This window comes from Flavobacterium ustbae (assembly GCF_003946915.1).
Classification (GTDB): Bacteria; Bacteroidota; Bacteroidia; order Flavobacteriales; family Flavobacteriaceae; genus Flavobacterium; species Flavobacterium ustbae.
Genome location: NZ_RPOC01000003.1, coordinates 115344 through 173014, shown reverse-complemented (window position 1 = coordinate 173014; position 57671 = coordinate 115344). Strand labels below are relative to the sequence as shown.

Genomic DNA, 57671 nt, shown 5'->3' with positions numbered 1-57671 from the left:
TGGAAGAGGTAGCGGTGCTTATAACCGATCTTGCCAGTAACGACAGCAGACTGGATGGTTACCGCAGAAAAGAAACTAAAATTGTTTAATAACATTGCGTAATTTCTTGATTAGAAAACCAATTCGATTATATTGTTTTCGGGATCAAGAATGACGCTTTCATAGTAACCGTCACCAGTAATACGGGGTTCTCCTGCTATAGTATAACCGTCTTTTCTAAAAATTTCAGTCATCTGGTTAAGTTCTTCTTTTGACTTCACTTCCATAGCCAAATGTGCATATCCTGTTTTTTGTCTTGTTACATCTTTAGATGCATTTTCAATTCCGTTCATGCACATGATTTCAATCCTGCTCCCTGATTCAAAATTTAAAAAATACGATTCAAATTTTTTGATTGTATTTATATATTTTTCCCCTGCGGATGCTTTAAAATATTTTTGGTAAAATTCCTTCATGACTTCAAGATTTTCTACCCAGATTGCGATATGTTCTATTTTCATTTCTTTAGATTTAAATGATTAAGATTTGCTTTTATTCATAAATAAAAAATAAGAGATTCCAACTCCAGCCAGAAGCAGACTGCAAACACCCAACGCTAGTCCCAATGATGAAAGCTCTGCAATAAACCCAACAGAAACGGGCCCCAGCAACTGACCAGAATATCCCATTGTTGAAATCGCGGCAACTGCGGCTGCAACTGGAACATTTTTCAGTTTTCCGGCTTCATTAAAAAATACTGGAACAATGTTGGCCGCTCCGCAACCCAAAATAAAGAAACCTAAAATTGTTAAAGAAATCCAAGGAGATAAAATGACCATTAAAAGACCAGCCGAAGCGGTAAGCGCTCCGCCCGTAACCACAGTACGATGACTTAATTTTTCTACAAGACCATCTCCAAACAGACGCATTATTGCCATAGCAACAGAAAAAACGGCATAACCAATGCCCGCCCTAGATTCATCCATTCCGCGGTTTTCGTGAAGGAATAAAGCGCTCCAATCTAGCATAGCGCCTTCCGACATAAAAACGATAAAACATAACATTCCTAAAAACAGCACGCCTCTGTTCATCCAAGCAAATTTTCCGCCTGAAACACTTTCTTTCTCTTCTGAATGTGTTGATGCTGTCTGTCTTTCGCTTGACGCATCAAATAATTTTCTGTACTGAAAAGCAACCGTTAAAAGCACTAATACAGCTATAAATACCGCTGCATGAAGAGGTTCTAATCCCGTTTTTATAAGAAGTCCCAAACCTAGAGATCCGACAAGACCGCCTACACTAAAAAGTCCGTGAAGTGAAGACATAATAGGACGTCCGTATAGATTCTGAAGATTCACGCCAACCGCATTCATAGAGACATCTACAGTTCCGATGCCTGCTCCGAAAATAAAAAGTGCCGTAGCCATGGCTGTAACATTATCTAGAAATACTAGAAAAGGCAGTATAAAAGCAATTATAAGACAAGAAACGGTAATTACAATTCTGTTTCCAATTTTTTGTCCTAAATATCCAGAGATGGGCATCATTAGTATAGCGCCTCCGCCAAGCATTAAAAGAAGCAAGCCGAGTTCTCCATCATTCAAATTCAATCTATTTTTAGCAAAAGGTACCATTGGCGCCCAGCTGGAAAGTGCAAAACCGCATACAAAAAATATGCTTTTAATGGCGGGTATCGCCTTGTTTACAGTAGTATTCATAAAATATTCAAAAAAATTATAGATTGCAATATTATGCAAATTAATGCAAAGTTGCAAATAATAGCATTTTTTTATATAAAAAAAACCGTCAACGAGACGGTTTATTCCTTACAAATGATCTAATCTTTTTATATGAATCATCTTTTTGATTTCTGATATCATTTTACGGTCGGCTGAAGAAATCTGAGAAGAAAGCACAAAACTGATGACTTTATCAATGTCTGAAAATTTATGTTCTGAATCGAGTTCTACTAAAAGAAAATCTTCACTGCTTAAATGAATCAATATATCTTCGAGTATAGGCAGAGCCATAAGGAGTTTTCCAAGTTTTTCATCATTTTTCCAGATTTTACAGGCAGTAATTAAATACTTTGCTCCTTCAGCATCACGACCATTGCGGAGATTAGAAATTGCTTTTTGAAGAATAGCTGTACTGTGTTTTTCTCTTTCTAAATAATGGTCATCATAACGCTCTGGCGTTTGATTTTTCTGAATTTTAATTGGATTTTTTAAAGAGACTTCGCCGTCAATATTTTTCTTTCTCAGTTTAACTTTTTTTTCAAGCTCATTTAAAACACTAAAATGTTTTTGGGCTAAAATATTCTGCTGTTCTTTTATGCTTTTTGAATTGCCTAAAATAATATATAGCGCCGAAGCTAAAAATGTACAAAAAAGAAAAATAGCTGCTGCTTTTACTAAGTGATTGTCAAACCATTCAAACTGGATCATAACTCAACTAAATTTAAAAGTTTGAATAAAATTTTATTGGCATGCAGGAAAAATCTCTTACTATAATCTACTGTTTCTATTTTTACAGGCATCGAATACAATAAAACAGCAGCAGCCGATTTCTAAACAGAATACTTTACCATTCTGCAAAAAACGGACGCGTTTATGGGAAGGGCTGTTGTTATTCCCGCGCGTCCGTCATAATTACTAACTTAACCAACCCTTAACTTCTCTTTAAAAAACGTTTTGCCAAATAGTTTCTAAACGGAGCATCGTAAAACTTTAATGAAACATAAGCCACCGTTATTGACAAAACAAATACTAATGCCGCCGCAGAAAAAGAGTTTTCTAGCGTCACTTTATTTTTTACTACATAAGAATAATACACATACAAAATCGGGAAATGTGTAATGTAAATAGGATATGAAATGTCTCCTAGAAAGGTGCATACCTTTTGCATGGTTTTTCCTTTTAAGGTTCCAGATGCTCCAATATACACGATAAGAGGAAACATTATAATGATCATAAGCGAATCGTAAATTCCGTTCATCCATAAATTTTCGCTTCCGCCTACTCTTGGAAAAGCCAATACGATAGCAATAAGAACACTGCTCAACACAAAGGTACCGCCCATATTTCCTGGTTTTGTTAATCGTCTAAGCAGAATTCCAGCAAGGAATGGAAAAGCCAGTCTTGTAAAACCAATTCGAAGCTGTGCGGGATCAAGTGACCAACCTCCAATAATATCTCCATGACTGTTTGTAACAGCAAGATGGATTAGAAAAAAAGCTGCAATTAAAGTCAATATCCATAAAATGGTGTTGGATGCTTTTCTAAGAAAAATAGCGTAGACAATATTGGCAATATATTCGAAAAAAAGCGACCAAGCCGGACCGTTTAATGGATACATTTCTCCCCATCCTCGAATATCTAATGAACCTGGAACGGGAATTAAAAAGATTCCCAAAACTAGAACCAACAGCATTTTCCATAACGGAGTGCCAGCTACAGCAGGAAACATATCTGATGCGCTTGGATAAAAACACGCAGCACCGAGCAACATCCCGATTAAAATCATAGGATGAAGTCTGATTAGCCTTCTTTTAAAAAATTCTTTTATAGACATCTTTCCCCAACGGTCGTCATACGCATGTGCAATTACAAATCCTGAAAGAAGAAAGAAAAAATCGACAGCAAGATAGCCGTGGTTAATAAGCTGTTTGGTATGGTCGCCTCCAGAGAATACTTCGAGAATATGAAACGCGACTACGATTACTGCCGCAACTCCTCGAAGTCCGTCCAGTATTTCATAATGCTTTTTAGAATCAGGAAAAATTGATTCCTGTACAGATTTTACATTCATTTATTTTGGGTTTTTGGTTATATAATTTGTTAGTTCAAAAGTTTAAATCCTTTTGTGCAAAACTATAACGATATAGTATTGTTTTTGCAACCAAATTTAAAAATGTAGGCGATAAAAAAACATAAAAACCTAATAAACAAACACTTAACAATTTAGATACCTAAAAAAAAGTAGTTTATATAGAGCCAAAAATTGAGCTTTCGAGAATGCAAAACACCTCATCATCAGTCCTACAAAAGTATATTGGCTAAAATAATAGCAACCGTGACTGCCTTTAAAACTTAGGATTCACTGTTTTCTGCCATTCCAATTTTCTGAAGTCTGAATTCAAATTCTTCTTTAGATAAAGAAGTGCGGTTTCTCACCTTCGTTCTGTAATTATAAATAGTACTCAACGAGTAGCGAAGAAACGAAGCAATCTTGACACTGTCTGAAAAACCAAGACGCTCTAAGGCGTAAATTCGGAGTTCTGGGTTTAAAATTTCTCCCTCTTTTAAAATAATACGCTCTTCGGGAAGGAGTAGATTATTAAAATCAGAAACAAAATCGGGATAAAGGCTAATAAAAATTTCATCAAAACGACGGTAAAGTTCTTGAAGTTCTTCGTCAACTAGATTACTCGAGCGCAGCATCAATGATAATTCCTCAAATTGTTTGCTTAATGCTTTTTTATTGAGTTTTATTCTGTATTCGTCCAATTTTCCAATATAAGAAGAACACATATCAAAAAACTGTGCAATATAAGTCTGCTTGATTCTATTGGCTTCATGAAGTTCAATATTGTATTCGCTAAGCTTATTATTTGCTTCCTGAATATCAGAATTAACGATTTTTAACTGTTCAGAAGAAATAGAAAGCGCTTCTTTAATTTTGGAGATTTTTTTCATCTGCCTGTAAACATAAACAGCAGTAACCAGCAATCCGGCACTTAGCATCGTAATGGCAAAAATCAATAAATGCAGTTTGTTTTTGTTTTCTTCTTCTCGCTCCTGATAAACCGTATTGATAATAGAATAAAACTCGGACATCATCAAAGTTCTGAATTTGACATTGCAAAAAACGGCATCTTCCAACGCTGATTTGGCATAACGATACGCCTTGTCAATATCGCCGCGATAATAATTGTAAATAGCCAGATTCTGAATCGCTCCGTGATCTTTTACGCCGTTTTCAAGATCGGCAACCGCTGCGAGTCTGTAATATTTAATTCCTTCCTGCTCTTCTTTAAAATGCATTTTGATGTCTCCAAGTAAATAAGTATACATTGCATAATCGTAATCTCTTTTGGTGCTTTTATTCAAAAGTCCGATTAGCAATTTCTGCGCTTCTGCATACTTTTTATTATACATTAGCTTTTGCGCCAGGTTTATCTTGTATTTATTGCTTTTAGGATCTAAAACTCCTAGCAGAGAATCTCTGTAAACTTCAATTTGTCTACGATAATGCGTGTTTGGATTATTGGTCGCGTAATGTTCAAAAAACTGACTGTAAAACTCATAATATTTAGCTTTTAAGTCATTCGGAAGTTTACGACTGTCTATTTTTTCAAGAATTGATCTCGATTCTAGAAAACTTCCGTTTGAAGAATATAGGTTGGAAAGTTCAATTAAAGCCTGATTTTCTTTATAAGAATTATACGGTTTTTTGGCAATTAATAAGTTCTGACGAATGAAGTAAAGCGCCGAATCTATTTTATATTTTCTATATTCTTGATATAATTTATTGTTGATGGCGTACACGGCTGCGCTACTATTTTGTTTTTGCAGCTCTTTTCTATATTCGCCTGTTTTTTTATCCTTCCTTACAGTGTAAACATTCTTTTGCGCTAATGCTTTTTCTAAAGTGATTGCTTTTGATACGGACTCTTGGCACACACCATTAAACATCGAAAATAGGCAAACGAAAATAAGAATATAAATTTTCTTCATCTTAGAAGGATATTAATTTAATGCAAATATATACAAATTAGCATGTTTTTGTAAAGAGAGGCTTTTTAAAAAATATAATTATAGATATATAAAACGAAATAAAAATTATATAAAATACTGTAATTCAGCTTCTATAGATTTGATTTTATGAAATTTCAATTAATTACAAATCAAATGTTATGGAAAACAAAAACAAAATTTCCCGTCGCTCTGCCATTACTGGAATGGGTGCAATTTGCTTAACGACTGCTTTCACTCCAGTTATCGGAGCCAATTTTGAGACCGATGAAAGAACAGCTGTTAAACCTGAAGATCCAAAAACGAAATATCCTAAACCTCCCTTTAAAGAACAATCTCAGCCATGGCCAGGACTTGCAAGTAAAATGGATCCGCGACCAGATCACGGTGAAAAAAGCTATAAAGGCTCTGGGCGTTTAAAAGGCCTAAAAGCTCTTATTACTGGAGGAGATTCTGGAATGGGTAGAGCTGCTGCTATTGCCTATGCAAGAGAAGGTGCCGACGTAGCTATAAATTATTACCCAACTGAAGAAGAAGATGCAAAAGAAGTCATTCAGCTTATTAAAGCCGAAGGCCGTAAAGCAGTTGCAATTCCTGGCGACTTACGAAGCGAATCGTTCTGTACCTCATTGATAGAGCAGGCGGTTAAAGCACTTGGGGGATTAGATATTTTAATTAATAATGCGGCGCATCAGCAGACTCATGCTTCTATTCTGGATATTTCAACAGAAGATTTTGATTCAACAATGAAAACCAATATCTACGCTCCTTTCTGGTTGATAAAAGCAGCTCTTCCACACTTAAAACCTGGATCTTCCATTATTGGAACCAGTTCGGTACAGGCTTATGCTCCAACTGAAGATCTGTATGATTATGCACAAACCAAGGCCGCTACAACAAATTATATCAAGTCGTTGGCAAAACAATTAGCTCCAAAAGGTATAAGAGTTAATGGCGTGGCGCCTGGACCAATATGGACTCCATTGCAGGTAAGTGGCGGCGCTACGATGGAAAAATTAAAGAATTTTGGAGGCGATACTCCATTAGAAAGACCTGGACAGCCAGCAGAACTTGCTTCTATCTATGTACAACTTGCCGCAACAGATGCTAGTTATGCAACTGGACAAATTTATGGTTCTAGCGGTGGAGAAGGAAACCCTTAATTCAAAAAAAATTGCGGGCAGAACGTCTCAGCCTTTGAGACGTTCTGCTTTCATTTTGACTAAGAAGACATTTTAATTTTCCTTTTATTTCTACCCCAATACATAAGATACAATATTCCTAAAGCGAAAACTATAATATCAAATTTTATAATCTGCGGAATTCGCATAATTTGATCGCTGTAATAACTTCCTCCCAAAAGTGCACCGCAGCCAATTCCAAGTTCCATCGAAATATACATCGTTGCAACCGCTTTTCCTCGGTGTTCTGGATTACTTAAATCAATAGTCCAAGCACTAATTGCAGGAGATAAAATACCCGTACCAATTCCGTAAATTCCTGCTCCGACTAATAACATCTGAATATCTGTTCCTTCACTAATTACAAAAAGAGCACAAGCAGTTATGATTAATCCTGCCATTATCACTTTTGGGCGGCCATGTCTGTCTGAAACTTTTCCTGCTCCAAAACGAACTAAAACTGAAGCTATGGTAAAAGCAGTAAAAAACAATCCTTTATTTGTAGCGCCCAAATGTTCGCTCCAATCTGGAATTAAAGTCAATATAAGTCCGAATGCGGTATAAGAAAGAAACGTGATAATTCCTGCTGGAAATACGTTTCTATCTACAATATCTTTTCTGCCAATACTAAACATCGATCTGTTCAACTTTTCTTTCTTGGCAAGGGTTTCTTTCATATTGAATACAATTATGATAGACAAAAATGCCAGAAACGACGAACTGTAAAACATGGCATTCATTCCGTACAGATTCACAATCATACTGCCCAGCGCCGGTCCTAATGCGCCACCAATGCTAAAACACAAGCCGTGCATTCCAAGTGCTTCTCCCCATCTGTGTTGCGGAATAATATCTGCAACATAAGCCGATGTCGAAGTTGGTTTAAATCCTGTAGAAAAACCATGAACCAAACGCAATAAAAGAAATCCTGAAACAGAACTCAAAATAGGATAAAGAAATCCGCAGATCACGCAAACCGATGAGCCAATTGCCATAACAGGTACACGCCCCCATTTGTCTGTAAGCTTACCGCTAAAGGGACGCGAGATGGCTGCTGTTAAAGTAAACAAAGAAATAATTAGTCCTTTGTATTCTGCTCCTCCCAAACTGCTCAAATAATTGGGAAGCTCGGGTATCATCATATTAAAGCTTGATGAAAATAATAAGGAACTCAAGCAAAGTAAAATGAATTGTAAAGTATAAATTGATTTTTCGTTTTTTGGCATTATTGAACTTTTAAGTAACTGAAGGCTGATAGAAAATTATTGCTTAAAATAATTCCAGCTGATTGTTTGGTGTAATTGGTTTCTTTTTAGGAGGTTTTGCATCTCCAAAAACGGTTCTTCCTCCATATTTATACGATTCTTCTCTTTCTCTCTGAATCAAGGCATCAAAATTGGAATTTGGCGTAAAGCTTTCTTCTGCTTTTCGCGAAATTTCAGATAGTTTCTGAATCGCGCTCAGTTTGTCGCTATTCCCAATTTTAGCACGATTAATTGCTCTTTGAAGCGTGTCTATGGTTTCGTCGTAAATTTTTACGGGAACAGGAAACGGATGTCCGTCTTTTCCGCCATGAGCAAAAGAAAAACGCGCTGGATCTTCAAATCGTGTTGGAGTTCCATAAATTATTTCGCTTACCAAAGCTAATGACTGCAAAGCTCTTGGTCCCATTCCTTTCAAGAGTAGCAGTTCTTCAAAATCTTCTGGTTTGTTTTCGTGAGTTGCCCAAAGCATGGCTCCTAATCTTTTCATATTCACATCTTCCATTCTCACATCATGATGCGCGGGCATAGAAAGATGCTGCATTTCTTTTATGATTTTAACTGGAGATTCTTTTACCACTTCTAAAATGCCTTCTCGAGATTTTGTCGCAGCGCCAGCAGTAAGGTTTAAAATAGGGCCTTGATTTTCGCCATAAATAAAAGTATGCGGTTCGTTTATAAAAGACTTTAAGTCTTGCGAATGCCAATGATATCTTCTAGCTGTTTGAGAATTCGGATTCATTCCCTGCTGAATAACCGCCCACTGCCCTTTGTTATCCACAATAAAATTATGCTGGTACAATTGAAATCCGTCTTGAATGGCGGTGTTGTCTAGTTTGGCGGTCAATCGGCTGCAATCGGCTAGATTATTTCCGTCGAGACCTGTTTTTTCTCCAACAAATAAAAGTTCCTGCGGCGTTGCCATAGAATGTTTTCCTTTGCCTCCGCAGATATAAATTCCGAGTTCTTTTGAATGTGGATTAACCGATTTTTTTAGTGCTCCAAGCACCGAAGTGGTAATTCCAGAAGAATGCCAGTCCATTCCCATAACGGCTCCAAAACTCTGAAACCAAAACGGATTGCTTAATTTGCTTATCACTTCAGCAGTCGAAAATTCCATCGCAATGGTTTCTACAATTGCTAAACCCAATTTAGACATTCGTTCGGCAAGCCACAATGGAACATGTCCATAATGTAGAGGAAGATCTGCTGTGCCCGAACGTTTCATTTGCTAGAATTATAATCCTGCAAAAATACTTCTTTTAATTGGTAATTATAAATTGTGAATTGTTAATTGTAAGTTGCGAATATCTAAAAACCCGACAGGTTTTTAAACTTATCGGGTTTAACAAAAAAAACAAAAACTTAATTCCGCAGGATTACTGACTAGATATTCCTGCGGAACATTTACTACTCAACTAACTTAAACCATTCTTTTACCTCTCTCGCGATGTTATCTTGTATATCCGGATTTTCAAATTCATTGGAGACGGGATTATATTCGTAATCTTTCTTCCAGTTTTTATAATTTAAAGCTATTTTTTCGATAGCATCGCAGATATAAAAAAGTTCTTCATTACTCATAATCGGATGCAGCGATAAACGAACCCAGCCTGGTTTATTGGTCTGATTTCGCTGCAATAATTCATTTGTAATTTCAGCCGATTTCTTTTCATTTATATTGAAGAGATAATGCGCATAAGTACTCGCGCAAGACCAACCGCCTCGAACCTGAATTCCGAAACGGTCATTTAAAAGACGTACAATCAAATTGTAATGAATATCTTCTATCACAAAAGAAACACAGCCAATTCGTTCGGCCTTTAAATCTCCTAAAATGGATAATCCTTGTATTTTCTGAAGTCTTGAAAAACAGAGATCAAGCAATTCTTTTTCTCTTGTTTTGATATTCTCCACTCCCATTTGCTCTTTTAATTCTAAAGCCAAAGCAGTTCGAATAACTTGCAAAAAACCTGGAGTTCCGCCATCTTCTTTAACTTCTATACTATCGCTATAACAATATTTCCCCAACGGATTGGTCCATTTTACATTTCCTCCTCCCGGATTATCGGGAAAATCAGATTGGTATAATTTTTCATTAAAAACTAAAATACCGCAAGTTCCAGGACCACCCAAAAATTTGTGCGGAGAAAAGAAAATTGCGTCCAGTTGTTGTTCTGGATCTTCAGGATGCATATCGATTGTAACATACGGTGCAGAAGCTGCAAAATCGACAAAACAAAGTCCGCCGTTTTGATGCATGATTTTGGCTAATTCGTGATAAGGCGTAATAATTCCGGTAACATTCGAGCAAGCTGTAAACGAACCAATCTTTAAAGTTCTATCGGCATATTTTTTTAGGACTAAAGAAAGCGCTTCTGGACTTACTAAATTATTTGCATCTGGCTCCAATATTACAACATCGGCATTTGTTTCATACCAAGAAACCTGATTAGAGTGGTGTTCCATATGAGTAATAAAAACCACAGGTCTGTCTTTATCTGGTTTTGATCTTAGCGCCATAATACGCTGCAGTTTGGATAATGCTGCCGTCATTCCGCTTCCCGTTGTCACCAAAACATCTGATTTGCTGGCATTAACCGATTTTTTTATAATATCTCGCGCATATTGATATGCATAAGTCGACGTTTTGCCGGTCTGACTTGAAAGTGAATGCGTATTGGCAATCATTGGACCAATTTTATGAAGCATTATCTCTTCAATAGGAGCGTATAATCTTCCGCTGGCAACCCAGTCGGCATAAACTAGATTCTGTTCGCCATAAACCGATTCGAAAGTATGATCAATTCCTACTGTGTTTTCTCTAAACTTAGAAAAGTAACACTCCGATTCTGTTGGTTTTACTGTTGGTTCAATAACATTCATATCCTTTACATTTTTAAATTAACTAAATTGTATTGTTGTATTTTTCGCTCCAATCTTGTCATTCCGAGTAACGAGGAATGAAAGATTAGGTCTTAATTTTATTTCTAAAAGTGTTTTTAACGTAGTTTTTCATTCTTGTCCGTATAGTTTTTTCACGATTATTATTTCTTTAGAATCAAAAAAGTTTGCAACTTGCTTACAAGATTGATTCTGTTTTCAATAAAAAATTAAAGATTTAACATTGATGATCTTAAACAGATTAACGGAGAATCTTTCTTATCTGCCCGCATACGGCGGAAGGATTTAGCACCTTATTCGGCAACAGGTTGCTAAGACTTCAATGGGCCTATTCCCTCAGTCTTTCTGGATAAGTATCATTATATAAATTTTCTACATTACAAATATATACTAATTCTACATAATTAGTATAATTTAAAATACATTTTTTTATTTTTTTTATTAAAAGCATTTTCACACGCTTAAAAAACTAAAAAACAAAGGATTAAAAATAGAGTCAAATTTTATACTATTTTCTTTTTATAAAAAGAAGTTGAGACGTTTCTGCTTCTTAAAAAGAAAAAACATGCAGGTATCTATTTTTTTCAAAATTGGGAAGCGCTTCTTTTAATCCGTTTTCGAGATTAGAAGTAATAAATCGAAGCACTTGTTTTAAATCGTTAAAATTATTTGGCTTAACAAAATAACAGACAGCCCCAAGATTTGCTGCCGTGTCCATATCATTTTTATGCGAAGAGGTAGAAATCATAATTACAGGGATTTCTTTGTAACGCTCATCCGATTTTAATTGCTTCAAGCATTCCCATCCGTTTAAAATTGGCATATTTAAATCTAGAAAAACAACACCAGGAATTTTATCTTCATTATGAAGCAATTTTAGCGCTTTATCTCCATTTTCAGCACAGTGGCAAATAATATTTTCATCAATATCAGCCAATGCTTCACAGAACATTTCTGTGTCGTCGCTATCATCATCGGCTAACAAAATTATTTTTTTGCCCATAATTAAATGTCTTTTTCTTTTTGTTCAAATGGCAGCGTTACAATAAAAACAGCACCATTATTAGCAATTCCTGTAGCGGTAATACTGCCTCCATGACGTTCTGCTATTTTTTTGCAAAGAGACAAACCTAAGCCCGTTCCTTCATAAGCATCTTTAGAATTAAGGCGGGTAAAAGTTTCAAAAATACGTCGCGTCTGGTCAAGTTCAAAACCAATTCCGTTATCTTCTACAGTAATTATAGCAATTCTTTCACCATCTTCCACCTTTTCTGTTGCTGTAACAGTAATTTTGGAAGGCGTATTTTCTTTAGCAAATTTAATAGAATTATTAATCAGATTATAAAATAACTGATACAGTAAAACAGAAGCGCCTTCGAGAACTGGAAGTTGTTCGTAATAAATCTTACCGCCTGTTTTTTGGAGTGCAATTTCGAGATCGGTTTCTATATTTTTAATGACTTCATTTAAATCGACTAGAGTAGCTTTTTGCGAATCGGCATTGATTTTAGAATAGGCCAGCACGCCATCAATCATATTAAACATACGATCTGCAGCGACATGAACTCTTCCAATATATCGTGTTGCCGCTTCATCTAATTTTCCTTCTAAATGATCTTCTAAACGGCTTACAAAAGTTTTTATTTTTCGAACAGGTTCTTTTAAATCGTGCGACGCAACATGCGCAAACTGCTGTAAATCGTCATTAGATCGCTGCAGTTCTTTGGTACGTTCTGCCACTAAGATTTCTAGTTTTTCGGTAATAGATTTTTGTTCGTGAATATCGGTGCAAGTACCAAACCAAGTCGTAATAATTCCCTCTTTATCTCTAATAGGAAGCGCTTTACTCAAAAACCAACGGTATTCTCCAGTAGTTCCATTTTTTAAACGAAACTCCATTTGATATGAAGTGCCTGCATGAACACTTTGGTACCAAGATTTTAAAACCCTCGAAGAATCATCTGGATGGATCGTTGGAACCCAGCTGGAATCTCCATATTCATCTTTGCTAAAACCTGTATATTCGTACCAGCGGCTGTTATAATAATCTGTAAATCCGTCTGGTTGTGCTGTCCATATAATCTGCGGAACCAAATCTGCAAGCTGCCTGAATTTCTCCTCACTTTCTGCAATTACATTTTGAAGTTCTTTTTGTGAAGTAATATCACTTGCGGCGCCAAACCATTCTATTATTTTATTATTCTCGTCTAATATCGGCACCACTCTCGAGAAAACCCAACTCACAGAATCATCTGCATTGATGACTTTGTGTTCCATTTCGAAAATACTTTTCTCTACGATAGATTTAGAAATAAGATGCACCGCCTGTTCCAGATCACTAGGATGCACAAATTTATCCAACCAATTAATGCCATAGCCGCCAGCTCCTGACAGTCGCCCACCGCCTTCCAGACTGTGCATTACCATCCAATCAGAATCCATACGGTAAACCAAATCAGACGAGGCATTGACTAGGGCTCTAAAACGGCTTTCGCTTTCTTCCATTTTCTGACGTGCCACAACCTGCTCGGTAACCTCAACCGCAACTTGAATCATTCCGGTTATCTGACCATCTTCAATTAAAGGTCGATACGCCAGATTATAATAATAGTTTTTTACTTCTCCTGTTCGATTGTGCGTTACCAAAACTTCACTCTGGTCAAAGGGAATTCCTTCATCGTAAACCTTTAAAACCTGCTCCCAAACATATTGTCCTTCGAGTTCTGGCAAGACATCAATCAATCGCATGCCTATAATTTCTTCTCCTCGGCCAATCATCTGCAGCATGTGTTTGTTAATCTGCTCAATAACAAGATCGTCACCTTTAAGCACTAAAGTTGGTGCTGGTGTCTGATGAATCATTTTTCGGAAACGATTCTCGCTTTGCTGTAATTTTTCTTCGGCTTGTTTGCTTTCTGTAATATCTCGAGTCGTTCCAGCAACAACCTCAACTTCTCCTTTATCGTTAAATACTGGAACTAAAATATAATCATAAATTCGTCTTCCCAATTCTGCATGCGGAAAAGAAACAGTTCCTCTCACCGATCTTTTTTCAGCAATAATAGTATCTATTTCCCGCTCATGCATTTCGGCATGCCATTCTTCATAACCATTTTCTCTTAGTCCTTGGCCTATAGCATCTTCTGCCGATTTACCCCACATACTTAATAAAGCTTTGTTTGCGTACGTGAACTTGTAATCAAGATCAAATACGTAAACCAAATCGGGGGTTGCATTTATTATGGAATTATAAAGTCTTTTTTGTTTTTCTGCTTCTGCCAATGCATTATTCAGAGCCGTTTCTGCTTCTTTTTTTTCGGTGATATCTTCCATAGTTATCACCAATAATTCCTCTTGTTTTACGACTGTAAATTTAAGGCAGTATTTTGCGGCCTCGTCTTGATACGATTGCTCAAAATTGGCTGCAATTCCAGTTTCTGCCGTCTCAATAAGTTTTTCAAGAATGGCGCCTTGTATTTTAGAAAAAACGCTACTGAATCTTTTTCCTTTGTAGTCTTCATTTTTGAACCAATTTATAAAGTAGGTGTTTAATAAGAGTATCGAAAAATCTTGGATCTTGTTTTTGCTATTGCGCAATGATTTTAGAACTGCAATACCATTTGGCGCAGAATTATAAACGGTCTGAAAAAGGTCTAAATTATTTATTAGCTCCATTATCGTATTGAGTAAGAATACTTTCTAATGTTGTTTTTGGATGGAAATGGCATATATAAGTGGTTAATTCTTCTCAAATATAGATAAAAAACGCCATTACTTAATTGTTTATTAAAGTGAATTTAATCTTCTTTAAATTCTTTAATAAAAACATCAAAAAAAGCCGAATCCTAAAAGATTCAGCTTTTGTTTGCATTTATCAAGAACTCTTATTGCTTGATAGAATCAGCTGTAACTGTTGTTGTGGTATCCATATTAATGGTATCGACTTCAGGACCAACTGTATCTATTGTATTTTGAATACTATCATTCTCATAAGACTCTACTGTCGTGCTCTCATTCTTTTTGCAAGAAAATACTAAACCTGCAAGAAGAATCAAGAAAGCGGCTCTTTTCATAATCTTCGTTTTCATACTTATATTTTTTAAATGAATATCTTCTTTTATAATAGTATAAAAATAACCGTTTTATAAATGTGATATTTACACAATTTTAAAAACTTCTTATATAATAGAATTACTTCCTTTTATTTTTTATTGTATCTCTTCCGAGTCTCACACTATCTTTTTGCAAACCGGCAGCACTTGTATAAGTCGAGCCATCTTGCGAGCTTTCTCCCGGTCCGCTTCCTGTTCCAGCGGTACTTTTAGATCCATTTTGTTGTGTGGTTTCAATATTGGTAGAAATATTTTCTTCCGTTTTTATACTATCGGTATCGGTTTTTGCACTATCTAGAGGCGAGATAGCGGTGTCAATTTCGTCACTATATCCGTCTTGGTTGTTTTTACAAGAAAATAATAGTCCGCTAAAGATAATTAGAATCACGATTGTAGTTTGCTGAATTGCTTTCATAATAATTGCTTTTCGATGTTTAAACTTGTTTGATTTCGTAAAAGCTAAGTAACTATTTATAAAACGGTTACGTTTATACCATTTCTTTTTATTGTTATATAAAATCATACTGGAAATCCTATAAAATTTTAGGAACAAATCTGTAAGCCTTCTCTTATTTTACTTATTAGCTTTGATTTTGAATGAATTAGCATCTTAAAAAAGAATGATAATGAAAAATCTAAATCAAAATATAAACGAAGGCAGTATCTCCTCTGGCGATAATGTTTCTTTCTGGATTGATTCTACAAATATAATTGCCTGCGAAAAACCAAATCAGGATGTTAAAACTGAAGTTCTAATTATTGGAGGCGGTATTGCCGGACTTACAACTGCTTACAAACTTTTGAAAACAGGAAAAAAAGTGGTTCTAGTAGAAGATGGTTTCATTGGCAGCGGAGAAACCGGACGAACCACGGCTCATTTAACTTGTGCGCTAGATGATAGATATTATTATCTGCAAAGTACTTTTGGAAAAGAAAATGCAAGACTTGCCGCCGAAAGCCATACCGCTGCTATTGACGAAATTGAAAAAATAGTTACCGAATTACATATAGATTGTGACTTTGAGCGCGTAAATGGCTATTTGTTTCTTCACCCAAATGACAAAGAAAAAAATCTCGACAAAGAGTTTGAAGCTACTCAAAATGCAGGATTAGAAACAGTTCTTTTAAATCATACTCCTTCTCTAGCCGATGCTCAGGATCAAAGATGTTTGGCATTTAAGAATCAGGCGCAGTTTCATGTTATGCATTATTTAAAAGCCCTTTCTAAAGCGGTAATAGAATTGGGAGGAACTATTTATACCGAAGCTCACGCAGAAAATATAACCGATAAGGGCGCAACTGTAAATGGTTATAATTTTTCTGCTCAATATATTGTGGTGGCAACCAATACGCCAATTAATGATGTTTTGACCATGCATACCAAACAGCACGCTTATAGAACGTATGTTATTGCAGGGAAAATTCCGAAAGGCAGTCTGCCACACGCTTTGTGGTGGGATACTGGAGATCCAGAATCGAAATGGGTCGCACAGCCGTACCATTATGCAAGATTGCAAAGCTTTGATGACGAATATGATTTATTGATAGTTGGCGGAGAAGATCATAAAACAGGACAAGCCGATGAAGAAGGAGTTTCTGAATTTTCGCGCTACGAACTTTTGGAAATCTGGGCTAAAAAATACTTTCCTCTTTTAGACGAAATCAATTATAAATGGTCGGGACAAGTTATGGAACCTTTTGATTCTTTAGGCTTTCTCGGAAGAAATCCTGGAGACAAAAATGTTTTTGTAATTACGGGAGATTCTGGAAACGGAATGACTCATGCTACGATTGGAGCTATGATTATTACAGATATGATTGATGGAATTAAAAATAAATGGCAGGATTTATACAGTCCGTCACGAATCACTTTTAATGCAATTGGCGATTTTATCAAAGAAGCTGGGAACATGGCGTCGCAATATCTCGATTGGATTACAGCATCTGATCTTAATAATACCGCCGATTTAGAAGCTGGAGACGGTGGCATTCTTTCTGTCGGATTACGCAAAATTGCGGTTTATAGAGATTATGACAAAACCTTACATGCTTTTTCAGCGGTTTGTCCGCATTTGGGTTGTGTGGTCCAATGGAATTCAGACGAAAAATCATTTGACTGTCCTTGCCACGGTTCAAGGTTTTCCTCTGATGGAACGGTAATTAATGGCCCTGCCAAAAGCAATTTAAAAGATCTTAAAATTAAATAATTATAAAAAAATATAATATGGAAATCTTGTCGAATTATTTTAGTGATACTATCTGCCAGAAACGAATTGTTATAACCGGCGGTACAACAGGAATTGGTAAAGCTATCGCAGATCTGCTTGTTTCTCTCGGTGGTCGTGTATTTATTTTTGGAAGAGACGAAAACGACTTTTACAAAGCCATGGATGACATTAAAACAAAATCATCTAAAGGAGAAATCTTTGGCGAAACAGCAGATGTCACCAAAAAAGAAGATATGGAGAGAGTTTGGGACAGGGTCGACAAAGTTTTAGGAGGAGTTGACATTCTTATCAACAACGCCGCTTTGCCTGCTGGAGGCCTTATAGAAGGCGAATATGAAGACTGGAAATATATTTTAGAAACGAATATTTTAGGATATATCGCTTTTGCCAAAGAAGCAGTCAACAGAATGAAAGAACAGAAATCTGGACATATTATAAATATTGGCTCGATGAGCGCCGAAGTAAAAGAAAAAACAGGCGTTATCTACGTGGCAACCAAAACAGCTATAAGAGGTTTTAGCACAGCACTTCGAAAAGAAATAAACCAGCTAGGAATTAAAGTTTCGCATGTAGAACCTGGAGCGGTTATGAGCGATATGCAACCCGACTCAAAAGAAGAACAAAAAGAAAAAATAAAAGATATGGAAATGCTTGAAGCAAAAGATATTGCAATGAGTGTTTTATTCTGCTTGACACAACCGAAACGTTGCGATATTGTGAGTATGCAGATTAGACCGCATCTTCAAATCATTTAAAAATAAACCCTCACTTTTTTCATTTTTTTAATTTGAAAACATCTGTACAATTTTTGTGCAGGTGTTTTTTTATTTTGATCTTGCAAAAAAGCATAAAAAAAAAGCAGTGATTTACTGCTCTTTGTTATTAATCTATTTTAGTTGCATCATTTTCAGCAATGTCACTCTGGTTATGGTCTTTATGCCTAAGTTCTTCATAATCGGCATCATCTCCCCAATCTCCCGTATTAGGCTGTTGAATAGGTTTATTTCTTTCACTCAGCTGATTATCGTTATTTTCTTCACTTGGAAAATACATTTGATAACCCAAAATTGGATCCCAATTTGATTCTTGCGTACGATCAATCCCGTCTTGGAACAAATCGTTTTGTTGATTTTTTGTATCCATTTCTAATTTATTTTATACGATCAGAAACTGCAGAAACTGAAAGTATGATTATTACTTTGTTTTCATAGACTCGTAAAATTCAGCAAATTACGCCAAATAATTGTTACATTATTTAGGAGAAAGTTTATATGATTCTATTTTATAGATTTGATAATGGATAAAAGCGTTTATTAAAGCTGAAATTAAAAAGCCTGCAAACAGTAAGTCTACAGGCTTTATACAATCCTAATAAAAGTATTTTTAAAAAGTAACCAGCTTAACTCCCAAAGTAAACCATCTTGAAGGCAATGGCATTGCTCCTACTTCATAATAAGTGGCATTAAATATGTTTTGTCCGTCTACGAAAATCGTAAATTTATTTATCGATTGACTAATTCTAAAGTCATTTACCCAATAAGATGGTCCTGTAATTCTTTCGTTAAAACGCGTTGCAAACATTACCGATAAGTTTTTGAACTGATAATCTATCGTATTGGTAATTTGATGTTTTAAGGATGAAATGGCATATTTTGAATACGTTTCTGTACGCATCGTTTTGAATTCAGAATCTAAATAGGTGTACGCTAAAAGAATGTTCAATCGTGAATCTTTAGAAAAATCAAATCTATAAGTTCCGCGTAAATTAATTCCGTTTGTGTTTAAATCTCCAGTGTTTTGGCTCTGCCATGGCTGTGTCGTAAGATTACGCATCCAATCGATATAATTGTCTATTTTTCTATAGAAATAATTGGCATTCAAACTCAAAGCTCTTTTGTTGTATTTAAATCCAATTTCACTCTGAAAAGCATTTTCTGAATCTAAATCTGCGTTTCCAATGTTTCCTGTCTGTTTCAAATACAAATCTGTAAAAGACGGAATCCTTTGGCTTGTTCCCACATTTCCAATAATTTTAAACGCATCTGTAATTGCATAACTGGCATCGATTCCTGGATAAATTTGCCATTTATAGTCTGAATTGTAATTCAAATATGTTCCAATATTTACATCTAGTTTATCGGTAAAACTCGTTCTGTATTCTGCATAAAGACCAACATTTTCGCGATCGTGATCTCCAATGTTTGAAGAGTGAATATCTTCAATTCTAAATTCGGCTCCAAAACCAATTTCTCCTTTAGATAATTTTACTGTAGAATTCAATTCACCCGCAATAGAATTAGTATAATGCTGGCTTCTTCCAACTGCCAGATTTGAATTTCCTAAATAACGGTAATCGTCATAATTGTAACGATACGTTACTCTCGGCATAATTTTCCAACTATCCGTAATTTGATGATTTGACTGAAGATTAGCAAATGTAGTCTGAACAATTTCGGTAGAATTTAAATCTCCAGGCGCAGCGTAAAATCCGTTAGCGCCAAAGCCGTTATTGATATAACCTGCAGAACCTAAAATTTCATTCTTATCATTGATCTGCACATTTCCTTGATAGAAAATTTTATTGTTTTCGAATGCTGTATTGTAACGATAACCGTTGCTTTTATCGTGCGATGCAAAAATTAAATGCTGCTGTTTTTCTTTACCTAAAACCGCTCCAGCCTGAATTCCTGTTCCGTAAAAAGTATCTCCTGTATCTTGCGTGTCTTTTTCGAAATTAGAACCTGCATAAGTGCTTACCATAAATCCAGAATCGGTTGGCTTTTTAGTAATGATATTAATAGCTCCAGTTAAACTGTTAATTCCGTAAATTCTTGCTGCCGGACCACGAACTACTTCAATTCTTTCGATCGCTTCAACCGGAAGAGGCAAATTCAGCATATTATGTGCCGTTTGCGAATCGATTACTTTGGCGCCGTTTAATAAAACAACAGTCTGCTCAAAACTTCCACCGTCAACGCTAATGTCGGCTTGAGTTCCAAAAGGCCCTCTCTGGCGAATGTCTACTCCATTGGCATATTGCAATACTTCTTGCAATGTTCTTCCTGGCAGTTTTTTTATGGTTTCGCTCGAAATAACATATACATTTCTGTTTTGTTTAGAAATTGGCGTGTTAAAACGGCCTTCATTAATAATAACTTCATCCATTTGGTTGATGGAATCTTGCTTGGTCTGTGCGTAAAAATTGGTACAAATTGCTGTAAAAACAACAAAATAGAGTTTTTTCATTTTGGCTTACTATTTTTTTGGCAAAAGTAGCTTCTTACCGTACCAAGAAAGTATACCAGTTTTATAATTATAAGTAGTCCGGATGATTTTTTTTTCTTTTGCCACAGATTAAAAGGATTTTCACGGATTTCTTTTTTATTAGCCACTAATTACACGAATTCACACAAATCAATTCGCGAAAATTCGTGCAATTCGTGGCTAATAAAAATCATTTTAATCCTGTCAATCTGTGGCATTTTTTTATCGCAGATTTTGCAGATAAAGCAGATTTGGATACTGAATAAATTATTTCCGCAGATTTAATTTTAGTTTGCCCAAAATCAATTAAACCTAAAAGATATTACTTATAAATTAAATATTTAGCTCTCATTTTTTTAAACTTCACCAAACCTTCTTTCCAGCTGTTTCTAATTTCTTGTTCTGAAATTCCAGCTTCAATCTGTTGTTGCAATTTCTCATTTCCTGCACGAATCGCAAATTTTCTTTTGTCGAAAAACTTAGATTTATCTGCTGTTGTCTGATACGCTTTAATCAGCCATTTTATTTCTAATCGATTAATTCTCGGAATGGAAGACAAATCTTCACCATTGCATTCCACACCGTTGTATAATGGATTTTTATCTCCAAAATTAGGTTGCGGAGTAAAAACAAAATCACTTTTGGGCAGATATGGCGAACCGTAGATCTGAAATTGTTTTTCAGTTCCGCGACCCATGCTCACATTCGTGCCTTCAAAAAGGCATAAACTTACATACAGATTAATCGCCTGATCGTTTGGCAAATTTGGCGAAGGTCGAACCGGAAGACTGTAGCTGCTTTTTCTAGTATAATTTAAACACGGAATTACAGTCAGCTTACATTGAATTCCGTCTTTCAGCCACTTTTGTCCGTTAATCATTTTGGCTTCTTCGCCCAAAGTCATTCCGTGAAGCAAAGGCGTAGGATGCATTCCGATGCCGCTTTTAAAAGCAATGTCCAAAACCGGACCGTCGACAATCGCAATATTCGGATTTGGACGATCGAGCACAATCAGTGGAACATTATTTTCTGCGCAAGATTCCATAATTCTGTGCATTGTAGAAACGTATGTATACAATCGTGTTCCAACATCCTGAAGATCAAAAATCATAATATCGATTCCCTTCAATTGTTCTGGAGTTGGTTTATTGTTTTTTCCGTAAAGTGATGTAATTGACAAACCAGTTTTCGAATCAATTTCATCAGATACATGTTCGCCAGCGTCCGTGGTTCCTCTAAATCCGTGTTCTGGTGCAAATATGGTTTTGATTTTTACTTTTTGTTCGACTAAAAAATCGACTAAATGTTTTTCTTTAGTGATAATTCCGGTTTGGTTGGTTACAATTCCAATGGTTTTGCCTTTTAGTAAAGGCAGATATTTTGTAGAGTTTTCAGCTCCGGTTTTAATTTGCTGCGCAAAAGAAACCGCTGAAATTAGTATGCAGATTATTATATTTCTCATGTGTAATTATTTTTTTTCTGCCACAGATTAAAAAGATTTCCACAGATTTTTTTGTTAAGCCACGAATTACACAAATTTCCACGAATTAATTTGTGCTAATTCATGTAATTCGTGGCTAAAAAATAATTTCAATCCTTTTAATCTGTGGCATTTTTTTCTCGCAGATTTTGCAGATACAGCAGATTGGAAAACCGAATAAAGATTTCCGCAGATTTCTTTTTTATGTTGCCACTAATTGCACTAATTGACACAAATCAATTCGTGAAAATTTGTGTAATTAGTGCCAATAAAAATCATTATAATCCTTTTAATCTGTGGCATTTTTTTCTCGCAGATTTTGCAGATACAGCAGATTGGAAAACCGAATAAAGATTTCCGCAGATTTTCTTTTTTAACCACGACCCGAGCGATAGCGAACAGGCGAAGCAATTCACGAATTATTTTTTCCAATCTGAATGAAAAAAACGCTGAATTACACTAATACATTGGGAATAATTTGTGTAATTCAGCATGGATTACCACAAAAGATTTTAAAAATAATTCGTGAATTAGTGGCGAATAAAACCTTTCAATCTGTGACAAAAAACTTATTTATTAATCTGTCTCCAAATTTTAGCCGTAAAATCGTCTTTGTACATTAATCTATTTGTTCTTGTTGGATTTACGCGATTGGTCAGGATAATTAAAAATCTTCCGTTATCAGGATTCATGAAAAAGAAGGTTCCTGTAAAACCCGTATGGCCGAAATCATCTTTTTTATAAAACTCATCTGGCTTTCTTTTGTCAAAACCTAAACCTCGATAAATGCCATTTTTTGCAAGAGGCGAATCTGTAAATTCTTTTACGACATTCGCTTTTAAAATTTGTTTTCCTTTATAAGTTCCATTATTCAGTAACATTTTGCAGATTACGGAAATCGATTCTGCATTAGCAAACAAACCCGCATTTCCAGAAACTCCTCCAAAAATGGCCGCCGCTTCATCGTGCACATAACCTTTTATAGTATCTTTTCTAAAAAGATTATCCACTTCGGTCGGCATCACATTTTCTATAGAAGTCCATTTTAATGGATTATAGCCAATTTTTGAAATGCCTAATTCTGCATAAATTTCATTAGTGAGCTGATCTAATTTGTTTCCCGTTTTGGTTTCAATCATTTGCTTCACCAAAAGCAAATTCAAATCGCTGTACAAATATTTTCCCGTCGGATTGGTATTTGCTTTTGCAATCTTATCGTAAACCGACGGATAAAATTCTGGATTCAGCCACATGTTTCTATAAATCTGAATCCAATTTTCTTTCGGTTCAAAAACCAAAAACTTAGAATCGTAAACAATATTTTTATTGACGAACATAACATCGAATGGCTCAACGTATTGTTCTGATTTCTCCTTGCTTAATAAAGGCGAATTATCTGGTGTGGAAAGCAATGCCTGATAAAAAGTGATGCTTGGCGTTAATCCAGAAGTATGCGTGAGCAATTCAAAAAGCGTTAAATTGGCAATAGCAGTATTTTTATAAAACGGAATAATCTCACCTACTTGATCTGTAAGCTTTAATTTTCCATCTCCAACCAAACGCATTGTTACCAATGTTGCACCCAAAACTTTAGACATTGAAGCCAAATCAAAAACATCATCTGATTTCACCAATTGCTTTTTAGTGTAATCATGAAAGCCGTAGTATTTAGAAATTAGATTTTCGTCTTTAGTTCCCACAATAATTTGTGATCCAGGAAAAAAGCCTTTTTCAAGCGCATTGGTCATCATCGAATCGATGTAAACTTCATTTCTTTTTTGATCAAAAGATTGCTTGGAGTTTTTCTGAGAATAACTTTTTATTCCTAGAAAAATCAAAAAGACAATTATAATTTTGAAACCAATATTTTTCATATTTCTATGGATTAATTTTTAAGTCCTGTCCTGCCATCAAAGGCTCATTATTGGTTCCTGTAATTTTTATCCTAACGGCTTTTACAGGCTGTTTCGGATAAATTGATGCATTTCCATAATCGAAATTATCGCCTTTTATAAAATCAGCTCCATTATATGAAAACTCAACAAAACCGTTGTTTATTATAAATCTCGGATGATGCGGAATTCCAGTTAAAACATCAATTTTAGAAGAAGTTACAGGATTCGTAAAAGTGTACAAAATCCAGTCACCGTCTTTGCACGCCACATCGGTACGCAAATAGGTTTCTTCATTATAATCTTGCAGATTTGAAATTGGAAACTTCGGATTTTCTGCCATCGAAGAAGTCACTTTCACTTCTGATTCCAAATAAGGCGAACAATTGAATTTTACATTTGCCGCAGACTTTTTCTCTTCTTTATTCTCAACCGTAAAATCTAATCTGTAGGTGTTTTTTTCGTTATAATTTTCAATCAAAAATCTCAAACGTGGTTTTGCTTTTAAAGCTTTTTCCTCTGAATATGTCTGTAATAATTTATCATTTTCAAAAAGAGAAACATTTCTAATCGTTCCGTTTGCACCTTCATCAATTGGATTAAAAGTCAAATACCAAATCCCTTTTTTATCCATCTGTTCTGTGATATTTTCTGAAATAGTTAAAACCTCTGCTTTAGCTGTATTCCAATTGGCAACAGGCAATTTTTCTACTTTTATCGCAGGACTAGCAGAAGTTTCATTAAAGAAAACTTTAAATCGATATTGCTCGTAATCTTTCGTTTGAATTGGTCCTGTGTATAATGGCGATTGTCTGGTTGGCTCATTTCCGTCTTTATCAAATCGCACAATAGCGCCTTCATAAGGAAGCGTTACAGTAATAGTTCCGTTTTTATAAATAGCAGTTGGAGGAAAATCTCTAAAAGCAATTCCCATATCGGCTAACCTTTTCAAATGACTGTTGGTTAATCTTCCATAAAAATCATCCCAATTTTTGTATTCTTTTTTAGACCAGCCAATTTCAGACAAAGCACTAATTCTCGGATAACTTTGATATTCCATAATTCGTGCTGGGCGATCTAAATATTCGCTCCACAAAGCACCCTGAACTCCAACTATATTTTTTTGTTCTTCTGGCGTTAACTCAGCATCTGGAATTGGTTCAAACGAATAAGCACGTTTGGTATCTGTAATCGCCGCCCAACGATGACCGCGTTCTGTTTCCGATTGTGCCATGTCATAATACGTAAATTGCCCAGGCATCATGATGGTTTTATATCCTTTTTTTGCCGATTCGATTCCGTAGCTAATTCCCTGCCAAGCAGAAATAAGTGTATTAGGATCGATTTCTCCGCCTTTCAGAATTTCGTTCCAACCATCTGTTTTTTTATGGTATTTATCGACAATTTTCTGAACCCTTCTAAAGAAATAATTCTGAAGCTGAAAACTATCTGTAAATCCTTCTTTCGCCATCAAAGCTTGACATTTTGGACAATGTTCCCAATTGGCACGATTGACTTCGTCTCCTGCAACATGAATATATTCAAAAGGAAATAATCCAGAAACTTCTTTTATAATGTTATCCAGAAGTTCATAATTTTCTTCACGACCAACACACCAAACATTTTTTACTTCGCCTTGAACACTTTTAAGTTCCTGCGTGATAGCACAACCTACTTCAGGATACGAAGCTGTCACTGCGCGCGAATGTCCAGGAATTTCAATTTCTGGCATAACTGAGATTCCGCGATCAGCTGCATAAGCCACCACTTCTTTAATATCTTCTTGCGTGTAAAAACCTCCATAACGTTGGTCTCCAGAACCATAAGAAGGCAATAAAACTTCGCCTGGACCACGCCAAGCGCCTTTTAAAGTTAAATCTGGCATCGATTTAATTTCGATTCTCCAACCGTTGTCATCGGTTAAATGCCAGTGAAAAACATTCATTTTATGTGCAGCCAGCCAATCGATATAATTTTTTACGGTTTGTTTATCGAAGAATTGTCTTGAACAATCGAGCATCATGCCGCGCCAGTCAAAACGAGGATAATCTTCAATTTTTACAAACGGAACAGTTCCTTTTTTAACTTCTTTTGCAGAAGAAATTTGCAATAAAGTCTGAAGTCCGTTTAAAACTCCATTTGTCGTTTTTCCTTTTACGAAAATTCCTTTTTCATTTATTTCTAATGTATAACCTTCGTTTGGAAGATTTAATTTTTTATCTACTAAAAATGAAATAGTATTTTTTCCGTGTTTTTTTCCAATTGAAATAATCGGATTAATTCCTGTGTTTTTAGAAATATTGGCCGCAATATAATCGGCACTGTTTTTTAGTTTTTTATCTACAACCACTTTTAATGGCGAAGGAATTGCAAATTGTCCAACGCTTTGCTGAACTGATACCGGTTTCGGAATTAAATCCAGTTTTTGGGCTTGTATAAAAGGTATCGAACTTAGAAATAGGGCAATTAAAAGAATACTTTTTCTCATCTCTTATATTTTATTTTATTGAAAATTCAATCGGACTGCTTTCTGTCTGAGTCTGACTTAAGGCGGTGAGCGCATAAACATAGTTTTCCAAATCGGCATTTGGTACTTCTAGTTTTAAAGCTGTTGTCACGTAATAAATGTTTTCAGGATTTGAGAAATCAGTTATTTTTCCCTTCGGAAATCTGTAAATCACATATTTCTTGTCGTTAAATGCGGCTTTCCAAGTCAAAACTGCATTATTGCCTTTTTTAGCAATTACTGCATTTGTTGGCACTTCTGGTTTTAGTCTTGTAATTCTATTCGCTTCTGGAGTTAGCGCGATGTATTTGTATTCTTTTTCAAGAAGTGGTTTTCTCAAAGTATCTCCTTTTTTTAGAAAAGTCGAAGCCGTAAAATGCATCGAACCCTCAATTTGAGGCAGTTTACGAATCATTTCGATCTGCTTTACAATTTGATCAGGACTTCTCCACTCTGGTTCTTTAGCAGAAGTTGAAATTTTATAATCGCCATGACCAACGTACATATTGGCTCCGTATTTGTGTTCTGCCCACCATTTTGCCAGAACTTCAAAATTAGCGCGATCAAAACCAATATGCCAGTATAACTGTGGCGTTACATAATCGATCCAATTTTCTTTTTGCCATTTTAATATATTCGCATACAAATCATCATAATTGGTCGCTCCTGCAACTGTTTTAGAACCTTGAGAATCTTTGGCTATATTTCTCCAAACTCCAAAAGGCGAAATTCCGAATTCGACTTCTGGTTTATTGGCAATAATGGTATCTCTAATTTGTTTGATGATTAAATCTACATTGTCTCTTCGCCAATCGTCTTTGTCTTTAAACTGGTGCGGTTCTTTAGCGAAAGCTTTATTATCTGGAAATTCCTGCCCTTCAATTTTATACGGATAAAAATAATCGTCCATGTGAACGGCCTGAATATCGTATTTACGAACAATTTCGCCTACAACAGAAGCCACAAAATTTCTGGTATCTTGTAATCCTGGATTAAAATATCTTGTTTTTCCGTAAGTCAGGAAAAGGTCTGGTCTTTTAAAATATAAATGATTTTTTGAAAGCACATCTCTCACGGTATCTTTCTGCACCCGATACGGATTAAGCCAAACGTGCACATTCATACCGCGTTTTCCTGCTTCATCAATCATCATCTGCAGCGGATCAAAACCTGGCGCAACGCCTTGAGTTCCTGTTATCCAATGCGAAGCAGGTTCTTTTGTCGATTTGTAATAGGCATCGGCAGTTGGGCGAATCTGAAAAATTACGGTGTTCAGATTATACGAACGAAGATTATCCAGAATGGCAATCATTTCGTTTTTCATTTCTTTGTCTGACAAACCTGGTTTTGAGGGCCAGTCGATGTTTTCGACAGTAGAAATCCAAGCTGCACGCATTTCTCTTTTTGGTGATTGCTGACTGAAAATTTTGGTCTGAATCAGCAATACCAAAATTATAATTTTTACGCTTTTCATAATTATTATTTTGGGTTAGTATAGTTAAGTTTAACCGCAAAGAGCGCAATCCCGTTAGCTATTGGGAACGCTAAGTAAGCTAAATTTATTTTTTAATCTCGCAAAGTCGCAGAGTCGCTAAGTTTTTCTTTTTTTAAGTCTTTTATATTCTTTGCGGCTCTGCGACTTTGCGAGCAATTTCATTTGAAAAGAAAAAATCCTTTAATCCTCTTAATCTATGGCTGTTTTTTCCTCCCGCAGATTTCGCAGATTCAACACATTTAATTCGCGGAAATTTGTGCAATTTGTGGCGAAAAAATCTTTTAATCCTTTAATCTGTGGCTATTTTTCCTCTCGCAGATTTTGCAGATTCGGCAGATTTAATTCGTGGAAATTTGTGCAATTTGTGGCGAAAAAAATCTTTTTAATCCTTTAATCTGTGGCATTTTTTCTCTCGCAGATTTTGCAGATTTAATTCGTGAGAATTTGTGCAATTTGTGGCGAAAAAAATCTTTTTAATCCTCTTAATCTGTGGCTATTTTTTCTCTGGCAGATTTAGCCAATTTTAATTCGCGGAAATTTGTGCAATTTGTGGCGAAAAAAATAATCTGTGGCAAAAAAAATTACCTAACAGGCTTAAAAAAAAACCTGTTAGGGATAACCAACCAAAATTTATGCATTACGAATTATCGGTAGTTTCGCAATACACTTTACGTTATTTTGTTTTTATGCTTTCGTTGAAGAAATCATGAAAAAACAAAAGCTGATATTTTAAAGCATTTTCCCAGTACTTCAAATTATGTTCTCCTGGACGCTCGATATAATCGTGATTTATTTTTGAAGCCAGCATTTTTGCATGAAGCTCTCTGTTTACCGTCATGAAAAAATCGTCAACGCCGCAATCAATAATCAATTTTAAATTGTTGTCTTTTACCAAATCAAGCATATTGGTAACCGTGTTTTTATCCCAATTTTCTCGATTTTCAGTAATTGATCCCAATCGTTTTTTAATGTCCCAATTTTCAGGAAAAGGGCGAAAATCTACACCGCCGCTCATACTTCCTGCTGCGCCAAATACATCCTGATGTCTAAATGACAAATACAAAGCGCCGTGACCGCCCATACTCAAACCAGAAATGGCTCGAGCTTTGCGATCTGCAATTGTTCTAAATTGTTTATCGATAAAAGGAACCAACTCTTTTACCACATAAGTTTCGTACTTAAAACTCGGATCGATCGGACTGTCAAAATACCAGCTTGAATAATTTCCGTCAACACCAACCACTATAAAACCGTATTGATCAACTTGTTTTCCGAGTTCTTTAAAATCTTTTGCCCAAGAACCATAATTTCCGCTGTAACCATGAAGCAGATAAACCACAGGAAAAGCTTTTTTGCTTTTTTTGTAATTGTCTGGAACCATAACACAAGTTTTAATATTCTTCTGCATCGACGCACTAAAAACCTGTAGCGTATCAACCTTTGCTGCTCTGGCTGTAAAAATTAGAAAGGCGAATAAAAAGGTGTAAATTGTTTTTTTCATTACTGTTGTTTTTTTTAATAATATTTTTGAAAAGCTCAGGGAAAATACAAAAAATTATTTCAAACAATCCTTTAAAATAGTTACCGGATGCATGGCTTTTCTGCTCGTTCCGTCAAAAATCTGATGGCGGCAGCTGGTTCCTGCAGCCGCAATTGTGGTTGTTTCTTCCGTTGCCCTAATTTTCGGAAACAGCGTATCTTCTCCCATTTTCATACTGATTTCGTAATGCTCTTTTTCATAACCAAAAGAACCCGCCATTCCGCAACAGCCCGAATTGTAAATGGTCACCGTATTATTTTTTGGAATATTCAGCATCGCAAAAGAAGCTTCAACCGAGCTTAATGACTTCTGATGGCAATGTCCGTGAATTTTTATACTTTTTTCTTTTTCACAAAATTGTCCCGCGTGAATTTTTCCGTAGGCAATTTCTCTTTTGAAAAACTCTTCAACCGTAAAAGTGTTTTGGGCTATTTTTTCAGCACTTTCTTTATCTCCGGCCAATCTTAAATATTCATCTCTAAAGGTCAAAATAGCAGAAGGTTCAAGGCCAATTAAAGGTGTATTTTCAGAAATTATATTTTTAAAAATATTGACATTTTTATTCGCGATTTCCTGCGCTTCTTCTAGAAAACCTTTCGAAATAAAAGCTCTTCCGCTTTCTTCATGATCGATTACAATTACTCTGTAACCTAATTTCGTTAATAATTCGTACGCATCAATTCCGACTGAAACATCATAATAATTGGTAAATTCATCACAGAAAAGATAGACGCTGCCGTTTTCAAAAGCGTTATTCGCATAAAGTTTTTTGTTGGCTTGATACCATTTTCTAAACGTTTTGGGAGCCAATAACGGAACTTGTCTTTCAGGAGCAATTCCCATTCTTTTTTTAACGAAAGAAAGATTAGAAGCCCAATTGGTAACAGACGGCGCAATGCTTCCCAATTCATTCAATTTAGAATTAAAAGCAAACATCTTGTTTCGGAAAGAAAATCCGTTTGCTTTCTGATATTGATATAAAAATTCTGCTTTTAAAGTCGCCACATCTACATTACTCGGGCATTCGCTGGCACAGGCTTTACAGCTCACGCACAATTCAAAAACCTTGTATAATTCTTCGTGATCGAATTTATTTTCTTTTTCCGAATTCGTAAGATATTCGCGTAAAGCGTTGGCACGTGCGCGAGTAGTATCTTTTTCGTTTCGGGTCGCACGATAGCTCGGACACAATGTTCCGCCCGCTGAAGGCAATTTACGGCAGTCGCCCGAACCGTTGCATTTTTCTGCCGCGCGTAAAACGCCCAAACTATCAGAGAAATCTTGAATCGTTTTAATTTCTGGTTCTACTCTTCCGGCTTCAAAACGCAGGTTTTCATCCATTTTTGAAGCATTTACAATTTTTCCAACATTCAAAATAGTGTCAGGATCAAATGCTTTTTTGATTCGTTTCAGCAATTCGTAATTTTTATCGCCAATCATAAAAGGCAAAAACTCACCGCGTAAAATTCCGTCGCCGTGTTCACCGCTTAACGAACCTCTATATTTTTTTACTAAATGCGCCACTTCAGTCGATAAATTTCTAAACTGACGTAACCCATCTTTTGTTTTTAAATTGATTTTCGGACGCAAATGCAATTCACCTGCTCCAGCGTGCGCATAATAAATCGCGCTTTGCCCTTGACTTTCCATCATGGCAGCAAATTCGGCAATATAATTTGGCAAATCGCTTAGTTCTACGGCGGTGTCTTCAATAGAATCGGCTGCTTTATCGTCTCCCACAATACTTCCTAAAAGTCCGAGACCCGCTTTTCGAACCTCATTTACTTTGTCAATATCTGCTCCGTAAATTTTTGGCAAGGCATATCCGAAACCATTAATTTGAAGATCTTTAATCAAAGCATCAGCTTGCCATTCGGCATCTTCCATACTAATGTGCGATCCCACTTCGAGCATGATAACCGCTTTTGGTTCACCCACAATAAAAAACCTATTTTTAGCTTGTTCCCTATTCGTTTTGGTACAATCCAAAATAGTGTCGTCCATCATTTCGCAAGTGTACAAATGATGTTTCATAGCCACAACAACCGCTTCTAAACTTTCTTGAATGGTATGAAAATGCGCGACAACCATAATATTATTTGTCGGCGGAACATCGTCTACTTTTAAAGTAACTTCTGTTGTGAAGGCCAAAGTTCCTTCGCTTCCGCAAAGCAATTTTCCTAAATTGATGTTTTTTTCTGTACCTGAGAAAAGTTCCGATTTTAGTAATGCATCAATTGCATAACCTGTATTTCGTCTGTGAATTTCTGGTTTTGGAAATTCTCTTAAGATTTCTTCCTGATTTTCTTTGTTCGAAAGTTCTTCGTAAATCGTTTTATAAATTTTACTTTCTAAAGAATCGCCTTTTGTTTTCTCGATAAATTCTTCGGAAGTTAAATCTTTAAAAACTGCTGAAGATCCGTCGCTTAAAACTGCTTTTATTTCTACAATTTTATCTCTGGTAACGCCATAACGAATTGAGGTTGTTCCTGAAGAATTATTTCCGACCATTCCGCCAATCATACATCTATTTGTGGTTGATGTCGTTGGAGCAAAAAACAATCCGTGGGTTTTTAAGTATAAATTCAATTCGTCGCGAATAACTCCCGGCTGAACGGTTACAGTTTTCTTTTCGCGATCAAAAGCGACAATTTTATTGAAATGTTTCGAAACATCTACAATAATGCCGCTTCCAACGGTTTGTCCCGCCAAAGAAGTTCCGGCTGTTCTTGGCGTTATTGAAATCTTATTTTTGGAAGCAAAACGAATAATATTGACAATATCATTTTCTGATTTTGGAATTGCCACGGCAAGAGGCATAATTCTATAAGCAGAGGCATCTGTGGCGTATATTTTTTTATGAAGTTCATCATAAAAAAGAGTTCCTTCTAAAGAGGTTTCTAATTCTTGTAGTTGAAGAGAATCGGACATTGAATTGGTTCTGTGGCTTTTGGTTTTTTAATAATTGTTTTATTTCTAATCTCAGTTTTAAAAAACCGATCAATAACAAAACAAATTCTAATCTTAATTAGAAATCAAATATTTACTAAAGCGCCAATTTGCTTTGAACTTCTTCAAACGAGATAGGTTTTCATAAATATATTTGACTAACAAGCAATAGTTTTAACAAATATAGATACAAAAAGAATACAAATACATTATTTTGCGTTTTTTAACATAATTAAATTACAAAAACGCAACAAAACGCAAAAACAATTTCAAATAAGTTTGGATTATAGTATAAAAACACCAGATTTTCTATATTCGTCCAATCTTTCATCTTCTGGCTCCAATTCGGTTACAATCGTATCCAGCTGCGTGAGGTCGCAAACGCCGTGTGGCATTTTGGTATTTAATTTATTAGACGCAAACATCGAAACCACTCTATCAGAAGCTTCTATCATTGCCTTTTTCACGATAGAAATTTCATAGCCCACTTCTGTAAGCCCTTGTTTGATGTTGATGCTACTGGCACCGATGAAACAAATATCGGCCTTAATTTTAGAAACAACTTGAATAACGTCCATACCGATCGTTACCATTGCATTTTTCTGCATTTTTCCACCAATAAAAATTAAATCGATATTGGGATGCTGAGACAATTGCATCGCTATTGGTAAACTATACGTATATATAGTAGCTTTTAAATCGGCAGGAATTAACTTTGCAAAAACGAGATTGGTACTTCCTCCGCTCATTATAATAACTTGATCGTCATGAAGTAAAGACAATGCTTTTGTTACGATTTTCTTTTTTTCTTCTTCAGCAGAAATTGCAATATCAAATACATTTGCAGATTTCTGTTTTACTTGAACTGCACCGCCATATACTTTCTCTAACTGCTTTTTGCTGTCCAACTCGTTCAAATCTCTCCTTATTGTATCTTCCGACAAATCGAGAGCCAAAGCTAAATCTGTTGTAACAACTTTTTGGTCTTCAATAAGCTTAGTCATTATGTATTTATGTCTTTCGGCTTTCAGCATTTTTTTATAAAAGTTAAAATTCATCACAAATATATCAAATATTTCAATTTATAGTAGAAAAGCCTCTTAAAACTGCAAAATCGTGCATTTATTAGATTTTACAAATAAATAAAATAAATATTTTGAAGCAAATTATGCGTTATTTTGCGTTATTCAAATTATTTTTCGAAAAAAATTACAAAATAACGCATTTGTATGCAATAAATAAATATATTTGTCCGACAACAACCATAAAAAACCAGATTAATCATGAAAAAATTACTCTTCATTTCAGTGTTGTTTTTGTGCATTCAAACAGCATTTGGACAAGCAAAAACAGTTACTGGAACAGTAAAAAGCAAAGCAGACGGAATTCCAATTCCTGGAGTTAGCGTCGTTATTCAAGGAACAACTAATGGTACTACAACTGACTTTGATGGAAACTATAGCATTTCTGTAGCTCCGGCACAAACTCTTAGCTTTAGCTATATGGGCTACGAAACACAATCTATTAAAGTAGAAAGCCAACAGAAAATAAATGTTGGACTTTCAGAAAGCACCTCAAAACTAGATGAAGTAGTGGTTGTGGGTTTTGCTTCTCAGAAAAAAACGAATTTAACTGGCGCAGTTGCTAATATTGATGTTGCCAAAACTATTGGAAATAGACCTTTAACTGATGTTAGTAAAGCGTTACAGGGAACCACACCTGGTGTAAATGTGGCTTTCAACTCTGGAAATATCAATCGCGCTGCTAACATTAATATACGTGGTGCAGGAACTATTAACGGCTCTGATGCTCCTTTAATATTGGTAGATGGTGTTCCAACAGATTTATCTCTGATCAACCCGAATGATATTGCAACAATGTCCGTTCTAAAAGACGCAGCTTCTGCTTCAATTTATGGTGCGCGTGCTGCTTTTGGTGTTGTGCTTATTACTACAAAAGGAGGAAAAACTGGCGAAGGAAAAGTGAGATTTTCTTATTCTGCCAATACTGCTTTTACCAACCCTATTTCTACGCTTAAATTCTTAGACCCAACAGAAGAAATTCCGGGATTAATTGCTGCTGGAACCAGAACTGACGGCTCAACGCCAGAGATTTTTGGACAGAACTACAGTATTTTATTGGATGGAATTAAAAACTGGAAAGAGAAATATGCCAACAACCGCACCAGCCATGAAATGGTTTACGGAGAAGACTGGGAAATTAAAAATGGTACACCTTATTTCTACAGAGTTTGGGATGCTAATAAAGAATTATATGCTAGCAATGCTGTTCAGACTACACACAATCTTTCTGCACAAGGAAATCTAGGAGAAAAGAGCTCTTTCTTTGCATCATTTGGTCTAACTAACCAAGATGGTATGTTACGTGTAAATCAGGAAAAAAGACAAAGAATTAACATCAACTTAGGCTTTACTACTAAGCTGGCTGAGTGGCTTACTGGAGATTTCAAAGTAATGACTATCAATAGTCAATACGACCAGCCATTTAACTATTATGGAGGTTCTGGTACAGATGATACAGGATATGGAGGTTATTTTGGTTATGCACTTCGCTGGGGGCAATACTTCCCAAATTTTGGAACCTATAGAGGATATAATTTCCGCACAGCTGGAGGATATATTTCTAATGCTTCAAGAAACGAAAACAATAGGCGCAACACTCGATTAAGCGCCAGATTTACGGCTGATATTACCAAAGATCTTAATTTAATTGCCGAGGTAAGCAGCGTTAATGATTTTTACAATAGAAAACAAAACGGTGGTAAGTTTTTGGCTTGGGACAGCTGGTCTGCAATGCCTTATGATGCTAACACTATACAAACTGCCACACCAGCAACTCTTGAAGCTGGTAATGATTACGTAGCACAATCTAAAGCAGAATCGACTACAAATGTGGTTAACATTTATGGTAACTACAAAAAACAATTAGGAAATCATAACTTTAAATTCTTAGGAGGTTTTAACTCGGAGTGGCAGGATTTCTCTCGTAACTACGCAAGAAGAAACACTTTATTAGATAAATCAAAACCAGAATTTAATCTTGCAGTTGGCGAGCAGTTTGTTTCGGGAGCTACAAATACTACTTTGAACCCAGCTGAAACAACCTATTCTATTGCAGGTTTCTTTGCTCGAATTAATTATGATTATAACGGAATTTACCTTTTAGAATTAAACGGACGTTATGATGGTTCTTCTAGATTCCCAACAAGCGAACAATGGGGCTTTTTCCCTTCTGCTTCGGTTGGATACAAAATTTCTAATGAAAAATTCATGGAAGGTACTCGTGACTGGTTAAGTGATCTTAAACTTCGTGCTTCAATCGGATCTATCGGAAATCAAAACGTTGGTAATAATGCATTCTTATCTTTATTAAATGCTTCTAACCCATCATGGATCGGTAGTGGAACAACAATTCCACCATCTACGGGATTACCAACTAACGTTGACCCAGCATTAACATGGGAAAAAGTATATACTAAAGACATAGGTATTGACATTAAAATATTTGATATGCTTGGCGCTTCATTTGACTGGTATCAAAGGGACACAAAAGGAATGCTCGCTCCAGGAATCACACTACCAGGATCATTCGGTCAGAGTGCTGCGCAGACAAACTCAGGAAATATGCGAACAAGAGGATGGGAATTGGCTTTGAACTTCAACAAACAATTAGGAGAAAATGCTTCTGTATTTGTTGATCTTGCGCTATCAGATTACCAATCAGTTGTTACTAAATGGAATAATTCTTCAAAGCTACTTAGCACTTACTATGAAGGTTACGAAATTGGTCAGATTTGGGGTTTAACTAGTGATCGATTATTACAAGCTGATGACGTAATTACCAATAATGGTAAAACAGTAAACGGAATAGATTACTCTAAAACAATGCTAGGTAATTTTAGATATGGCGCGGGAGATGTACATTATGTTGATACAAATGGCGATGGAGCAATAACTCGTGGTGCTGGAACTGCAAACGATCACGGAGATTTAAGTAAAATAGGAAACTCTACGCCTCGTTATAAATATGGTATTACTTTAGGAGGAAAGTTACATGGATTTGATCTTTCTGTTTTCTTCCAAGGAGTAGGAAAACGTGATTACTGGGCGGCTTCAGATGCTGTTTTGCCTTTCTACCGTGCACCACAGCAAATGTATGCTAACCAAGCAGATTATTGGACACCAGAAAACACAGGAGCTTATTTTCCAAATCCTTATTACGGAAACGAGTCTACCGCATTTGGAGGTAACACAAATGGTATGAACAATTTTATTACCCAAACAAGATATTTGCTGGACATGTCTTATTTCCGTCTAAAAAACTTTACTCTTGGCTATAATTTACCAACAGCTATTGTAAAAAAAGCAGGATTAGAAAAAGTAAGATTATATACTTCGGGAGAAAACTTACTGACATGGAAAGACAAACGTCTTCCTGTTGACCCTGAAATCGATGAAACAGAAGTTTTCTGGGGAAGAGCTTATCCTTACACCAAAACATGGTCAGTTGGAGTTGATTTATCTTTCTAATACTAACAAATTCAAAAACTTTTAAAATGAAAAAATCAATTATAAAATCTAAATTTCTGCTAATGTTTGCTACAGCATTAATAGGAATGAATGCTGTTAGTTGTTCAGACTACTTAACAGATGATCCTGCAGATAAATTTACCAATGATAATTTTTGGCAGTCTGAAGATAACGTAAAAACGTTCTCTTGGCTTAACTATGATACTTTTTATGGCTATGGAAACGGCACAACAATTGGACTTTCTTCTTTCTATTACCATGGTTCTGACTATAAAGTAGACGACAACCTTGCTGCTTTTACTTTTTATCAAATGCCTATTACAGCAGCAACAACAAATACTTATTCATGGAATGAGTATTATACACTGATCCGTCGCTGTAATCTGATGCTTGAAAAAGTGCCAACTGTAAATATGCCGCAAGACAAAAAGAACCATTACATTGGAGTGGCTAAATTTTTTAGAGGTTACACTTACTTCCGTTTAGCTCAAAAAATGGGCGATGTTCCTTACACAGACAAATATTTAGCTCAAAGTGATCCTGCAGTTTATGCTCCTGCAACACCAAGAGCGCAGGTAATAGACAAGGCAATTGCCGATTTAGAAGAAGCTGCAAACTTAATGCTCGTAGCTGATGATAAAAACATTACTGTAAATAAATATACTGCTTATGCAGCATTAAGTAATGTTTGTATCTACGAAGGAACTTACAGAAAATATCATTTAGGACAAGATGGAAGTGCTTATTTAAACAAAGCAAAAGCTAATTCATTATTAGTAATGAATAATCCTGCTTATAAACTAAATGCAGATTGGAAAGGACTTTACAATTCTGTTGAATTGCTTGGAAATACAGAAGTGATATTGGCAAAACGTTATTTAACAAACGTACTAATGCACTCTCTTCAAAACTATACCAATACCTCAACAATTCAGTACGGCTTAACAAAATGGGCTGCTGACAGTTATGTTACAACAAACGGATTGCCAATTCAGCAAGCAGGAAATAGCCAATATGCTGGTGACGACACTGCAGAAAAAACATTTACTAACAGAGATCCGCGTTTTGGTAAAACAGTGAATCCTGCAAATTACGGTTACAAAGGAAAACCTTTTGGAACCACTGCTTTGGTTTCAATGTCTGGATATGTGTTTGAATTGTACAACAATCCCGCTACAACTGGTCCAGATGTTACTACTGGAGGACGTAACTACACAGATGCTCCGCTATTTACTTTAAGCGAAGTTTATTTAAATTATGCTGAAGCTTGCGCTGAATTAGGAAACGCAACCAATAGCGATCTAGATTTGTCTATCAACAAAGTTCGTGCACGTGCAGGAATTGCTCCTTTAACAACAGACGGAATTAATGCTTCTGCAAATGGCGTACAAATTAATGATCCAAGAAGAACTTCTTCTTTAGAGCAAATTTCTGGCGTTGTGAATCCGTTAATTTGGGAGGTTCGTCGTGAGCGTCAAATTGAATTCATGAGCTGGACCACTTTAAGACAAGCTGATATCTACCGTTGGAAAAAAGGAGATTATTTGGATACTAATAAAAACCCTGATGTAAATCTTGGTGCAAGAATTGGCTCTCCTGTTGGTTCTCAAACAGTAGTAGACGCAAACGGTTATGTAAAAATATACCCAGTAAGCACCAGAACTTTTGAGCCTAAACACTATTTAATGAACATTCCAACAAATGACATTGATTTATACAAAGCTCAAGGTGTAGAATTAAAACAAAATCCAGGCTGGTAATTCAGTAAAAACAGGATAATTACACATATAAACTGCCTCTGAAATGAGAAATTTTAGAGGCAGTATTTTAAAATACTCTTTTTTAAACACCACTAGAGTGATAAAAGAGACCTAATAGAATTTCACCCTGAAAATTCAGGTTTTCAAATCTTAGTTTTTTAGATCCCCAATCTACTTTAAACATACATATACTCCGATAAAATAGTAATTTTATTAGTCCATTTTTCTTAACTAATAAACTGTATTAAAAATGATAAAATTTATAGCAAAAAGCACTTTTGTTGCAACAATTCTTTTTTCTGCGCCATCTTATTCGGCTGAAAATCGATCAATTGAAACGAATCGTTCAGCAGAAATTAATTATGCAACCATAAAAACCGGAGCCGACAATTACGAAAAATACCTTCCACTTTTACAAAATAAAAAAGTCGGAATCGTTACCAATCAAACTGGAATTTTAACCGATAAAACTCATGTAGTCGATTTTCTTTTGGAGAAAAAAATAGCAGTTCAAACCATTTTTGCTCCCGAACACGGATTTAGAGGAACTGCCGATGCTGGAGAACACATCGTAGACGGAAAAGATCCAAAAACAGGTTTGCCGATTATATCTCTTTATGGCGACAACAAAAAACCAAAACCAGCGCAGTTATCTGGTCTTGATGTTATGATTTTTGATCTTCAAGATGTGGGCGCAAGATTTTACACGTATATTTCTTCGTTGCATTATGTGATGGAAGCTTGTGCAGAAAACAACATTCCGCTTATCGTTTTGGATCGTCCAAATCCAAATGGTGCTATTGTTGACGGACCACTTTTAGAAAAAGAATTTACAAGTTTTGTCGGCATGCACCCTATTCCGCTCCTTCACGGAATGACAATTGGCGAATATGCACAAATGGTAAATGGTCAAAAATGGCTAAGAGATGGCGCTCAATGCAAACTAACCGTAATTCCTTGTGTTGATTATAAAAGAACAATGCCTTACAGTTTATTGGTAAAACCGTCTCCAAATTTGCCTAACGACCAATCGATAAATCTTTATGCAAGTTTATGCCTTTTTGAAGGAACAAACGTAAGTATGGGACGCGGAACCGAAAAGCAATTTCAAATTTATGGTTCGCCTTATTTAACTAAAATAAATTTCAGCTTTACGCCAAAGCCAAATTTTGGTGCAAAAGATCCTTTATATAACGGAAAAGAATGTTTTGGCGAAGACTTAACAGCGTATCCAAGACTAAAACAGTTAGAATTAAAATGGCTGATTAAAGCCTATCAAAACACCAGCGATAAAACAAAATTCTTCAATGGATTTTTTACCAAACTGGCAGGAACAAAAAAATTACAGCAGCAAATTGAGAGCGGTGTTTCTGAAAGTGAGATCAGAAAAACGTGGCAAAAAGACCTTGAAGCTTTTAAAAAAATGAGAAAGCAGTATTTAATTTATTAGTAATTTTTTTTTAACACATAGACACATAGATTTTTATTTTCTGGAAAAAGAGTTTAGAAGAGAAACTCGTTTCTCCACACATAGATGGACGCTTACAACTTTGTCAAAGTTTCACCAAAGTACACATAGCTATGTGTTTTATTGTTAGTGAAACGTCTTTTTAATAGACTCCAAAAAGCTATGTCTCTATGTGTTTTAAAAAAACATCCATAAGCTATAGGCTAAGTCAAAAAAACATTCTGTATAAAAAATATCGAAATCCAGAATATGGATTTCAAAAATCAAAAAAAAAGAAAAATGAAAAATAAAAATCCTGAAACTGAACAAGAATCTTTGTATAAAGATTTGGATCAAATGAGTGTGAAAGAACTTCTTACGAACATTAATACAGAAGACAAAAAAGTTCCGCATATTATTGAAGAACAGATTCCTAAAATAGAAAAACTAGTTAAAGCCATTGTAAAAAAAATGCAGTTGGGCGGAAGATTATTTTATATCGGAGCAGGAACTTCTGGAAGAATCGGAATTTTAGATGCATCAGAATGTCCGCCTACTTTTGGCGTTTCGCATGATATGATTATCGGAATTATTGCAGGTGGAGACACCGCGATTAGAAAAGCGGTTGAAAATGCCGAAGACGATACCGAACAAGCTTGGAAAGATTTAGCCAAATTCGAAATTTCGAGCTTAGATATGATAATTGGAATTGCGGCTTCTGGAAACACGCCTTACGTTTTAGGAGCTCTTAAAAAAGCAAAAGAGCATAATATCAAAACAGGAAGTATTTCTTGCATCAGCAACGGACTTATTGCACAAGAAGCTGATTATCCAATCGAACTCATTGTAGGGCCTGAATTCTTAACTGGAAGTACAAGAATGAAAGCTGGAACTGCTCAAAAATTGACCTTGAATATGATTTCTACTTCGGTAATGATCAAACTTGGAAAAGTAAAAGGAAACAAAATGGTTGATATGCAGTTATCTAACGAAAAACTGGTAAAACGCGGTATCAAAATGATCATGGAAGAATTGGGAATTGAGTATGAAGTAGCCGAAGAATTGCTGCATAAACACAAAAGCGTAAGAGCTGTTTTACTGGCACACAACAAAAATCAGGAAATCTAAACCACACTATTAAAATCTTTTATAGATTTATACAAATTCAAAACCTGAATAAATTCATTTTTTGGAGTTTTTAACACCGACCTGAGAGATTAAAATCTGTCAGGTCAATTAAAAAAAGTCGCTTTTATTTATCTTTAACACCTAGCTAAGCTATGTGCATTTAAATTAGTGAAATGCCTTTTTTTAATTTGTATAATCTATGTTTCTATGTGTTGAAAAATAATTACACCCAACGGGTTTAAATAAATTTGTAAAAAACCAAAAACTACCAAATTATAAAATGACACCAAGTACCATTCTTATTTTAATTATAATTTATTTCGGAACCTTATTTTATATCTCGCACCGAGTGAGCAAGAAAGACAGCGGAAATGAAGCTTTCTTTACAGCCAATAAAAATTCAAAATGGTATTTAGTTGCTTTCGGAATGATTGGAACCGCACTTTCAGGAGTGACTTTCATATCGGTTCCTGGAGAAGTTGGCGCTGCCAGCGGAGAGCAATTCAAATATTTTCAGTTTGTTTTGGGTAATGCATTAGGATTTATTGTTATTACAAAAGTATTGCTGCCTTTGTATTATAGAATGAATCTGACTTCTATTTATGGTTATATAGAACAAAGAATGGGATTTTTTAGCTACAAGACAGCCGCTTCTATTTTCTTAATCAGCCGAACGATTAGCTCAGCGTTTAGACTTTATTTGGTTGTAATTGTTTTACAGCGTTTTGTGTTCGATTTTTATAATATTCCGTTTGCTTTTACAGTTTTAATTTCGCTACTGCTTATTTTCTCATATACCTACAGAGGCGGATTAAAAACGATTATTATTACCGATACTTTACAGACTTTCTTCTTAGTGACTTCTGTTTTCTTGACCATTTATTTTATTTGTGATCAAATGGATTTAGGTGCCATTACCGCTTTTGAAGAAGTAAAAAACAGCAATTATTCTAAGATCTTTTTCTTTGAGGATTTTATGGGAAGTAAATTTCATTTCGTCAAACAAATTTTAGGCGGAATGTTCGTAACTATTGCCATGACAGGTCTGGATCAAGATTTAATGCAAAAAAATCTGAGCTGTAAGAACATTGGAGAAGCACAAAAAAACATGTTCACTTTTACGGGAATTTTTGTCATCATCAATATTTTCTTTTTGAGCGTTGGAGCGTTATTATACATCTACGCCAACAAAAACGGAATCGCTGTTCCGACAGATTTAGTGACAGGAAAACCAAGAACCGATTTATTATTTCCAGAAATTGCTTTAAATCATTTGGCACTTGTTCCTGCAATTGTGTTTTTATTAGGAATTATTGCGGCGACTTTTGCTACAACAGATTCGGCTTTAACGGCTTTGACAACTTCTTTCTGCGTTGACTTTTTAGGAATGGACAAAGCAGAAAACAGTCACAAGAAAAACACCGTAAAAATTAGACATTTGGTACACATCAGTTTTTCTGTATTAGTGTTTTTTATCATCTTGGTTTTTAATGCCATAAACGACAGCTCAGTGGTTGGAATGATCTTCAAAGTGGCTTCTTATACTTATGGTCCATTATTAGGATTATACGCTTTTGGCTTATTCCAAAAATCAAGAAATGTAAACGACAAATTAGTGCCGATAATCTGTTTATTGTCTCCATTTTTCACTTATATAATTAATGAAAATTCGAAATTTTTATTTGCAGGATATGTCTTTGATAATGAATTAATTGTACTAAACGGATTAATAACGTATCTAGGATTATACATTACAAGCTCTAAAACGAGCGAGAAAATAAGTTTCTAATCCAGCTTATCAACATTGATGAATCAATTTGGATTTCCTACTTAAATTCAAATTGATTTTAAAAAATAATTATATGAAAAATTCATTTCTAAAAATCAGTTTATACGCCACTTTTGTATTTTTAATAACCAATTGCGCTTCTAAAAAAAATACCGTAACCGATGCCAAAAAGGATATTCCTTTAAAAGACACCGTTGTTTACGTTCAAAAAAATAGTGCCGAGAAAAAAACTTTCTTTAAAGATTCTGATCAAGAAACCGCTTGGGTAGACAGCATTTACAATAAAATGACCGTTCAGGAAAAAATCGGACAGTTATTTATGGTTTCTGCCTATTCGAATAAAGATTCTGTACACGTTAATCAGATTAGCAAACTGATTGAAGATTATAAAATAGGAAACGTTATTTTCTTCCAAGGCGGACCTGTTCGTCAAGCAAAATTGACCAATTTATATCAGTCTAAAGCAAAAGTGCCTTTAATGATCGGAATCGATGCCGAATGGGGATTAGCCATGCGTTTAGACTCTACTTATCGTTATCCTTGGAACATGACTTTGGGCGCGATTCAGGATTTGAGCTTAATTGAAAAAGTGGGAAGAAATATGGCTGCCGAAAATAAACGAATCGGCGTTCATTTCAACTTTGCTCCTGTTTTGGATATTAATACCAATCCTAAAAACCCAATTATCGGAAACCGTTCTTTTGGTGAAGATAAAGTAAATGTCAGTGAAAAAGCGATTGCCTTAATGAAAGGAATTCAAGGAAATGGCGTTTTCTGTACAGGGAAACATTTTCCAGGTCACGGTGACACTTCAACCGATTCGCATCATGCCTTGCCAATAGTTAATTTCACTAAAGAAAGAATGGATTTAGTCGAATTGTATCCGTACAAAAAATTATTCGACGAAGGTTTGGCTTCTGTAATGGTCGCGCATCTTAATATTCCGAGTTTAGAATCACAGCCACACTGCCCTTCTTCGGCTTCTTATAATGTGGTTACCAATCTGCTACAAAAAGAATTAGGTTTCAACGGATTGATTTTTACAGATGGTTTAGCAATGAAAGGCGCAGCCAATTTTAAAGGTCCTGGAGATTTGGAAATTGCAGTTCTTTTAGCTGGGAATGATATTTTACTTTGTCCAGAAAATGTGCCTGTAGCTTTCCAAAAACTAGAAGTGGCTTACAACGAAAAAGTAATTACTGAAGAAAGATTAGCGCATTCGGTTAAAAAAATATTGCATTTCAAATATAAAGCGGGCTTAAACAAATACAAACCAATCGATTTAAATAATTTGTATGAAGATTTAAATCCAACGCAAAATGATGCGCTGCATTATAAATTATATGAAAATGCCATTACCGTTTTAAAAAATGAAAAAGAAATCCTTCCGATAAAAGATTTAAGCGAAAAAATTGCGTACATCAAATTGGGTGAAGATACCAATAGCACTTTTGTTTCGACTTTAAAAAAATATACCAATATTACAGAAGTCAAAGACAGCAATTTGGACAGTCTGAATAAGGAACTGAGAAAATTTGACAAGGTTATTATCAGTTATCATAAAGTAAATAAAGCTTGGGAAAAACAAGAATTTACTTTAACCGAAATGCTTTGGCTGAAAGAAATTGCAAAACACAACGATGTAATTCTAGACATTTTTGCAAAACCGTATTCTCTATTATCTATCAAAGATTTTGATGATATTGAAGGATTAGTAGTTTCGTATCAAAACTCAGATATTAGCCAAGTGGTTTCAGCAGAATTGCTTTTTGGTGCCATCGCAGCCAAAGGAAAACTGCCTGTTTCTATTAATGATTTCTTTCATGTAAATGATGGTTTAACGACCAAAAAACTGAATCGTCTAGCTTTTACAGCTCCAGAAAATGCTGGAATGAATCCTGCCATTTTATCGAAAATAGATTCTGTCGCCCAAAAAGCAATTGACGGAAAAATGGCTCCAGGAATGCAGGTTTTGGTAGCGAGAAAAGGAAACGTAATTTTTCAGAAATCGTACGGAACGCAAACCTATGATAACGGTAAAAAAGTAACAGATAGCGATTTGTACGATGTGGCTTCGATTTCAAAAATGATTTCGACATTGCCAAATGTGATGCAATTGTATGATAAAAACAAAGTAACGCTAGATACTCCATTAAAAGATATGTTGCCGTTTTTTGCCAAAACCAATAAAGAAAACATCACTTTCAAAGATTTGCTAAACCATTACGCGGGACTTCAGGCTTGGATTCCGTTTTACAAAGCGACATTAGACAGCAACAATCAGCCTTCTGAAAAATATTATAGAAAAATAGCAGGCCCTGACTTTACAACTAAAGTTGCCGAGAATCTTTATATTCGAAATGACTATCACGATACGATTATGAAAATCATTGCGGATAGTCCGATTTCTCCAAAAAAAGAATACAAATACAGCGATTTTACATTTATCATTTTAAAAGAATATTTAGAAAGAAAAACGCATAAAAAATTGGAAGATCTTAGCAAAGAAAACTTCTACAGCACATTAGGAATGAACAATACGCTTTATAATCCGCTAGACCGATTTGACAAAAGCAGTATTGCTCCAACTGAAATTGACAATTATTTTAGGCATCAGACTATTCAAGGTTATGTGCACGACATGGCAGCCGCAATGGAAGGCGGAGTTGCAGGCCACGCCGGAATTTTTTCGAACAGTATGGATGTAGCCAAAATGATGCAGCTTTTTCTACAAAAAGGAAATTATGGCGGCGTTCAATATTTTTCGCCTCAAACTTTTGATGCTTTCAATACGTGCTATTACAAAAATGAAGGTGTTCTAAGAGGTTTAGGTTTTGATAAAAGAGTCCACAAAGGCGGTCCAACTTGCAATTGCGTTTCAGAAGCAAGTTTCGGACACACTGGTTTTACAGGAAACATGGCTTGGGCAGATCCAGAAACCGAAATTGTCTATGTTTTTCTATCCAACAGAACCTATCCTGAAGTGGTAAACGACGAAAATAAATTAGCAAAAGGAAAAATTAGAGAAGAAATTCAGCAGATAATTCAAGATGCTATAGTAAAATAAAAATTCCAAATTTTAAATTGCTTAGCCTGTTCGCTATCGCTCGAGTCCAAATTCCAAATCTAAAATTCCAAATCCCAAATCCAAATTCCAAAATCTGAAATCTGAAATATAACATCTAAAATATAAAATATAAACCCCATGACAAAAGAACGTTTAACCTCACTCGATGTCTTTAGAGGATTTACCATTTTCCTGATGACCATCGTTAATAATCCGGGAAGCTGGTCATCTATTTATCCGCCTTTAGAGCACGCCGAATGGCATGGCTGTACGCCAACCGATTTAGTTTTCCCGTTTTTTGTTTTTATAATGGGAACAGCGATTCCGTTTGCAATGCCAGTAAAACATTTTGACGGAAATGTTTTCAATAAAATCTTAGTCCGCTCGCTTCGAATTTTCTGCTTAGGATTGTTTTTAAGCTTTTTCAGCAGAATTCATCTTTTTGGTTTAGAAGGAATTCCGTTATTAGGGCTGAGATTAGTAATTGCTTTTGCAGTGGCTTACGCACTTTTAGGAAACTTCACTATGAAAGTAAAAACTATTCTTGCCGTAGGGATCTTTATAATACTAATTGGGCTTTCATTTAGCGGATTAGAACATTTTGAAGACACGAGAATTCCTGGCGTTTTACAGCGAATTGCAATTGTGTATTTCTTTACTTCAATTTTGTATTTAAAAACCAATTTAAAAACACAGCTTTTAGTTTTAGCGACACTTTTAATCGGATATTGGCTTTTAATGGCTTTTGTTCCCGTTCCTGGATTTGGTGCCGCTAATTTTGATAAAGGAACCAATTTGGCAGCTTGGGTAGACGACACGCTTTTAAACGGTCATTTATGGGCATCGTCTAAAACTTGGGATCCAGAAGGAATCTTGAGCACGCTGCCAGCCATTGGAACTGGAATTTTAGGAATGTATATCGGACAGCTTTTAAACTTATCTGCTACTAAAATAGAAATCGTAAAAAAGACAGCTATTACAGGAGTTGCGTTAGTAATTGGCGGTTTAATTTGGAACATCTTTTTCCCGATCAACAAATCACTTTGGACAAGTTCTTATGTTCTATATACAGCGGGAATTGCGACTATTTCATTGACATTTTTATATTTTATAATTGATGTGAAAGGTTATAATAAATGGACGAAATTGTTCTTGATTTGGGGCGTAAACCCAATGATTGTCTTTTTCTTTTCTGGAATAATTCCGAGAGTTTTAAGTTCGATAAAAGTAGCCAACCCTGAAGCTGCTGGAGAAGAGATTGGACTTCAGGCGTACATTTACGATCATGCAATTGTGCCTTGTTTTGAAAATCCGATGAATGCTTCATTGGCTTATGCTTTGTCTTATGCTGTTTTCTGGTCGTTCATTTTGTGGATTTTCTATAAAAAGAAACTGATTTTTAAAGTTTAATAATCTTTTTATTTTCCAGCAGGTTACATTTAATCTGCGTACATCTCCTTTTATCTTTTTAAATCTGCGTGAAAAAATCTGTACGCAAAATATTTCACGCAGATTTAAAAAGATTTTAGCAGATTATTAGATTTTATTTATTTCAAAATAATTTCAACTGGACTAACGTAATTATTTGTTAGTTATGATTTCTGATACTTGTATAATGGAAACTGCTTTTCTTTTTCCTGAAAATTTTGAGAAAAGCAGTATCTTGCCGTACTAATCAAAGTATCAGATTTTAAATTATGGATAGTCCGGTTGAAATTCCTTTTAAAAGCTTTATTCAGCTTAAACCAGAAGAAAGCACTGCAATATACCTGCAGCTTGTTTTTGAGTTTATCAAAGCCATACAAACGGGTTTTCTTCCTGAAGGCACCAAACTTCCTGGTACAAGAATCTTGTGCAAAGTCCTTTCTGTTAACCGAAATACTTTAATCAAAGCTTTTCAAGATTTAGAATCTCAAGGCTGGATTGAAACACTTCCAAATAAAGGAACTTTTATTTTATCACAGCAAAAGCAAAAAAACGCAGCAGAATTTACGATTTCGAAAGAACAAAATATATCCAAAGACAATGTCGGTTTTAGTTTTCAGCGTTCGACCATTCTCGAAAATCCGTTAGAAATCAGTACTCTTCCGCATCAATTTAATGACGGAATGCCCGATTTAAGATTAGTGCAAACTGATGTTTTGGCTCGGTTGTACGTTTCTAAATTAAAAAGAAGAAAAACGTCTAAAACCTATGAGCAAATAGAATTTCGTTCGCATTTGAATTTTAAAACGCACTTTTCTAATTATCTCAATCTTACGCGAGGCATTCGTATTTCGACTTCAAATCTGCTTACCGCAAGCAGTCACGAAATTGCTTTGTATCTCGTGACTAAAGTCCTTATCGCTCCTAGCGACAAAGTGGCGGTTGCTTCTCCAGGCTATTATATGTCAAACATGACGCTGACCAATACTGGAGCGCAAATTATTTCTATTCCTGTAAATGAGGACGGAATTGACACCAAACGACTGAAAGAAATCTGCGAATCGACACAAATTCGGGTTTTGTATTTAACATCCAATTATCATTATCCGACGACTATTTCGCTTAGCGCGAAAAAAAGAATCGAAGTGCTGGAATTGGCTAATCAATACGGTTTTGTGATTCTGGAAGACGACTATGATTTTGATTTTCATTACGATAATAATCCCGTTCTACCTTTAGCCGCTTTTGATTCGAATCAGAAAGTGGTTTATATTGGTTCTTTCGGAAGATCGCTTCCGTCTGGTTTCAGTTATGGTTTTGTTGCCGCTCCTGCAGAATTTATAAAAGAACTCGAAAAACATCAAAATATTCTAGAACCAAGAATCGATGTGCTGAAAGAACAAGTTTTAACCGAATGGATTACGGAAGGCGAAGTCCACCGTCTTTCTAAAAAAAACAAAAAAATCTATAAAGAACGCCGTGATCATTTTGTTGCTTTTTTAAATGAAAAGCTAAAAGGCAATATAAAATTTAAGGTTCCGCCTCGAGGTTTAGCAATTTGGGTAGAATGGCTGGATCATTTTAATCTGATACAATTTCAGAAAGAATGTGCAAATCATGGTTTGTTTCTGCCAAAAACTATTTTGTATCAAACCAAAGATCTTACTGCAACCCGCTTGGGATTTGGACATTTGGAAATGGAAGAAATGGAAAAGGCAGTTTCTATTTTGGATGAATGTTTGGAGATTGTTTTGTCTAAATGATTTATTTTTAACACATAGAAACATAGCTTTTAGAACCGTGTAAAAGACGTTTCACTTCTCTTAAATGCACATAGAAAAGAGGCTAAATTTATAATTAGCCTCGTTTTTAATTTCGAATCTAAAACATAGCCCAAGGTTTCAACCTTGGGTACACAATGGGGGATTCCTCTATGCGAAACCAAGGTTTAAAAAGATTGTGTTGAAATTTCTTATGTTCCGATCAAAAAAATGGCTGTCTTTTGGGACAGCCATTTCTTATTTTATTAAATATTTTTTTCTCTTTCCCAGAAACGGTGTCTTCCTAAAGCCTTTATAAAAGAAACATTTAAGTTTTTATCCGAATGATTTTCACTCAATAAAATTCCTGGATCCTCTTTTATATCGCTGTTGTTTTTTATAATCTTTGCTCCTTCGCCTTCTGCCGCAATAAATTTGCAGTGATGGTACGAGTCATTCAAAAACTCTTTTACTTCTTTAATTTTTGAAAGGTCAGCAATTCCTTTTCCTGACGGAATAAAAACGCCATCAAAAAGTACAGATGCCGCGATTTTATAAGTCTGTTCTACTGGAATTTCTGTGCCTTCCTCAGAAACAATTGTTCCTAGATGCGGTGCTATAATGACCGCTTTTGCTCCAGCATTTTTCAAGGCTGTTTTCATCACTTTAACCGAATCTGCATTTACGCCTTCATTACATAAAAAAGCAATTTGTCTTGTTGCAATCGTATTAGAAATAGTCGGATTTTTAAGCATGCTTAAAGCATCTGATGGCACTATATTCTGGTTTGCTTTACTAGGTTCTTGATTTCCTTTATCATCGGCTCCTACACCGTGATTCATTGGCTTTTCAGGATTTTTTGGAACTGGAATTCCTAGATTTTTAGCAACCTTTGCCGCTAAATTAGCATCGACTTGATTTAAAAGTCCGAGCATTCTTTCTCGAATGGCTACAGTTTCAACTTTTCCAAGTTCAAAAGACAAAGCGCTCACAATATGATCTTGTTCAATTGGCGTCTGACTGTTATAAAAAAGCGCTGCTTGACTAAAATGATCTGAGAAACTTTTGCTTCTTTCTCTCACTTTATGCGCATCTACACGTTCGTTAAAACTCGTAAAACCACCTTGATCCATTTTTGCCTGAAAAGGGCATCCGCCACCTAAAGAATTAGGATGATAACTTACTTTACCAACAGCGATTTCTTGGCGCATGTGCCCGTCTCGCTGGTGGTTATGCATCGGAGCGATGGTTCTGTTAATTGGAATTTCATGAAAATTTGGGCTTCCTAATCTAGACAACTGAGTATCGGTGTACGAGAATAACCTCCCTTGCAATAACGGATCATTTGTAAAATCAATTCCTGGAACAATATGTCCTGGATGAAAAGCAACTTGCTCTGTTTCTGCAAAAAAGTTATCGGGATTTTTATTCAAAACCATTTTTCCGATAATCGTTACGGGAACCAATTCTTCTGGAATTAATTTTGTCGGATCTAGTAAATCAAAATCATATTTATGTTCGTCACTTTCGGGAATAATCTGCACTCCTAATTCCCATTCCGGGAAATTTCCTTCTTCTATAGCTTCCCACAAATCTTGTTTATGAAAATCTGAATTTTTCCCTGATATTTTCTGCGCTTCATCCCAAGCCACTCCGTGTGTTCCTAATTTCGGTTTCCAATGGAATTTTACAAAATGAGCTTCATTTTTATCATTAACAAATCTAAAAGTATGAACACCAAAACCTTCCATCATTCTTAAACTTCTTGGAATCGCTCTGTCGCTCATGACCCACATAATCATGTGCATGGATTCGGGCATTAGCGAAATAAAATCCCAAAAAGTATCGTGTGCCGAAGCAGCTTGCGGAATTTCGTTATGCGGTTCTGCTTTTACAGCGTGAATCAAATCGGGAAATTTCATGGCATCTTGAATAAAAAATACCGGCATATTATTCCCAACCAAATCAAAAACACCTTCTTGAGTATAAAACTTTACGGCAAAACCACGAACATCTCGGGCTAAATCTGTAGATCCTCTTGAACCCGCAACAGTAGAAAATCGAACAAAAACAGGTGTTTTAATACTCGTATCGTTTAAAAAACCTGCCTTAGTATATTTTCCCATCGGTTCATAAAGTTCAAAATAGCCATGAGCGCCAGAACCTCTTGCGTGTACTATTCTTTCTGGAATTCTTTCATGGTCAAAATGAGTGATTTTTTCTCTTAATATAAAATCCTCTAAAAGAGAAGGTCCTCTTTCTCCAGACTTTAAAGAATTGTTGTTGTCATTAATTTTAACCCCTTGATTAGTTGTTAAAAATTCGTTCTCAGCATGTGATTTATTAAATTCTAAATCACTCTGTTTTCCATCAGCATTGTCTTGGTTTGTTTTTTTTGAATTTTTCATTTTTTGTTTGATTTTTTACAATTTATCATTCAATGAACTAGTACATTTCCTATTTGGCTGTGAGGCATTTCTCAAAAAATAGACTAACAAAGTTAAATTGGTTTGAGAGCTAAAATTTATACAATTAAAGTTTAGGCTTACAATATTTGAATCATAACACAAATTAAATCAACACATTACTTATAATTATATAAGTACAAGTTTTAATCCTATAACAGAAAAAAGCTTTCTAAAAGTAACTTTGAGATAGAGTTTCATTTCAAACAAAAACGACTTATGGTTTTATATCTAATTATACAATTAATATTTGTTGCAATTGGGGCGACATCGGCAATGACTTGGTTTAGTTATGCGATGTCGAAAAGCTTTAGAGAATTGTATAAAGAGCCTGTTTTATTGAGTTTTGCTCTGCAAAAAACAAATATCAGCCTTTCTAAAAAAGTACAAAATACTTGGGCATGGCTGATACATTACATTATTGGTTTTCTATTTGTTATGGGATATCATATAGTATGGGTAAAGGACATTTTACCAATTTCGCCACTAAGTGCACTTATTTTAGGAGCTATCAGTGGTGTAATTGGAATACTCAGTTGGATAGTTATATTCAAAATGACCAATCATCAACCCCCGATTGATTTTAAAGGTTATTATATTCAACTGTTCTTTGCCCATATTATTTTTGGAGTTGTCGCGACGGCGCTCTATGCCATTCCGCTCATGTTTTAATACCCGCAAAAGCTTATGTCACTGTCCAAATACAACGAGAAAAGAGATTTTAAACAAACTCGCGAACCAAAAGGAAAGATCGAAAAATCGGCAAGCGAATTGATTTTTGTTGTGCAGAAACATGCTGCCTCTCATCTTCATTACGATTTTAGACTGGAAATGGATGGTGTTCTAAAAAGTTGGGCAGTACCAAAAGGTCCATCGTTGGATCCAGACATAAAACGTCTGGCCATGATGGTCGAAGATCACCCTTATAGTTATAAAGATTTTGAAGGAACAATTCCAGAAGGCAATTACGGCGCAGGAAATGTAATTGTTTGGGATAACGGAACTTATACTTCTGACGAAAAAACGGCTTCTGACGAAAAGCAATTATTGAAAGATCTTGCAAAAGGCCGTTTGAGTTTTATTCTAAAAGGCAAAAAACTAAAAGGTGAATTTTCGTTAGTTAAACTACATGGAAAACAGGAAAATGCTTGGCTTTTAATTAAGAAAGATGACAAGTATGCTTCTGATGCTGATATTTTAGAAAAAAATAAATCGGTTATTTCTAAAAGAAGTCTGGAACAATTGGAGAAAAACTCCGAAAAATTGGCTTCAAAAACAAAAGAAAAATCTTCGGCGAAAACGACTAAAAAGAAAGAAGTAAAAAAAAAGTCTGACACAAAAACAGAAAAAGCTGAATTTCTAAAACCGATGCTTGCCAGCGTTCGTGAAAAACCTTTTGATGATGATGAATGGATTTTTGAAAATAAATACGATGGTTACAGAACCATTGCCGTTGTTAACGAACAGAAAGTTGATTTATTCAGCAGAAACGAAATTTCTTTCAATGAAAATTTCAAACCTATTGCCGAAGAACTCACCAAAATAGATCATAATGTGGTGCTGGATGGCGAAATTGTGGTTGAAAATGAAGCCGGAAAAGCAGAATTTCAGCTGCTTCAAAATTATATGAAAACCGGAATTGGCAATCTTAAGTATTATGTTTTTGATTTATTGAATTTGGATGGGAATCTCATTACCGAATTATCGCTTTTGGAACGAAAAGAACTGCTTAAAATTCTCTTTAATAAATATTCGTTTTCGAATGTTTTCTATTCGGAGCATACAGTCGGCGACGGAATAAAACAGTTTGAAAAAGCGGTTAAAAATAAAACGGAAGGCATCATTGCCAAAAGAGCCGACAGTAACTATACCGTAAATCGAAGAAGTACCAACTGGCTGAAAATAAAAACAGCAAATGAAGAAGAAGCGATCATTATCGGCATTACCGAACCTAAAAATTCGAGAAAATATTTTGGCGCTATTCTTTTGGGACAATATGACGGTAAAAAACTGCAATATATTGGCAAATGCGGTACTGGTTTTACAGAAAGCACATTAAAAGATTTATATACCAAATTGAAGCCTCTTTTTATTGCTGCATCTCCGCTTGACGCGAAAATTCCGATACGAGACAAAATTCAGTGGGTAAAACCAAAAATCGTTTGTCAGGTTAAATTTTCAGAATGGACACAAGATCAACATTTAAGGCATCCCGTTTATCTCGGCATACGAATAGACAAAAAAGCTGAAGAAGTTCTTCTGTCTTTTAAAAATGAAACTACAGCAAAACTAAACCAAAAAGAAATGACAACTACAAAAGAAAACAAAACAGCTGGCAAAACAGAAAATGATTTCGATTTGAAAGTTGGAAAAACAGTTTTACATCTTACCAATCAGAATAAAGTTTATTTTCCGAAGGATAAAATCACGAAAGGAGATATTGTACAATATTATGACGAAGTTGCAGAACTGATTCTTCCTTACTTGAAAGACCGCCCAGAATCGATGAACCGTTTTCCTAACGGAATAGATGGACCTAGTTTTTATCAAAAAGATGTAGATGTCGATAAAATTCCGAAATGGCTTAAAACCAAAAAGATTTTCTCTGAATCAAACAATGCCGATATCGATTATCTCATTTGCAACAACAAAGAAACATTGCTTTATATGGCTAATTTAGGCTGTATCGAAATGAATCCGTGGAATTCTACCATCAAACATATTCACAATCCAGATTGGCTCGTAATTGATTTAGATCCTGCAAAAGACGATTTTAAACAAGTGGTTCAGACTGCGTTGGTTGTAAAAGAAGTTTTAGACGAATTGGAAACCGAATGTTTGTGCAAAACATCAGGCGCTTCTGGGCTTCATATCTACATTCCGCTTGGCGCGCAATATGATTATGATTCTATAAAAATCTTAGGCGAATTGATCGCAAAAGAAGTGCAATCTAGAATTCCAGATATTACCTCTGTGGAGAGAAGCATCAAAAAAAGAAACAACAAATTGTATATTGACTTTTTGCAAAACAGACGCGGACAAACTTTGGCAGCGCCTTACTCTGTTCGACCAAAACCTGGCGCAACGGTTTCAACTCCTTTAGAATGGAGCGAAGTGAATGAAAAACTGCATCCATCGCAATTTACCATCAAAAATGTTTTGAAACGTTTTGAGAAAAAAGGCGATTTATGGAAACCCGTTTTATCTAAAGGAGCCAATATTAAGAAGATTATTCACAAACTAGAAGAAAGTCAGAACAGTTAAGACGATTTTTTCTTTTTAGTTTCTAAACTTGCTTTTAGCATCGACATTAAATCGTCGCTTTGTTTGTGCACAACTTTTAATTTTGGAGCTGCTTTTTGCGGTTTTCCTTTGGCTTTCTTTTTAATAATATCCAAAAGCTTAGCGGTATACTCGTCTTTAAAACCCGAAATATCAAATTTCTCCGTCAGTTGATCGATTAATTTTTCGGCCATATCCATTTCTTTTGTAGATTTCTTAGACATTGGCGGAAGCTTTAATTCTTCGGTGCTTCGAATTTCCTGTTCAAATCGAATTCGGTTTAAAACAATAACATTTTTGTATGGTTTTAAAATTGCCAGACTTTCTTTATTTCGCAGTACAAATCTCGTAACACCAACTTTTCCTGAAGCTTCGAGTGCATCACGAAGTAATCCGTACGCATTCATCGCGCCTTTGTCGGGTTCAAGATAATAAGGCTGTTCGTAATAAATACTTTGGATTTCTTTTTCGAAAGCAAAACTTTCAATGTCAATTGTTTTGGTTTTAATAGCATCGGCGGCTTCAAAATCAGAGTCTTCTAGAATGACATATTTATCATCCAGTTTGTAGCCTTTTACAATATTTCCAAAATCAACTTCTTTGCCCGTTCCTTCATTAACACGTTTAAACTTGATATTGGCATGATCTTTCGCGTCAAGCATATCCATATCTAAACTGCTTTCCTGCACTGCCGAAAACATCTTTATCGGAATATTAATTAATCCAAAACTTACCGAACCTGTCCAAATTGATCTCATGGCTTTTGTTTTAAAAATTGAACTTCCAATTTAGTCCATCTAAAAAACGTAAGTCTTACAAAATCAAAGATTTGTTTTATAAAGTTATCAGGAAAAAATTATGAATTATGAATTATGAGATATAATGCAACAAAAAAACTTGAATCCTCTATACCTCAGAACCTCAGAACCTTAGAACCTTTAAACCTTTAAAAAAACTAATAATAAATACTCAAAATTATTTTTGATTTAGAGCTGTCAATAATCTTTTCCAATTTTTTGAAAAAAGCTTCGCTAACCATTGGACAGCCTTGACTATTGTAGATATAATAATCCTGTTCTTCATTTGGAACAGCTGAATAAGGATGCAGTACGATGGCTCTTTTGGCGGCGTTGCTATTGGTTTCGTGAAGACCATATAACTTGTAGGATTTGCCAAACATTCCTCTATACGATTGCCCGACTGCATAACATCCTAAAGAAGTGCATTTTGAATTGGGCTCATTACTAAATTTTAAATTTCCTCTTACACCGGTCTCCGAGCCAGAACCATTTGCGACCAAACCTTCTTCAATAATTTTATTGTTTTCAAGATCGTAAACAAAAAATCTGTTTTTACCAGATTTAATTTTCATGTCAACTAAAAAAGCAATTTTCGCATTGTAGGTTTTATCCTTTGCAATTGTACTTTTTACTTGATCAATTTGGGTATTAAAGCGTTCCATTTCGGGACTTAGTGGTTCTCCAATTTTATTTTCTTTTGGAGTTCCAAAAAAAATAAAAAACGAATATGCAAACAAGCTAAAAATTTTCATTGTAATTGTTCTTAGAAATTAACAATGCAAAATTACATGTAGCACAAATAAACAATTACCCATACAAGACTGAAAAACAATACTATACGCTATTTTTTATATAAAATAAAACAAGTAGCTGTTTTGAAATTGTGGTAACCCATTTTTTTGTTTGCTATCAAATTTTCAATTTAATTTTCAAAAGAAACCGTAAAAAATATAGTCCCTAACGGGACAAAATATTCAACGAAACATTTGGCTACCGATATTCAGTTCCTAGCGGAACTATTTTGCTTATCTATAATATTCCGGTAGGAATATAATATCGGTAGAAAAAAAATGATCACGTCACGTTACAATATCCCGTAGGGATTACATTTTAATATAAAAAGGGCAAATCAATTTTTTGCCACAGAATATTTATTCTACCGAACATATTTGTTTGCTACCGAAATTTCTAATGAAATAAATTTTCGAAAGAACCGTATTAAATATAGTCCCTAACGGGACAAAAATATTCAACGAAACATTTTGCTACCGATATTCAGTTCCTAGCGGAACTATTTTGCTTATCTATAATATTCCGGTAGGAATATTATATCGGTAGAAAAAAAATGATCACGTCACGTTACAATATCCCGTAGGGATTACATTTTAATATAAAAAGGGCAAATCAATTCTTTGCCACAGAATATTTATTCTACCGAACATATTTGTTTGCTACCGAAATTTCTAATGAAATAAATTTTCGAAAGAACCGTATTAAATATAGTCCCTAACGGGACAAAAATATTCAACGAAACATTTTGCTACCGATATTCAGTTCCTAGCGGAACTATTTGCTTATCTATAATTATTCCGTTAGGAATACAATATCGGTAGAAAAAAATGATCACCCATACATTAAATATCCCGTAGG

At 35.3% G+C, this 57671-nt stretch carries 38 protein-coding genes and 1 riboswitch (1 of these 39 only partly in view); of the genes, 14 read left to right on the top strand and 24 right to left on the bottom strand.

Going from position 1 to position 57671, the window contains the following annotated elements; genetic code table 11:
- On the top strand, positions 1 to 89 hold the final stretch of the coding sequence (locus EG814_RS06450) for a DeoR/GlpR family DNA-binding transcription regulator (RefSeq protein ID WP_125720094.1). 661 nt of this gene lie to the left of the window's left edge; 89 of the gene's 750 nt are visible here — the last part of the coding sequence; its start codon lies beyond the left edge, outside the window; it ends in the stop codon at positions 87 to 89.
- A 21-nt stretch (positions 90 to 110) separates the two neighbouring features.
- Here the strand turns inward: EG814_RS06450 and EG814_RS06445 are convergent, their stop codons facing one another.
- The 5 genes from EG814_RS06445 to EG814_RS06425 form a co-directional block, all read right to left on the bottom strand.
- A complete protein-coding gene (locus EG814_RS06445) occupies positions 111 to 500 on the bottom strand; it encodes a VOC family protein (protein ID WP_125720092.1) in 390 nt (129 codons plus the stop codon).
- A gap of 18 nt (positions 501 to 518) precedes the next feature.
- On the bottom strand, positions 519 to 1697 hold the full coding sequence (locus EG814_RS06440; RefSeq protein ID WP_125720090.1) for an MFS transporter: 1179 nt from the start codon (positions 1695 to 1697) through the stop codon (positions 519 to 521).
- A 108-nt stretch (positions 1698 to 1805) separates the two neighbouring features.
- Positions 1806 to 2426 carry a hypothetical protein gene (locus tag EG814_RS06435; protein WP_125720088.1) on the bottom strand — a complete coding sequence of 207 codons (621 nt, stop codon included), beginning with the start codon at positions 2424 to 2426 and terminating at the stop codon, positions 1806 to 1808.
- A gap of 223 nt (positions 2427 to 2649) precedes the next feature.
- A complete protein-coding gene (locus tag EG814_RS06430; protein WP_125720086.1) occupies positions 2650 to 3789 on the bottom strand; it encodes an acyltransferase family protein in 1140 nt (379 codons plus the stop codon).
- A 281-nt stretch (positions 3790 to 4070) separates the two neighbouring features.
- A complete protein-coding gene (locus EG814_RS06425) occupies positions 4071 to 5717 on the bottom strand; it encodes a DUF6377 domain-containing protein (protein ID WP_125720084.1) in 1647 nt (548 codons plus the stop codon).
- A gap of 179 nt (positions 5718 to 5896) precedes the next feature.
- Between EG814_RS06425 and EG814_RS06420 the strand changes: the two genes are divergently transcribed.
- On the top strand, positions 5897 to 6898 hold the full coding sequence (locus EG814_RS06420; RefSeq protein WP_125720082.1) for an SDR family oxidoreductase: 1002 nt from the start codon (positions 5897 to 5899) through the stop codon (positions 6896 to 6898).
- Positions 6899 to 6957: 59 nt separating this feature from the next.
- On the opposite strand, the gene EG814_RS06415 is transcribed toward EG814_RS06420, so the two are convergent.
- From EG814_RS06415 to EG814_RS06385, 7 genes are all read right to left on the bottom strand, one after another.
- Positions 6958 to 8142: an MFS transporter gene (locus EG814_RS06415; RefSeq protein ID WP_125720080.1), complete on the bottom strand. Its 1185-nt coding sequence runs from the start codon at positions 8140 to 8142 to the stop codon at positions 6958 to 6960.
- Positions 8143 to 8185: 43 nt separating this feature from the next.
- Complete coding sequence (locus tag EG814_RS06410; protein WP_125720078.1) at positions 8186 to 9406, bottom strand: DUF763 domain-containing protein; 1221 nt, start codon at positions 9404 to 9406, stop codon at positions 8186 to 8188.
- A 182-nt stretch (positions 9407 to 9588) separates the two neighbouring features.
- A complete protein-coding gene (locus EG814_RS06405; RefSeq protein ID WP_125720076.1) occupies positions 9589 to 11064 on the bottom strand; it encodes an aminotransferase class V-fold PLP-dependent enzyme in 1476 nt (491 codons plus the stop codon).
- 273 nt (positions 11065 to 11337) lie between these two features.
- Positions 11338 to 11438: riboswitch (SAM riboswitch) on the bottom strand.
- 194 nt (positions 11439 to 11632) lie between these two features.
- Positions 11633 to 12085: a response regulator gene (locus EG814_RS06400; RefSeq protein ID WP_125720074.1), complete on the bottom strand. Its 453-nt coding sequence runs from the start codon at positions 12083 to 12085 to the stop codon at positions 11633 to 11635.
- 2 nt (positions 12086 to 12087) lie between these two features.
- Positions 12088 to 14757, bottom strand: a complete 2670-nt coding sequence (locus EG814_RS06395; RefSeq protein ID WP_125720072.1) for a PAS domain-containing sensor histidine kinase — start codon at positions 14755 to 14757, stop codon at positions 12088 to 12090.
- Between the two features lie 209 nt (positions 14758 to 14966).
- Complete coding sequence (locus tag EG814_RS06390; RefSeq protein WP_125720070.1) at positions 14967 to 15170, bottom strand: hypothetical protein; 204 nt, start codon at positions 15168 to 15170, stop codon at positions 14967 to 14969.
- A gap of 103 nt (positions 15171 to 15273) precedes the next feature.
- Entirely contained in the window at positions 15274 to 15609 is a 336-nt protein-coding gene (locus EG814_RS06385; protein WP_125720068.1) for a hypothetical protein, read from the bottom strand.
- A gap of 211 nt (positions 15610 to 15820) precedes the next feature.
- Here EG814_RS06385 and EG814_RS06380 point away from each other — a divergent pair, with 211 nt between their 5' ends.
- Entirely contained in the window at positions 15821 to 17401 is a 1581-nt protein-coding gene (locus tag EG814_RS06380) for an FAD-dependent oxidoreductase (RefSeq protein WP_125720067.1), read from the top strand.
- A gap of 17 nt (positions 17402 to 17418) precedes the next feature.
- Complete coding sequence (locus tag EG814_RS06375; RefSeq protein ID WP_125720065.1) at positions 17419 to 18177, top strand: SDR family oxidoreductase; 759 nt, start codon at positions 17419 to 17421, stop codon at positions 18175 to 18177.
- Positions 18178 to 18304: 127 nt separating this feature from the next.
- On the opposite strand, the gene EG814_RS06370 is transcribed toward EG814_RS06375, so the two are convergent.
- The 9 genes from EG814_RS06370 to EG814_RS06330 all read right to left on the bottom strand — a co-directional run bounded on the left by EG814_RS06370 (position 18305) and on the right by EG814_RS06330 (position 33582).
- Positions 18305 to 18565 (bottom strand): hypothetical protein, encoded by a 261-nt coding sequence (locus EG814_RS06370; protein ID WP_125720063.1) that lies wholly within the window; start codon positions 18563 to 18565, stop codon positions 18305 to 18307.
- A 240-nt stretch (positions 18566 to 18805) separates the two neighbouring features.
- Positions 18806 to 20668: a TonB-dependent receptor plug domain-containing protein gene (locus EG814_RS06365; protein ID WP_125720061.1), complete on the bottom strand. Its 1863-nt coding sequence runs from the start codon at positions 20666 to 20668 to the stop codon at positions 18806 to 18808.
- A 340-nt stretch (positions 20669 to 21008) separates the two neighbouring features.
- A complete protein-coding gene (locus EG814_RS06360; RefSeq protein ID WP_125720059.1) occupies positions 21009 to 22148 on the bottom strand; it encodes an exo-beta-N-acetylmuramidase NamZ family protein in 1140 nt (379 codons plus the stop codon).
- 587 nt (positions 22149 to 22735) lie between these two features.
- Entirely contained in the window at positions 22736 to 24040 is a 1305-nt protein-coding gene (locus EG814_RS06355) for a serine hydrolase domain-containing protein (RefSeq protein WP_125720057.1), read from the bottom strand.
- Positions 24041 to 24044: 4 nt separating this feature from the next.
- Positions 24045 to 26546, bottom strand: coding sequence for a beta-N-acetylhexosaminidase (locus EG814_RS06350; RefSeq protein ID WP_125720055.1), 2502 nt, complete (start codon positions 26544 to 26546; stop codon positions 24045 to 24047).
- Between the two features lie 10 nt (positions 26547 to 26556).
- Positions 26557 to 28038 (bottom strand): glycoside hydrolase family 10 protein, encoded by a 1482-nt coding sequence (locus EG814_RS06345; RefSeq protein ID WP_125720053.1) that lies wholly within the window; start codon positions 28036 to 28038, stop codon positions 26557 to 26559.
- A gap of 694 nt (positions 28039 to 28732) precedes the next feature.
- Positions 28733 to 29560 (bottom strand): alpha/beta hydrolase, encoded by an 828-nt coding sequence (locus tag EG814_RS06340; RefSeq protein ID WP_125720051.1) that lies wholly within the window; start codon positions 29558 to 29560, stop codon positions 28733 to 28735.
- 54 nt (positions 29561 to 29614) lie between these two features.
- On the bottom strand, positions 29615 to 32530 hold the full coding sequence (locus EG814_RS06335) for an FAD-binding and (Fe-S)-binding domain-containing protein (protein WP_125720049.1): 2916 nt from the start codon (positions 32528 to 32530) through the stop codon (positions 29615 to 29617).
- Positions 32531 to 32832: 302 nt separating this feature from the next.
- Positions 32833 to 33582: a DeoR/GlpR family DNA-binding transcription regulator gene (locus EG814_RS06330; RefSeq protein WP_125720047.1), complete on the bottom strand. Its 750-nt coding sequence runs from the start codon at positions 33580 to 33582 to the stop codon at positions 32833 to 32835.
- Positions 33583 to 33831: 249 nt separating this feature from the next.
- Here EG814_RS06330 and EG814_RS06325 point away from each other — a divergent pair, with 249 nt between their 5' ends.
- The 8 genes from EG814_RS06325 to EG814_RS06290 all read left to right on the top strand — a co-directional run bounded on the left by EG814_RS06325 (position 33832) and on the right by EG814_RS06290 (position 49477).
- Positions 33832 to 37098, top strand: a complete 3267-nt coding sequence (locus tag EG814_RS06325) for a SusC/RagA family TonB-linked outer membrane protein (RefSeq protein WP_125720045.1) — start codon at positions 33832 to 33834, stop codon at positions 37096 to 37098.
- A gap of 26 nt (positions 37099 to 37124) precedes the next feature.
- The gene (locus tag EG814_RS06320; RefSeq protein ID WP_125720043.1) at positions 37125 to 38858 is read left to right on the top strand and encodes a RagB/SusD family nutrient uptake outer membrane protein; all 1734 of its coding nucleotides are present in this window, start codon (positions 37125 to 37127) and stop codon (positions 38856 to 38858) included.
- Positions 38859 to 39108: 250 nt separating this feature from the next.
- Positions 39109 to 40308: an exo-beta-N-acetylmuramidase NamZ family protein gene (locus EG814_RS06315; protein WP_125720041.1), complete on the top strand. Its 1200-nt coding sequence runs from the start codon at positions 39109 to 39111 to the stop codon at positions 40306 to 40308.
- A gap of 297 nt (positions 40309 to 40605) precedes the next feature.
- On the top strand, positions 40606 to 41433 hold the full coding sequence (gene murQ, locus EG814_RS06310; protein ID WP_125720039.1) for an N-acetylmuramic acid 6-phosphate etherase: 828 nt from the start codon (positions 40606 to 40608) through the stop codon (positions 41431 to 41433).
- Between the two features lie 280 nt (positions 41434 to 41713).
- On the top strand, positions 41714 to 43222 hold the full coding sequence (locus EG814_RS06305; RefSeq protein ID WP_125720036.1) for a sodium:solute symporter: 1509 nt from the start codon (positions 41714 to 41716) through the stop codon (positions 43220 to 43222).
- Between the two features lie 73 nt (positions 43223 to 43295).
- A complete protein-coding gene (locus EG814_RS06300) occupies positions 43296 to 46289 on the top strand; it encodes a glycoside hydrolase family 3 N-terminal domain-containing protein (RefSeq protein ID WP_125720034.1) in 2994 nt (997 codons plus the stop codon).
- A 138-nt stretch (positions 46290 to 46427) separates the two neighbouring features.
- The gene (locus EG814_RS06295; RefSeq protein ID WP_125720032.1) at positions 46428 to 47699 is read left to right on the top strand and encodes an acyltransferase family protein; all 1272 of its coding nucleotides are present in this window, start codon (positions 46428 to 46430) and stop codon (positions 47697 to 47699) included.
- 287 nt (positions 47700 to 47986) lie between these two features.
- On the top strand, positions 47987 to 49477 hold the full coding sequence (locus EG814_RS06290) for an aminotransferase-like domain-containing protein (protein ID WP_125720030.1): 1491 nt from the start codon (positions 47987 to 47989) through the stop codon (positions 49475 to 49477).
- A 263-nt stretch (positions 49478 to 49740) separates the two neighbouring features.
- Here EG814_RS06290 and EG814_RS06285 read toward each other — a convergent pair whose 3' ends face one another.
- A complete protein-coding gene (locus EG814_RS06285) occupies positions 49741 to 51882 on the bottom strand; it encodes a catalase (RefSeq protein ID WP_125720028.1) in 2142 nt (713 codons plus the stop codon).
- Positions 51883 to 52158: 276 nt separating this feature from the next.
- On the opposite strand from EG814_RS06285, the gene EG814_RS06280 reads away from it, so the two are divergent.
- Together EG814_RS06280 and ligD are read left to right on the top strand one after the other, a co-directional pair.
- Positions 52159 to 52611 carry a hypothetical protein gene (locus EG814_RS06280; RefSeq protein ID WP_235830921.1) on the top strand — a complete coding sequence of 151 codons (453 nt, stop codon included), beginning with the start codon at positions 52159 to 52161 and terminating at the stop codon, positions 52609 to 52611.
- Positions 52612 to 52626: 15 nt separating this feature from the next.
- Positions 52627 to 55203, top strand: a complete 2577-nt coding sequence (gene ligD, locus EG814_RS06275; protein ID WP_125720026.1) for a DNA ligase D — start codon at positions 52627 to 52629, stop codon at positions 55201 to 55203.
- Here the strand turns inward: ligD and ku are convergent.
- Positions 55200 to 55979, bottom strand: coding sequence for a non-homologous end joining protein Ku (ku, locus tag EG814_RS06270; protein ID WP_125720024.1), 780 nt, complete (start codon positions 55977 to 55979; stop codon positions 55200 to 55202). The two genes, ligD and ku, sit on opposite strands and share 4 nt — an antisense overlap.
- Before the next feature lie 197 nt (positions 55980 to 56176).
- Positions 56177 to 56773 carry a murein L,D-transpeptidase catalytic domain-containing protein gene (locus EG814_RS06265; RefSeq protein ID WP_125720022.1) on the bottom strand — a complete coding sequence of 199 codons (597 nt, stop codon included), beginning with the start codon at positions 56771 to 56773 and terminating at the stop codon, positions 56177 to 56179.
- Positions 56774 to 57671 lie beyond the last annotated feature (898 nt).

Coding starts and splice junctions, on each gene's coding strand:
- EG814_RS06445 (WP_125720092.1), bottom strand. CDS start 500: ATGAAAATAGAACATATCGCAATCTGGGTAGAAAATCTTGAAGTCATG.
- EG814_RS06425 (WP_125720084.1), bottom strand. CDS start 5,717: ATGAAGAAAATTTATATTCTTATTTTCGTTTGCCTATTTTCGATGTTT.
- EG814_RS06285 (WP_125720028.1), bottom strand. CDS start 51,882: ATGAAAAATTCAAAAAAAACAAACCAAGACAATGCTGATGGAAAACAG.
- EG814_RS06300 (WP_125720034.1), top strand. CDS start 43,296: ATGAAAAATTCATTTCTAAAAATCAGTTTATACGCCACTTTTGTATTT.
- EG814_RS06395 (WP_125720072.1), bottom strand. CDS start 14,757: ATGGAGCTAATAAATAATTTAGACCTTTTTCAGACCGTTTATAATTCT.
- EG814_RS06380 (WP_125720067.1), top strand. CDS start 15,821: ATGAAAAATCTAAATCAAAATATAAACGAAGGCAGTATCTCCTCTGGC.
- EG814_RS06335 (WP_125720049.1), bottom strand. CDS start 32,530: ATGTCCGATTCTCTTCAACTACAAGAATTAGAAACCTCTTTAGAAGGA.
- EG814_RS06430 (WP_125720086.1), bottom strand. CDS start 3,789: ATGAATGTAAAATCTGTACAGGAATCAATTTTTCCTGATTCTAAAAAG.
- EG814_RS06385 (WP_125720068.1), bottom strand. CDS start 15,609: ATGAAAGCAATTCAGCAAACTACAATCGTGATTCTAATTATCTTTAGC.
- EG814_RS06415 (WP_125720080.1), bottom strand. CDS start 8,142: ATGCCAAAAAACGAAAAATCAATTTATACTTTACAATTCATTTTACTT.
- EG814_RS06370 (WP_125720063.1), bottom strand. CDS start 18,565: ATGGATACAAAAAATCAACAAAACGATTTGTTCCAAGACGGGATTGAT.
- EG814_RS06355 (WP_125720057.1), bottom strand. CDS start 24,040: ATGAAAAATATTGGTTTCAAAATTATAATTGTCTTTTTGATTTTTCTA.
- EG814_RS06400 (WP_125720074.1), bottom strand. CDS start 12,085: ATGGGCAAAAAAATAATTTTGTTAGCCGATGATGATAGCGACGACACA.
- EG814_RS06320 (WP_125720043.1), top strand. CDS start 37,125: ATGAAAAAATCAATTATAAAATCTAAATTTCTGCTAATGTTTGCTACA.
- EG814_RS06420 (WP_125720082.1), top strand. CDS start 5,897: ATGGAAAACAAAAACAAAATTTCCCGTCGCTCTGCCATTACTGGAATG.
- ligD (WP_125720026.1), top strand. CDS start 52,627: ATGTCACTGTCCAAATACAACGAGAAAAGAGATTTTAAACAAACTCGC.
- EG814_RS06290 (WP_125720030.1), top strand. CDS start 47,987: ATGGATAGTCCGGTTGAAATTCCTTTTAAAAGCTTTATTCAGCTTAAA.
- EG814_RS06365 (WP_125720061.1), bottom strand. CDS start 20,668: ATGAAAAAACTCTATTTTGTTGTTTTTACAGCAATTTGTACCAATTTT.
- EG814_RS06345 (WP_125720053.1), bottom strand. CDS start 28,038: ATGAAAAGCGTAAAAATTATAATTTTGGTATTGCTGATTCAGACCAAA.
- EG814_RS06280 (WP_235830921.1), top strand. CDS start 52,159: ATGGTTTTATATCTAATTATACAATTAATATTTGTTGCAATTGGGGCG.
- EG814_RS06405 (WP_125720076.1), bottom strand. CDS start 11,064: ATGAATGTTATTGAACCAACAGTAAAACCAACAGAATCGGAGTGTTAC.
- EG814_RS06325 (WP_125720045.1), top strand. CDS start 33,832: ATGAAAAAATTACTCTTCATTTCAGTGTTGTTTTTGTGCATTCAAACA.
- EG814_RS06330 (WP_125720047.1), bottom strand. CDS start 33,582: ATGCTGAAAGCCGAAAGACATAAATACATAATGACTAAGCTTATTGAA.
- EG814_RS06350 (WP_125720055.1), bottom strand. CDS start 26,546: ATGAGAAAAAGTATTCTTTTAATTGCCCTATTTCTAAGTTCGATACCT.
- EG814_RS06375 (WP_125720065.1), top strand. CDS start 17,419: ATGGAAATCTTGTCGAATTATTTTAGTGATACTATCTGCCAGAAACGA.
- EG814_RS06440 (WP_125720090.1), bottom strand. CDS start 1,697: ATGAATACTACTGTAAACAAGGCGATACCCGCCATTAAAAGCATATTT.
- EG814_RS06295 (WP_125720032.1), top strand. CDS start 46,428: ATGACAAAAGAACGTTTAACCTCACTCGATGTCTTTAGAGGATTTACC.
- EG814_RS06340 (WP_125720051.1), bottom strand. CDS start 29,560: ATGAAAAAAACAATTTACACCTTTTTATTCGCCTTTCTAATTTTTACA.
- EG814_RS06315 (WP_125720041.1), top strand. CDS start 39,109: ATGATAAAATTTATAGCAAAAAGCACTTTTGTTGCAACAATTCTTTTT.
- ku (WP_125720024.1), bottom strand. CDS start 55,979: ATGAGATCAATTTGGACAGGTTCGGTAAGTTTTGGATTAATTAATATT.
- EG814_RS06305 (WP_125720036.1), top strand. CDS start 41,714: ATGACACCAAGTACCATTCTTATTTTAATTATAATTTATTTCGGAACC.
- murQ (WP_125720039.1), top strand. CDS start 40,606: ATGAAAAATAAAAATCCTGAAACTGAACAAGAATCTTTGTATAAAGAT.
- EG814_RS06410 (WP_125720078.1), bottom strand. CDS start 9,406: ATGAAACGTTCGGGCACAGCAGATCTTCCTCTACATTATGGACATGTT.
- EG814_RS06265 (WP_125720022.1), bottom strand. CDS start 56,773: ATGAAAATTTTTAGCTTGTTTGCATATTCGTTTTTTATTTTTTTTGGA.
- EG814_RS06390 (WP_125720070.1), bottom strand. CDS start 15,170: ATGAAAACGAAGATTATGAAAAGAGCCGCTTTCTTGATTCTTCTTGCA.
- EG814_RS06360 (WP_125720059.1), bottom strand. CDS start 22,148: ATGAGAAATATAATAATCTGCATACTAATTTCAGCGGTTTCTTTTGCG.
- EG814_RS06435 (WP_125720088.1), bottom strand. CDS start 2,426: ATGATCCAGTTTGAATGGTTTGACAATCACTTAGTAAAAGCAGCAGCT.